Origin of the sequence: Salinarimonas sp. (genome assembly GCF_046292825.1) — a bacterium.
In the GTDB taxonomy this organism is placed as follows: Bacteria; Pseudomonadota; Alphaproteobacteria; order Rhizobiales; family Beijerinckiaceae; genus Salinarimonas.
The window spans coordinates 54,222-108,880 of sequence record NZ_JBKBQG010000010.1 but is presented as its reverse complement, the minus strand read 5'-3'; the positions used below and the strand labels follow the sequence as shown (position 1 = coordinate 108,880).

The 54,659-nt window shown below is 71.3% G+C and carries 40 protein-coding genes; 23 read left to right on the top strand and 17 right to left on the bottom strand.

What is annotated here, in order from left to right:
* Nucleotides 1-212: 212 nt before the first annotated feature.
* Complete coding sequence (locus ACK4UM_RS07675) at nt 213-1,133, top strand: ABC transporter permease subunit (RefSeq protein WP_409797456.1); 921 nt, start codon at nt 213-215, stop codon at nt 1,131-1,133.
* On the top strand, nt 1,130-1,942 hold the full coding sequence (locus ACK4UM_RS07670) for an ABC transporter permease (protein WP_409797454.1): 813 nt from the start codon (nt 1,130-1,132) through the stop codon (nt 1,940-1,942). The genes ACK4UM_RS07675 and ACK4UM_RS07670 overlap by 4 nt, the downstream gene beginning before the upstream one ends.
* A gap of 374 nt (nt 1,943-2,316) precedes the next feature.
* Here the strand turns inward: ACK4UM_RS07670 and treY are convergent, their stop codons facing one another.
* The 8 genes from treY to ACK4UM_RS07630 form a co-directional block, all read right to left on the bottom strand.
* A complete protein-coding gene (gene treY / locus ACK4UM_RS07665) occupies nt 2,317-5,022 on the bottom strand; it encodes a malto-oligosyltrehalose synthase (protein ID WP_409797452.1) in 2,706 nt (901 codons plus the stop codon).
* Nucleotides 5,019-7,085 carry a 4-alpha-glucanotransferase gene (gene malQ, locus ACK4UM_RS07660; protein WP_409797450.1) on the bottom strand — a complete coding sequence of 689 codons (2,067 nt, stop codon included), beginning with the start codon at nt 7,083-7,085 and terminating at the stop codon, nt 5,019-5,021. The genes treY and malQ overlap by 4 nt, the downstream gene beginning before the upstream one ends.
* Nucleotides 7,086-8,846 carry a malto-oligosyltrehalose trehalohydrolase gene (gene treZ / locus ACK4UM_RS07655; RefSeq protein WP_409797448.1) on the bottom strand — a complete coding sequence of 587 codons (1,761 nt, stop codon included), beginning with the start codon at nt 8,844-8,846 and terminating at the stop codon, nt 7,086-7,088.
* Nucleotides 8,847-9,036: 190 nt separating this feature from the next.
* Nucleotides 9,037-11,145, bottom strand: a complete 2,109-nt coding sequence (gene glgX, locus ACK4UM_RS07650; RefSeq protein WP_409797446.1) for a glycogen debranching protein GlgX — start codon at nt 11,143-11,145, stop codon at nt 9,037-9,039.
* A 19-nt stretch (nt 11,146-11,164) separates the two neighbouring features.
* A complete protein-coding gene (glgB, locus tag ACK4UM_RS07645) occupies nt 11,165-13,369 on the bottom strand; it encodes a 1,4-alpha-glucan branching protein GlgB (RefSeq protein ID WP_409797444.1) in 2,205 nt (734 codons plus the stop codon).
* Nucleotides 13,369-16,644: a maltose alpha-D-glucosyltransferase gene (treS, locus tag ACK4UM_RS07640; RefSeq protein ID WP_409797442.1), complete on the bottom strand. Its 3,276-nt coding sequence runs from the start codon at nt 16,642-16,644 to the stop codon at nt 13,369-13,371. The genes glgB and treS overlap by 1 nt, the downstream gene beginning before the upstream one ends.
* A 1-nt stretch (nt 16,645) precedes the next feature.
* Nucleotides 16,646-19,954, bottom strand: a complete 3,309-nt coding sequence (locus tag ACK4UM_RS07635; RefSeq protein WP_409797440.1) for an alpha-1,4-glucan--maltose-1-phosphate maltosyltransferase — start codon at nt 19,952-19,954, stop codon at nt 16,646-16,648.
* A gap of 229 nt (nt 19,955-20,183) precedes the next feature.
* Entirely contained in the window at nt 20,184-21,227 is a 1,044-nt protein-coding gene (locus tag ACK4UM_RS07630) for a Glu/Leu/Phe/Val family dehydrogenase (protein ID WP_409797438.1), read from the bottom strand.
* 189 nt (nt 21,228-21,416) lie between these two features.
* Here ACK4UM_RS07630 and metZ point away from each other — a divergent pair, with 189 nt between their 5' ends.
* The 4 genes from metZ (at nt 21,417) to ACK4UM_RS07610 (ending at nt 25,406) form a co-directional block, all read left to right on the top strand.
* A complete protein-coding gene (gene metZ / locus ACK4UM_RS07625; protein ID WP_409797436.1) occupies nt 21,417-22,622 on the top strand; it encodes an O-succinylhomoserine sulfhydrylase in 1,206 nt (401 codons plus the stop codon).
* A 328-nt stretch (nt 22,623-22,950) separates the two neighbouring features.
* Nucleotides 22,951-24,012: a YeiH family protein gene (locus ACK4UM_RS07620; RefSeq protein ID WP_409797434.1), complete on the top strand. Its 1,062-nt coding sequence runs from the start codon at nt 22,951-22,953 to the stop codon at nt 24,010-24,012.
* Nucleotides 24,013-24,043: 31 nt separating this feature from the next.
* Complete coding sequence (locus ACK4UM_RS07615; protein ID WP_409797432.1) at nt 24,044-24,526, top strand: MarR family winged helix-turn-helix transcriptional regulator; 483 nt, start codon at nt 24,044-24,046, stop codon at nt 24,524-24,526.
* A 10-nt stretch (nt 24,527-24,536) separates the two neighbouring features.
* Entirely contained in the window at nt 24,537-25,406 is an 870-nt protein-coding gene (locus ACK4UM_RS07610; protein WP_409797430.1) for a patatin-like phospholipase family protein, read from the top strand.
* Here ACK4UM_RS07610 and ACK4UM_RS07605 read toward each other — a convergent pair.
* Complete coding sequence (locus ACK4UM_RS07605) at nt 25,319-26,065, bottom strand: HAD family hydrolase (protein WP_409797428.1); 747 nt, start codon at nt 26,063-26,065, stop codon at nt 25,319-25,321. The two genes, ACK4UM_RS07610 and ACK4UM_RS07605, sit on opposite strands and share 88 nt — an antisense overlap.
* 231 nt (nt 26,066-26,296) lie before the next feature.
* On the opposite strand from ACK4UM_RS07605, the gene ACK4UM_RS07600 reads away from it, so the two are divergent.
* From ACK4UM_RS07600 to ACK4UM_RS07585, 4 genes are all read left to right on the top strand, one after another.
* Nucleotides 26,297-26,731: a MucR family transcriptional regulator gene (locus tag ACK4UM_RS07600; RefSeq protein WP_409797426.1), complete on the top strand. Its 435-nt coding sequence runs from the start codon at nt 26,297-26,299 to the stop codon at nt 26,729-26,731.
* Between the two features lie 169 nt (nt 26,732-26,900).
* On the top strand, nt 26,901-27,905 hold the full coding sequence (locus tag ACK4UM_RS07595) for a DUF6456 domain-containing protein (RefSeq protein ID WP_409797424.1): 1,005 nt from the start codon (nt 26,901-26,903) through the stop codon (nt 27,903-27,905).
* A gap of 202 nt (nt 27,906-28,107) precedes the next feature.
* Nucleotides 28,108-29,034 (top strand): ribokinase, encoded by a 927-nt coding sequence (gene rbsK, locus ACK4UM_RS07590; RefSeq protein WP_409797422.1) that lies wholly within the window; start codon nt 28,108-28,110, stop codon nt 29,032-29,034.
* Between the two features lie 104 nt (nt 29,035-29,138).
* Entirely contained in the window at nt 29,139-30,653 is a 1,515-nt protein-coding gene (locus tag ACK4UM_RS07585; RefSeq protein ID WP_409797420.1) for a UxaA family hydrolase, read from the top strand.
* A gap of 181 nt (nt 30,654-30,834) precedes the next feature.
* Here ACK4UM_RS07585 and ACK4UM_RS07580 read toward each other — a convergent pair whose 3' ends face one another.
* Nucleotides 30,835-31,170, bottom strand: coding sequence for a c-type cytochrome (locus tag ACK4UM_RS07580; RefSeq protein ID WP_409797418.1), 336 nt, complete (start codon nt 31,168-31,170; stop codon nt 30,835-30,837).
* A 163-nt stretch (nt 31,171-31,333) separates the two neighbouring features.
* Between ACK4UM_RS07580 and ACK4UM_RS07575 the strand changes: the two genes are divergently transcribed.
* The 9 genes from ACK4UM_RS07575 to ACK4UM_RS07535 all read left to right on the top strand — a co-directional run bounded on the left by ACK4UM_RS07575 (nt 31,334) and on the right by ACK4UM_RS07535 (nt 42,971).
* Nucleotides 31,334-31,987, top strand: coding sequence for a COG3650 family protein (locus ACK4UM_RS07575; RefSeq protein WP_409797416.1), 654 nt, complete (start codon nt 31,334-31,336; stop codon nt 31,985-31,987).
* 249 nt (nt 31,988-32,236) lie between these two features.
* Complete coding sequence (locus ACK4UM_RS07570; RefSeq protein ID WP_409797415.1) at nt 32,237-33,070, top strand: hypothetical protein; 834 nt, start codon at nt 32,237-32,239, stop codon at nt 33,068-33,070.
* Complete coding sequence (locus tag ACK4UM_RS07565; RefSeq protein WP_409797414.1) at nt 33,061-33,987, top strand: hypothetical protein; 927 nt, start codon at nt 33,061-33,063, stop codon at nt 33,985-33,987. Before ACK4UM_RS07570 ends, ACK4UM_RS07565 begins: the two co-directional genes overlap by 10 nt.
* Nucleotides 33,984-35,489, top strand: a complete 1,506-nt coding sequence (gene pelF, locus ACK4UM_RS07560; protein ID WP_409797412.1) for a GT4 family glycosyltransferase PelF — start codon at nt 33,984-33,986, stop codon at nt 35,487-35,489. The genes ACK4UM_RS07565 and pelF overlap by 4 nt, the downstream gene beginning before the upstream one ends.
* A gap of 1 nt (nt 35,490) precedes the next feature.
* Nucleotides 35,491-36,888 carry an exopolysaccharide Pel transporter PelG gene (gene pelG / locus ACK4UM_RS07555; protein ID WP_409797410.1) on the top strand — a complete coding sequence of 466 codons (1,398 nt, stop codon included), beginning with the start codon at nt 35,491-35,493 and terminating at the stop codon, nt 36,886-36,888.
* Nucleotides 36,885-38,264, top strand: coding sequence for a hypothetical protein (locus ACK4UM_RS07550; RefSeq protein WP_409797408.1), 1,380 nt, complete (start codon nt 36,885-36,887; stop codon nt 38,262-38,264). The genes pelG and ACK4UM_RS07550 overlap by 4 nt, the downstream gene beginning before the upstream one ends.
* The gene (locus ACK4UM_RS07545) at nt 38,261-39,271 is read left to right on the top strand and encodes an endo alpha-1,4 polygalactosaminidase (RefSeq protein ID WP_409797406.1); all 1,011 of its coding nucleotides are present in this window, start codon (nt 38,261-38,263) and stop codon (nt 39,269-39,271) included. Before ACK4UM_RS07550 ends, ACK4UM_RS07545 begins: the two co-directional genes overlap by 4 nt.
* Nucleotides 39,268-41,520, top strand: coding sequence for a polysaccharide deacetylase family protein (locus tag ACK4UM_RS07540; protein WP_409797404.1), 2,253 nt, complete (start codon nt 39,268-39,270; stop codon nt 41,518-41,520). The genes ACK4UM_RS07545 and ACK4UM_RS07540 overlap by 4 nt, the downstream gene beginning before the upstream one ends.
* Nucleotides 41,517-42,971, top strand: a complete 1,455-nt coding sequence (locus ACK4UM_RS07535; protein WP_409797402.1) for a hypothetical protein — start codon at nt 41,517-41,519, stop codon at nt 42,969-42,971. Before ACK4UM_RS07540 ends, ACK4UM_RS07535 begins: the two co-directional genes overlap by 4 nt.
* A gap of 7 nt (nt 42,972-42,978) precedes the next feature.
* Here ACK4UM_RS07535 and ribB read toward each other — a convergent pair whose 3' ends face one another.
* The 4 genes from ribB to hemH all read right to left on the bottom strand — a co-directional run bounded on the left by ribB (nt 42,979) and on the right by hemH (nt 47,132).
* Nucleotides 42,979-44,061: a 3,4-dihydroxy-2-butanone-4-phosphate synthase gene (gene ribB / locus ACK4UM_RS07530; RefSeq protein ID WP_409797400.1), complete on the bottom strand. Its 1,083-nt coding sequence runs from the start codon at nt 44,059-44,061 to the stop codon at nt 42,979-42,981.
* A 44-nt stretch (nt 44,062-44,105) separates the two neighbouring features.
* Nucleotides 44,106-45,230, bottom strand: a complete 1,125-nt coding sequence (gene aroC / locus ACK4UM_RS07525) for a chorismate synthase (protein ID WP_409797398.1) — start codon at nt 45,228-45,230, stop codon at nt 44,106-44,108.
* A 92-nt stretch (nt 45,231-45,322) separates the two neighbouring features.
* Nucleotides 45,323-46,015: an aspartate/glutamate racemase family protein gene (locus ACK4UM_RS07520; protein WP_409797396.1), complete on the bottom strand. Its 693-nt coding sequence runs from the start codon at nt 46,013-46,015 to the stop codon at nt 45,323-45,325.
* A gap of 19 nt (nt 46,016-46,034) precedes the next feature.
* Nucleotides 46,035-47,132, bottom strand: a complete 1,098-nt coding sequence (hemH, locus tag ACK4UM_RS07515) for a ferrochelatase (RefSeq protein ID WP_409797394.1) — start codon at nt 47,130-47,132, stop codon at nt 46,035-46,037.
* A gap of 218 nt (nt 47,133-47,350) precedes the next feature.
* Between hemH and ung the strand changes: the two genes are divergently transcribed.
* A complete protein-coding gene (gene ung / locus ACK4UM_RS07510) occupies nt 47,351-48,070 on the top strand; it encodes a uracil-DNA glycosylase (protein ID WP_409797392.1) in 720 nt (239 codons plus the stop codon).
* Nucleotides 48,071-48,073: 3 nt separating this feature from the next.
* Here ung and ACK4UM_RS07505 read toward each other — a convergent pair whose 3' ends face one another.
* Nucleotides 48,074-49,003 (bottom strand): DMT family transporter, encoded by a 930-nt coding sequence (locus ACK4UM_RS07505; protein ID WP_409797390.1) that lies wholly within the window; start codon nt 49,001-49,003, stop codon nt 48,074-48,076.
* A gap of 99 nt (nt 49,004-49,102) precedes the next feature.
* Nucleotides 49,103-50,494 carry a hypothetical protein gene (locus ACK4UM_RS07500; RefSeq protein ID WP_409797388.1) on the bottom strand — a complete coding sequence of 464 codons (1,392 nt, stop codon included), beginning with the start codon at nt 50,492-50,494 and terminating at the stop codon, nt 49,103-49,105.
* A gap of 69 nt (nt 50,495-50,563) precedes the next feature.
* Between ACK4UM_RS07500 and ACK4UM_RS07495 the strand changes: the two genes are divergently transcribed.
* Complete coding sequence (locus tag ACK4UM_RS07495; RefSeq protein ID WP_409797386.1) at nt 50,564-51,430, top strand: AraC family transcriptional regulator; 867 nt, start codon at nt 50,564-50,566, stop codon at nt 51,428-51,430.
* 1 nt (nt 51,431) lies between these two features.
* Here ACK4UM_RS07495 and ACK4UM_RS07490 read toward each other — a convergent pair whose 3' ends face one another.
* On the bottom strand, nt 51,432-52,550 hold the full coding sequence (locus tag ACK4UM_RS07490; protein WP_409797384.1) for a hypothetical protein: 1,119 nt from the start codon (nt 52,548-52,550) through the stop codon (nt 51,432-51,434).
* 157 nt (nt 52,551-52,707) lie between these two features.
* On the opposite strand from ACK4UM_RS07490, the gene ACK4UM_RS07485 reads away from it, so the two are divergent.
* Complete coding sequence (locus tag ACK4UM_RS07485; RefSeq protein WP_409797382.1) at nt 52,708-53,592, top strand: DMT family transporter; 885 nt, start codon at nt 52,708-52,710, stop codon at nt 53,590-53,592.
* 106 nt (nt 53,593-53,698) lie between these two features.
* The gene (locus ACK4UM_RS07480) at nt 53,699-54,580 is read left to right on the top strand and encodes a DMT family transporter (RefSeq protein ID WP_409797381.1); all 882 of its coding nucleotides are present in this window, start codon (nt 53,699-53,701) and stop codon (nt 54,578-54,580) included.
* Nucleotides 54,581-54,659 lie beyond the last annotated feature (79 nt).

Sequence of the window (54,659 nt, the reverse complement as noted above, 5' to 3'; positions counted from 1 at the left end):
GCTCCAGGGGCCACCCTCCCCTACGGGGAGGGATTCGCGCCCTCATCCCTCCCCGGAGGGGAGGGTGGACTTTCGAGGCGTGAGCCGAGAAAGGCCGGGTGGGGCCCGGGTGGAGAATGTTCTTCAAGCGTCGGGCCCCACCCGACCCCTGTCGCTGACGCTCCAGGGGCCACCCTCCCCTACGGGGAGGGATTTTCGCGCAGGAGATCCCCATGAGCGCGGGACGTGCCAGGAAGCGGCTCGGGCGGCTTCTCGTCATCGGCGTGCCTTATCTCTGGCTCGGGATCTTCTTCCTGTTGCCGATGGCGATCGTGTTCCGGATCAGCCTGTCGGAGCCGCGGCTCGCGCAGCCGCCCTACACGCCGACCTTCGATCTCGGGGCCGGGTGGGACGGGCTCGTCGACTTCTTCTCGCAGCTGTCCTTCGACAATTTCGTCTTCCTGACGACGGACGACCTCTACGTCTCGGCGGTGCTCTCCTCGCTGCGCATCGCCACCACAGCGACGCTGATCCTCCTCCTCATCGGCTATCCCCTCGCCTACGCGATGGCGCGCGCGCCGCAATCCTGGCGGCCCATCCTCGTCGCGCTCGTGATCCTGCCGTTCTGGACGAGCTTCCTCATCCGCGTCTATGCCTGGATCGGCATCCTGCGCACGGAAGGGCTCCTCAACCTGTTCCTGATGTCGATCGGCATCACGGACCAGCCGCTCGTGATCCTCAACACCGAGCTCGGCGTCCAGATCGGCATCGTCTACACCTACCTGCCCTTCATGGTGCTGCCGCTCTACGCCACCCTCGAGCGCATGGACGACAGCCTGATCGAGGCCGCGCAGGATCTCGGCTCGACGCCGTTCAAGGCGTTCTGGACGATCACCGTGCCCCTCTCGGCGCCGGGGATCATCGCGGGCTGCCTCCTGTGCTTCATCCCGGCGGTGGGCGAGTTCGTGGTGCCGGATCTGCTGGGGGGCTCCGACACCCTGATGATCGGGCGCGTCCTGTGGAGCGAGTTCTTCTCGAACCGCGATTGGACGCTCGCCTCGGCGGTGGCGATCGTCATGCTGATCCTGCTCGTCGGCCCGATCGTCCTCTTCCGCGAGATCGAGGCGCGCCGCGCCGAGGAGGAGGCGCGATGAGGGGCCGTCTGTCGATCTTCAACGCGACCGCGCTGACGCTCGGCTTCGCGTTCCTCTACCTGCCGATCCTCATTCTCGTCGTCTATTCCTTCAACGCCTCGCGGCTCGTGACGGTCTGGGGCGGGTTCTCGACGCAATGGTACGCGGCGCTCTTCCGCAACGAGCAGCTCATGGCCGCGGCCTGGGTGACGCTGCGGATCGGCTTCGTCACGGCGATCATCGCCACCGTGCTCGGCACGCTCGCCGCGATCGCCCTCACCCGCTACGGCCGCTTCCGCGGGCGCGCGCTCTTCACCGGGCTCGTCTACGCGCCGATGGTGATGCCGGAAGTGGTGACGGGGCTCTCGCTCCTCCTCCTCTTCGTCGCGATCGACATGAATCGCGGGTTCTGGACGATCACCGTCGCGCACACGACCTTCACGATGTGCTTCGTCACCGTCGTCGTGCAATCGCGGCTGATCGCCTTCGACCGCTCGCTCGAGGAGGCGGCGCAGGATCTCGGGGCGACGCCGTTGCGCACCTTCTTCTCGGTGACCCTGCCGATCATCGCGCCGGCGATCGTCGCGGGCTTCCTCCTCGCCTTCACGCTCTCGCTCGACGACCTCGTCATCGCGAGCTTCACCTCCGGCCCCGGCGCGACGACGCTGCCGATGCGCGTCTACAGCCAGGTCCGCCTCGGCGTGACGCCAGAGATCAACGCCCTCTCGACGATCCTCATCGGCCTCGTCACGATCGGCGTGACGACCGCCGCGATCGTCACGAAACGCTCCGCCGTCCTGCGCGCGGGCGCCAAGGGGCAGGCGACTTGAGGGACGCTGCCGAGCGAGCGCGCATGCCGCGTGCGCTGCCGCGCCTTGCGAATTCTCCACGTCGTCATCTCGCGATAGGACCGGACCGACAAGACACCGCCCCTCTCCTTCCCCTCAGGGGAAGGTGGCTCCGGACGCGGTCAGCGTCCGGAGACGGATGGGGTTTTTCGACCCGAAGGGTCGAAGGGGCGTTGGGCTTCTCCGTACGTAAGGGGCTCTACGACGACGCCCCTTCGCAGCTTCGCTGCGAATGACCCCATCCGACCCGTCGGCTTCGCCGCCGGGCCACCTTCCCCTGAGGGGAAGGAGAGCGGCGGCGCCTCGACGATCGAATCTCGTCTTGCCACAAGGGAAGGCGCCCTCCGCCTCCCCACTCACCCCTGCACCAACAACCCCGCCGGCAGCGTCGACAGAAGCGGCCCCACCGACAATTCGCGTTCGGCGCGGGCGCTGCCCCCCTCCCCCAGCGCGTCGGCGAGATCGGCGTCGGCGAGGTCGGCGGGGAGCACGATGCGCGTGTCGCCCCACCATTCGGCGGGCGGCGCGATCGCGTCCGAGCGCAGGAGCGCGTCGGCGAGGTGGCGGCCGGCGAGGCCGACGAGCGCGCTCGACGAATGCCGCCGCGCGAAGGCGACCACATGCGCCGCGCGCGGCCCGCGCACTTCGAGCGGCATGTGGTCGCCCGCGGCGAACAGCTCAGGCAGGCGACGGCGGGCGTCGAGGGCGCGCGCGATCAGCCGCGCCTTCACCCGCCCGTCCCGCCAGCGGGTCGCGAGGTCGGTGAGCGGCGCGGCGTCGGCGAGCGCGGCCTCGCGCGCCGCGTAATCGACCGGGTCGCGATTGTCCGGGTCGACGAGGGAGAAGTCCCACAGCTCGCGCCCCTGGTAGCAATCCGGCATGCCCGGCACCGCGCAGCGCAGGAGCGTCTGCGCGAGGCCGTTCGCGGCACCCGCCGCGGCGATCTCCTCGACGAGCCCGTGCGCGGCCTCGAGAAAGGCGGGGGAGCGGCGGGGATCGAGGATGCGCTCGAGGAAGGTTCGGCAGATCTCCTCGTATTCCCCGTCCGGAGCGCTCCAGGACGAGCGCAGCTTCGCCTCGCGCAGAGCCTTCTCCTGGAAGCGCGCGAGGCGGGCGGAAAGGCGCGCGAGGCCGTCGGCGTCGTCGGGGGCGAGATCGAGCGGCCAGGCGCCGACAAGGGCCTGGTAGAGCATGTACTCGTCGGCCGGGTCGATGCCGGAATCGGCGTGGCGCTTGTTGATGTCGAGGAAGGACGCCACGCGCTCCGCCCAGAACGCGGGCAGGCCGGACAAGGCGGCGAGACGCGCGCGCGAATCCTCGCCGCGTTTGTGGTCGTGCGTCGCGGTCGCGAGCATCGCGGCCGGGTGGCTCGCCGCGCGCGCGATGCAGGCGGCGTGGAAGGCCTCGCGCGAGAGGGAGAACCGGCCCGGGTCGCAGCCGACGTCGTTGCGCGAGAGGAGCCGGCCGTAGCGATAGAACGCCGTATCCTCCACCGCCTTCGCCGCGACCGGCGCGCAGAGCTGCTGGAGCGTGGTGACGGCGCGCGCCCGCAGGCCCTGGTCGGTCACGCCGACGCCCGAGATCCACCCCGCGAGGAGGTCGACGACGGCCCCCTCCCCCGGCGCCGCCATCTCCTTCGCCGCCTCGACCGCGCGCGCGAGGATCGGCGCGTCCGAGCCCGGCGCGGCGCCCGCCGTCGCATAGGTCCGATAGGCGGGGAAGGCGGCGACGAGCTGGGTGAGCGCGCGGCGGATCGCGTGGAAGGTCACGTCGCGCGTCTCGAGGCGCGCGCGGGCGAGATCGTGGAAGGCGTGGGCGCAGGCGTCGAGCTGGCCGGCGAAGGCGCGCACCAGCATCTCGTTGCGCGCATCCAATTCCTCGCTCGCGAAATCCGGATAGCGCCCGGAGATCTCCGCCCAGAGATCGGTGAAGGTCTCCTCGCCGTCGGGATCGGTGAGCAGCGCATCGGTCTGGGCGAGGAAATCGTAGCCCGTCGTCCCGTCGACGAGCCAATCGGCGGGCAGATCCTCGTCCTCGGCGAGGATCTTCTCGACCACGAGATAGAACGGCCCCGGCTCCGCGCCTTCGGGCCGCTTGGCCGCGATCTCGTCGAGACGCGCCCGCAGGCGCCGGCAATAGCCGGCCGGATCGGCGAGGCCGTCGACATGGTCGACCCGCATGCCGTCGATCAGCCCCTCGGCGAACAGGCGGAACAGGGTCGCGTGCACCGCCTCGAACACCTCCTCCACCTCGACGCGAAGGCCGGCGAGCTCGGTGATCTCGAAGAAGCGGCGGAAATTGATCTCGTCGCCCGCCGTGCGCCACCAGGCGAGGCGGTAGTTCTGGCGCGCGAGGAGAGCATCGAGCCGGTCCGGCTCGTTCCAATGCGCGAGCGCCTCCTCCAACGTCTCCCCCGCCTGCGCGCCGAGCGCGGCGCAGGCTTCGGCGAAATCGGGCGCGCGCGTGTCGGAGGGGAAGCGGTCGGCGAGCGGGCCGAGCGCCTCGGGGCCCGCGCGCAGCACCTCGGCATAATCCTGCGGCCGCAGGGGGAAGCGGTGGTGGTAATAGGCCGCGCAGAGCCGCTTCAGGCCCGCGTCCCAGACGATGCGGATGTCCCCCGACGCGAGCGCCTCGCCATAGGGCACGCCGAGGAAGGGCGCGGCGATCTTCCCCTGCAGCGCCGGGTCGCGCGTCTCCCAATCGATGTCGAAGAGCCCGGCATGGACGCTCTCGCGGCCGTTCTCGAGCACGTCGAGCCAGAACGGGTTGTCCGCCCCACCGACCGCGACGTGGTTCGGCACGATGTCGGCGAGGATGCCGAGCCCGTGGCGTCGGCAGGTCTCGACGAGCCGGCGCAGCCCCTCCTCCCCGCCGAGCCGCGGGTCGACGCGGGTGAAGTCGATGCCGTCGTAGCCGTGGGTCGAGCCCGCGCGGGCGGCGAGGATCGGCGAGAGGTAGAGGTGGCTGACGCCCAAGGCGGCGCAATAGGGCACGACGCGCTCGGCATCCGCAAAACCGAATTCCTCGCGCAGCTGCAGGCGATAGGTGGCGCGGGGGATCATCGCGTCTGCCCCTCCTTCGTGGTGCGGCGCGGACGCTTCTTCGCGAGCCGGGCGAGCCGCCCGCGCGCCGGCTCGGTATCGAGCCCCGTCTCAGGGAGCCTGCGACGCCAATTCGGATGCTCGTCGAGGGTTCCCGGCAGGTTCGGCTGCTCGACGAGGCCGAACAGGTCCTCCGCCGGGACGATCGCGAGATCGCTCGCCGTCGCCGCCACGAAATCGAGCGCGGCATCGACGACGGGCGCCGTGTCCGCGACGGGCGGCGCCGCGCCCTCCGCCACGCCCGCCTTGACGAGGCTCTGCCAGAGCACGCCGCGATCCTTTTCGCGCTCCTTGCGCGAGCGCTCGTGGAAGGCGGCGTCGGCCTGGCCGGCACGCTCGCGCCAATCGACGTCGTTGCCCGTCCACCAGCCGGCGACGGTGGGCAGATCGTGCGTGGTGGTCATCGAGGCGGCGTGGCGGGAATAGCGGCGCGGGCTCGTGAAGGCGCCGGTCTTGCCGCGCTCGAACCAGAGGACGCGCATGCCGAGCACGCCAGCCTGATCGAGTTTCGCGCGAAAGCCCGGCGGCACGGTGCCGAGATCCTCGCCGACGACGAGCCCGCCCGCGCGTTCGCTCTCGAGCGCGACCAGCGCCAGCATGTCGGCGAGCGGATAGCGCAGATAGCAGCCCTCGCGGGATTTGTGCCCGTGCGGCACGACCCAGAGGCGGGTGAGCCCCATCACGTGGTCGATCCGCACCCCGCCCGCCGGCCCGAGCGCCGCGCGCAGGGTCGCGAGGAAGGGCGCGTATCCGGAGGACGCGAGCGCGCGCGGGGAGAAGGTGGTGAGCCCCCAATCCTGCCCGTCGGGGCCGAGCAGATCGGGCGGCGCGCCGACCGAGAGACCGCCGAGCACGTCCTCGCCCCGGCTCCAGGCATGGCTGCCGCCCCCGTCCATGCCGACCGCGAGATCGGCGACGAGCCCCACCGCCATGCCCGCCCGCTTCGCGCGTGCCTGCGCGTCGGCGAGCGAGCGTTCGGCGAGCCATTGCAGGAAGGCGTGGAAGGCGACCTCGCGCGCGTTCTCCCGGCAGAATTCCTCGACCGCAGCGCTCTTCGGATCGCGGAAGGCGGCCGGCCAGGACTGGAACCCGCCCGCGATGCCGTTCGCGTGGAAATGGCAGGAGAGCGCCTCGTAGCGCGCGTGCTCCTCGAGAAGCGTCCCGCCACGCGCCCGAAACGCGGCGAAGTCGCCGCGGAGCGCGACCTCCCCCGTCACCTCGAAGCGTTCGAAGAGCGCCCGCAGCCGCGCGAGCTTGATGCGCGAGGCCGCCTCCCAATCGACGAGCTCCCCGCGCGGCGGCGGCTCGGCGGGGAGGTCGAGCGCGCCGAAGACGGGCGTCGGGTCGGCGAAGAGGACGTTGTGGAAGAGCCGCGTCGAGGGCGCGTAGGGGCTGTAGCGCGAGGGGTCGGCGGCGAAGAGCGCGTGCGTCGGGCTCATCGCGACCGCGTCCGCCCCCGCACGCGCGGCCTCCTCGGCGAAGGTCGCGAGCGAGCCGAAATCCCCCGCCTCCTCGCCCGCGCGCGGGGGCAGCGAATAGATCTGCGCGGCGAGGCCGAAGACCTTGGCGCCGCGCGTCAGATCCGAGATCCGCCGGCCATGCGGCGGGCAGACCGCGAGCGTGACGTGCCGGTCGCCGCATTCGAGGAGGTGGTAGCCCGGCTCCAGGATCGGCGGCAGCGCGAGCCCCGCCGGCCCGGGCGCGAGGCGCATCTCGCGCCGCCCGCCGCTCTCGTGGCGCAGCATCGCGACGGGGCCGCAGGCCGCGAGATCCGTCGGCAGCGGGGTCGATTGCCCGGTGCGCGTGACGAGGAAGCCCGGATGCCCGCTCTCCTCGGAGAGCTTGCGGCGGCTGTCCGCGATCTCGCTCGCGCTCCCCGCCGGCAGCCCGAGCGCGGCCAAGACGAGGCGCAAGCTGTCGGGCGAGACCGTCTGCGGCTCGCTCTTGAAGTTCTCCCAGGTCGTCTCGAGCCCGGCCTCCTGGGCCAGGGCGACGAGGGCCTGGTCGGTGTCGCGTGCGCTCACTTAGCTTTCCTCGATGAAAACGAGCGTGGTGCGGGCTGGCAGCGTGCCGCTCGTCGGCTGCGCCCCCACGACGAGGGAGGGGGGCGAACGCGGCGCGTCGGCAGGCAGCGCGACCGCGTCGTCGGCGAGGTTCGTCGCGATCGCAAGAAGCGTCCCGTCGCCGAGTCGCCACCGGGCGAGGAGCGCCTTGTCGCCCAAAACCTGCGCCGCCTCCCCCTTCGTGCCCTTCAGACGCGGCACGATCGCCTCGTGGCGCAAATGCAGGCAGCGCGCGTAGAGATCGATCACCGACGCCTCGCCCCCCTCCCCCGCGATCTTCGGACGCGAGCGGGCAAACGTCTCCGGCGCGTTCGGATCGGGGATCTTCTCGCGCGCCTTCTCGTCGCGGAATTCGGGGAAATCCGCGAATTCGCGCCTGCGGCCCTCGCGCACGGCATCCGCCAGCGCGTCGTGGAAATCGGTGAAGAACAGGAACGGCGTGGTGGAGCCCGTCTCCTCGCCCATGAAGATCATCGGGATCTGCGGCATCAGGAGCTGGAAGGCGGTCGCGGCGTCGAGCGCGGCGGCCGGCGCCATCGCGCGCAGCCGCTCGCCCATCGCCCGGTTGCCGACCTGGTCGTGGTTCTGGAGACAGGTGACGAAGGCGGTCGGCGGCAGATGGGCTGAGGGCTTGCCGCGGGCCGAGCCCTTGCCGCGCTCGGGCGGCTCGCCCTGATAGACGAAGCCCTCCATGCAGGCGCGCGCGAGCTTCTTCGCCGGCTCGCGCGAGAAATTGCCGTAATAGCCGTGGTGCTCCCCGGTCAGCATCACGTGCAGGCAATGGTGGACGTCGTCGTTCCACTGGGCGTCGACGTCGCGCTCGAGGAAGCCCGGCTCGTTCTCCTCGTTCTCGAGGATGAGGTGGACGTGGCGTCCCGGCTCGATCGCCGCGCGCACGGCAGAAGCCGTCTCGTCGATCCAATCGGGCTCGGGGATCGCGTGGACGGCGTCGAAGCGCAGGCCGTCGAGGCGATATTCCATCAGCCACATCAGCACGTTGTCGGCGAAGAACGTGCGGACTTGCCGGCGGCGGAAATCGATCGCCGCGCCCCAGGGGGTGTGGATGTCGTTGCGGAAGAAGGGCTCGGCATAAGCGTGGAGGTAGTTCCCCTCCGGCCCGAAATGGTTGTAGACGACGTCGAGAATCACCTGCAGGCCATGGCCGTGGGCGGCATCGACGAGGCGCTTGAGATCCTCGGGCGTCCCGTAGGCCGCGTCGGGCGCATAGGGCAGGACGCCGTCGTAGCCCCAATTGCGCGCGCCTGGAAAGGCGGCGATCGGCATCAGCTCGATGGCCGTGATCCCCACCTTCGCGAGATCGGCGAGCTTCGCCTCGACCCCCGCGAACCCGCCCATGAGCCCGACATGGCACTCGTAGACGACGAGCTCCTCGATCGGACGGCCCATCCACTGCGCGTTGCGCCACTCATAGGCGCGGGGGTCGACGACGAGGCTCGGATCGTGCACGTCGTCTCGTTGCGCCCGCGAGGCCGGATCGGGCACGAGGAGGCCGTCGTCGAGGCGGTAGCGATAGGCCGTGCCGGCCCCGCACGCGACCTCCGCCGAGAACCAGCCGTCGGGCTCCTTCTCCATCGCGATCGCGGCGCGCCCCTCGATCTGCACCTGCGGCGCCTCCTGGCTCGGCGCCCAGAGCCGAAAGCGCGTCCTGTCGGGCGCGACGAGCGTCGCCCCGAACCGGGTCTCGTAGGCATGTCGCGTCATCGCCTGGTCCTCTCGTGTCTCCCCTCTCCCGGATTGGGGAGGGGCCGGGGGTGGGGGTCGTGCAGGAGGAACCGCGACGGTGCCACCTCGACGACCCCCATCCGTCTCCGGGCTGCGCCCGGAGCCACCTTCCCCCAAGGGGGAAGGACAAGCTGCCGCCACCCGACCGCAACCTCTCCACCCGCCGCCATCATCCCTCCGGCGGCGGGATCTCCACCCTCAGGATCGCTGCCGAATGGTCGGCGACCTCGTAGGCCGCCTCGGCGAGGTCCTCCTCGCCGCGGTCCGGATCGGCGCTGTCGACGAGGAGGCGCCAGCCGGTCTCGGCGCCGGGGAGGCGGAAGCGGATGGTCTCGTCGGCGGCGTTCAAGAGGAAGGCGATCAGGACGAGCGTGCCGTCGTCGCGCCGCTCGGCGCGCCGCATCGTGAGCGCGCGCCGCTCCGGGTCGTTCCAGTCCTCCGGCGAGGGCACCGCGCCCTCCTCGTCGAACCATTCGATGTCGAGCACGCCCTCCGCCACCGGGTCGCCGTAGAGGAAGCGCTTGCAGCGGATGACCGGGTTCTCGCGACGCACCCGCACGAGGCGCGCGACGAAATCGGTCAGCGCTTCGCCCTCGGGCGAGCGGGCCTCCTCCCAATCGAGCCAGGAGATCTCGTTGTCCTGCGCGTAGGCATTGTTGTTGCCGTGCTGCGTGCGGCCGAACTCGTCGCCGTGGAGCAGCATCGGCGTGCCGAGCGAGGCCATCAGCGTGGTCAGCATCGCACGCATGACGCGCCCGCGCACGGCGCGAATGTCGGGATCGTCGGTCGGTCCTTCGACGCCCCAATTGCGCGAATGGTTGTTCGAATGGCCGTCGCGATTGTCCTCGCCGTTCGCCTCGTTGTGCTTCTCCTCGTAGGCGACGAGGTCGGCGAGCGTGAAGCCGTCATGGGCGGTGATGAAGTTGACCGACGCCCAGGGCCGGCGCGCGCGGCGGTCGAACATGTCGCCAGAGCCCGAGAGCCGCGCGGCGAGATCCGGCCGCATCCCGGAATCGCCCCGCCAATAGCGGCGCACCCCGTCGCGGAAGCGGTCGTTCCACTCGGCGAAGGAGGGCGGGTGGTGGCCGAGCTGATAGCCGCCGGGCCCGATGTCCCACGGCTCGGAGATCAGCTTCTTGCGCGAGAGGATCGGATCCTGCCGCAGCGCGTCGAAGAAGCCCGCGCCCGGGTCGAAGCCGTGCGGCTCGCGCCCGAGCGTCACGCCGAGATCGAAGCGGAAGCCGTCGACGCGGTAGGACGTCGCCCAATAGCGCAGGCTGTCCATCACCATCTGCAGGACGCGCGCGTTCGACAGATTGAGCGTGTTGCCGGTGCCGGTGTCGTTGACCGCGTAGCGGCGATTGTCCGCCTGGTGGCGATAATAGCTCGAATTGTCGAGCCCGCGCCAGGACAGCGTGGTGCCGAGTTCCGAGCTCTCGCAGGTGTGGTTGTAGACGACGTCGAGGATCACCTCGATGCCGGCCGCGTGCAGCCGGCGGATGGCGATGCGCAATTCGTCGTTCCCGCCGCCGGGCGACATGTAGCGCGGCTCGGGCGTGAAGAAATTGAGCGTGTTGTAGCCCCAGTAATTCGTCAGCCCCTTTTCCTGCAGGAACCGGTCCTGGAGGATGGCGTGGATCGGCAAGAGCTCGATCGCCGTCACGCCGAGGCGCTTGAGGTGGTCGATGACGGTCGGATGCGCGAGCGCCGCGTATGTGCCGCGCTCGGGGATGCGCACCTCGTCGAGGAGCTTGGTGAGCCCCTTCACGTGCGCCTCGTAGATCACCGTCTCCGACCAGGGGACGTTCGGCGGACGGTCGTCTCCCCAGGTGAAGCTGTCGTCGATGACGACCGATTTCGGCACCGCCGGCGCGCTGTCGCGGCGGTCGAAGGTGAGATCGGCGCGCGGCGAGTTCACGCGGTAGCCGAACAACGCGTCCGTCCAGCGCGTCTCGCCGTGCAGCGCCTTCGCGTAGGGGTCGACGAGGAGCTTGTTGGGGTTGAAGCGATGGCCGTTCTGCGGCTCGTAGGGGCCGTACGCCCGATAGCCGTAGAGGAGGCCCGGGCGCACGTGGGGCAGGTAGCCGTGCCAGACCTCGTCCGTCCATTCCGGCATCGTGTAGCGCGCGATCTCGCGGCGGCCGGAGGGGTCGAAGATGCACAGGTCCATGCGCTCGGCATGGGCGGAGAACACGGCGAAGTTCACGCCGAGCCCGTCCCAGGTCGCCCCGAGGGGATAGGGCGAGCCCGGGGAGAGCAGGTCGGGGAGGATGGGCATCGACGCGAGAGCCTTCGGATCAGCCTTCGTGGCGGAGAACGACCGCCGCTAGAGGGGGAAGCGTGAGCGACAGCGACTGAGAACGCCCGTGCGCCGGCTCCGGTTGCGTGTTGCGACCGCCGTCGTTGCCCATGTTCGAACCGCCATACATCCCCGCGTCCGAATTGAGCACTTCCCGCCAGCGCCCGGCGCGGGGCACGCCGATGCGGTAGTTCTCCCGCGGCACGGGCGTCATGTTGAGGACGACGAGGAGCGGACGGTCGTCCCCCCTCCCCTTGCGCAGATAGGCGAAGACGGAATTCGCCGCATCGTCGCCGATCACCCAGTCGAAGCCCTCCGGCAGCGCGTCGGTCGCGTGCAGCGCGCCTTCCGACGCGTAGAGGCGGTTGAGATCGCGCACCAGCATCTGGATGCCCGCGTGGCCCTCCTCGCGCAGCAGGGCCCAATTCGGCTCGCCGTCGTGCGACCACTCGCGCGGATCGGCGATCTCGCAGCCCATGAAGAGGAGCTTCTTGCCCGGATGCGTCCACATGAAGGAGAGGTAGGCGCGCAGGTTCGCCCGCTTCTGCCACTCGTCGCCGGGCATCTTGCCGATCAGCGAGCCCTTCCCGTGGACGACCTCGTCGTGCGAGATCGGCAGCACGAACTTCTCGGAGAAGGCGTAGATCAGCCCGAAGGTCATGTCGTTGTGGTGCCAGGAGCGGTAGAGCGGCTCGCGCTGGACGTAATGCAGCGTGTCGTGCATCCAGCCCATGTTCCACTTGTAATTGAAGCCGAGCCCACCCTCCGAGACCTTGGCGGAGACGCCCGGAAACGCCGTCGATTCCTCCGCGATGGTGATGGCGCCCGGGCAGCGCTCGGCCACCAGGGTGTTGAGGCGCTTCAGGAACTCGATCGCCTCGAGATTCTCGCGCCCGCCGAACCGGTTCGGGATCCACTGGTCGTGGCCGCGCGAATAATCGCGGTAGAGCATGGACGCCACCGCATCGACCCGCAGCGCGTCCACGTGGAAGCGCTCGAGCCAATAGAGCGCGGAGGCCAGAAGGAAGCCCGCGACCTCGCGCCGCCCCATATTGTAGATGTAGGTGTTCCAGTCCTGGTGATAGCCCTCGCGCGGATCCTCGTGCTCGTAGAGCGCGGTGCCGTCGAAGCGGGCGAGCCCGTGCGGATCGGTCGGGAAGTGGGCGGGCACCCAATCGAGGATCACCCCGATATTCGCCCTGTGGCAGGCGTCCACGAACCGCGCGAAGCCTTCCGGCGTGCCGTAGCGGGCGGACGGCGCGAAGAGCGCGAGCGGCTGGTAACCCCAGGAGCCGCCGAACGGATGCTCGGTGATCGGCAACAGCTCGATATGGGTGAAGCCGAGATCGGCGACGTAGGGGATCAGCCGCTCGGCGAGCGCGTCCCAATCGAGCACGCCGTGCGGCTCGCCTTCCGGGCGCAGCCAGGAGGCCGCGTGGACCTCGTAGACCGACATCGGCGCGTCCGGCGCCTGGCGGGCGGCGCGGGTGCGCATCCAGTCCTCGTCGCGCCAGGTGAAATCGAGCGGTGCGGCCACCACGGATGCGGTCGCCGGCGGCTTCTCGGTGCGCCGCGCGAGCGGATCGGCCTTGGAGGGCAGCGTCTCGCCGTGGGCGCCGACGATCTCGTACTTGTAGCGCTCGCCCGGCCCGATTCGCGGCACGAACAATTCCCACACGCCGGACGCGTGGCGCAGCCGCATCGGATGGCGCCGCCCGTCCCAGGAATTGAAGTCGCCGATCACCGAGACGCGCCGCGCGTTCGGCGCCCAGACCGAGAAGGCGACGCCCTCCACGCCCTCGATCGTGCGGGGCACGGCGCCGAGCCGCTCGGAGAGGTCCCAATGCGCGCCCTCGGAGAACAAGTGCAGGTCGAGATCGCCGAGCACGAGGCCGAAGGAATAGGGGTCCTCCGTCTCCTGCACGACGTCCGGCCAGGTGATGCGCAGGCGATAGGCGACGCGGCGCGAGACGGTGCCGGCATAGAGCCCGTCGCGCACCTCGTGCAGCCGGCCGATTTCCGCACCGTCCGCGCGGGCGACGACCGCGACCTCGCGCGCACCCGGCAGGAACGCCCGCACGATCGGGCCCGACGCCGTCTCGTGCATGCCGAGAAAGGCGAAGGGATCGGTCAGGCGCCCCGCGAGCGCGTCCATCGCGGCCGACTCGACGCCCTCGAGCTCCGGTGCGGTGGTCGCTTGCATCAGGTGTCCTCCTCCGTTCGGTTCAGGAGACGCGTCGCGACGTGGGCGAAGCCCGCGAGCGGCACGTCGAGCCAGCTCGGCCGGTTGGCGGCCTCGTAGCAGATCTCGTAGCCGGCCTTCTCGAGGATAAAGAGATCGAGCAGCGCGGGGTTCACCTCGCTCGTCGGATCCCCCTCGCGATAGCCCGCGAGGAACGCCTGCTCCGCCATCTCGCTGAACTGCCCGCGCAGATGCGCCGCGCGCGCCTCCGACAACGGCCCCTGCGGGGTGTGGCGGTGCTTCTTGAGGTTCGAGGCGGCGTAATCGAAGGAGCGGATCACGCCCGCGACGTCGCGCAAGGGGCTCGCCTTGGCGCGGCGCTCGGCGAGCGGTTTCGCCGGCTCGCCCTCGAAATCGATGATCACCACGTCCGAGCCCGCCACCAGGATCTGCCCGAGATGGAGATCGCCGTGGACGCGGGTGATCGCCGTGCCCTCGAGCGCGGATGCGCGGCTATCGACGAGGTCGAGCAGCGCCTTGCGATTGTCGAGGATCGTGCGCGCGGCCGCCTCGTCCTCCTCGTCCGCGAAGCTGCGCCCTTCGATCGCGGCGAAGGCCGCCTCGAGCTGCGCCTTCACGCCCTTGCGCAGGCGATCGGCCTCGTCGCGGCCCGCCACCTGCGGCGCGAAATCGGGATCGTCCGAGCCCGCGCGCAGGATCGCGTGCATCTCGCCCAGGCGCCGGCCGAGATTGCCCGCGAAGGCGCGGTAGGTCTCGAAATCGTCGACGTCCTGCGCGTTCTCGTCGTCGCCCGCCATCGCCAGTTCGTCGATGGTCCGGTCGAGATAGTTGAGCGTCCATTCCCAGCCGTCGCCCTGGTTGAGCACGAAGCCCTGGACGATCGCGAGCGTCGTCGGCTCCCCGTCCGGAGAGGCGTGGACCACCTCGCCGAGGAGCGGCGCGACATTGCCGTAGCCGGCTTCCGTCAGGAAGCGGCTCATCTCGGCTTCCGGATGGACGCCCGGCGTGAGCTTGCGCAGGAGCTTGAACACCGCCTTGCGGCCGACGATCAGCGTCGAGTTCGATTGCTCGGCCGTGAGCCACTCGATCTCGGAATCGGCTTCGAGCTCGCATTCCGCGAAGCGGGCGCTCGCGCGGAAGCGGATCTCGCCGCGCTCGGTCTGCAGCACCGTCTCCTCGCCGATCCCGGCGATGAGGGCGCGGGCGAAGCCGGGCATGGCGAAGCCGTCGGTGAGATAGCCGACGCGCCGGCCCTGGCGCACGCGCGCCATGGCGAGTTGCGGCGCGAAGGGTGCCGGCGGCTCGTCGTCCCACGAGATCGCGAGCGGCAGGGCGTAGCGCTCCTCGCCCCCGGTCGTCGCGATCGTCGCGATGGCGACGATGACGTCCTTGCCCGAGCCCGGCAGCGTCAGCGCGAAGTCGATGGAGACGCGCTCGATCGTCTGGTCCTTGCGCTGGAACCAGCGCCGTTGCGGCACGTAGGGCGGCAGCACGTCGCGCTGGAGCGTCTCGAGCGCGCGACCCTCGACGATCTCGTCGACGCCCTTGCGCACCACGAAGGTGACGTGCTCGGGCTCGATGCCGGCGGTCGCCGTCGACCATTGCGGCGGCTCGACCTTCTCCGAAATCTCGAACCAGTAGAAGCCGTAGGGCGGCAGCGTGAGCAGATAGGGCAATTGCCCGATCGTCGGGAAGGCGGCCCCGCCCGAGAGCTCGACGGGGGTGCGCCCCGCGAATTCCCCGAGCGCGAGCTCGACCGCTTGCGCCTGCCGCGAGACGTTGGCGACGCACAGGATCGTCTCGCCCTCGTGCTCGCGCAGATAAGCGAGGATCTTGCGGTTCGCCGGACGCAGGAAGCGGATCGTGCCGCGGCCGAAGGCCGAGTGCTGCTTGCGCACCGCGAGCATGCGGCGCGTCCAGTTCAGAAGCGAATTCGGGTCGCGCTGCTGCGCCTCGACATTGACGCGGTCGTAGCCGTAGAGCGGGTCCATGATCACGGGAAGCGTCAGCTTCGCCGGATCCGCGCGCGAGAAGCCGCCATTGCGGTCGGGCGACCATTGCATCGGCGTGCGCACGCCGTCGCGATCGCCGAGATAGATGTTGTCGCCCATCCCGATCTCGTCGCCGTAATAGATCACCGGCGTGCCGGGCATGGTCAGGAGCAGCGACTTCATCAATTCCACGCGGCGGCGGTCGCGCTCGAGCAGCGGCGCGAGGCGCCGGCGGATGCCGAGATTGATGCGCGCGCGCCGGTCCGCGGCATAGGTGTTCCAGAGATAGTCGCGCTCCTTGTCGGTCACCATCTCGAGGGTGAGCTCGTCATGGTTGCGCAGGAAGATCGCCCATTGGCAGTTTTCGGGGATCTCCGGCGTCTGGCGCATGATGTCGGTGATCGGGAAGCGGTCCTCCTGCGCGATCGCCATGTACATCCGCGGCATCAGCGGAAAGTGGAACGCCATGTGGCATTCGTCGCCGTCGCCGAAATAATCCTGCGTATCCTCGGGCCATTGATTGGCTTCCGCGAGCAGCATCCGGTCCGGATAGGCGGCGTCGAGCTCGGCGCGGATCTGCTTGAGGATCGCGTGCGTCTCGGGCAGGTTTTCGTTATTGGTGCCCTCGCGCTCGACGAGATAGGGCACCGCGTCGAGCCGCAGCCCGTCGACCCCGATGTCGAGCCAGAAGCGCATGATCGAGAAGACCTCCTTCAACACCTTCGGGTTGTCGAAATTGAGGTCCGGCTGGTGGCTGTAGAAGCGGTGCCAGAAATAGGCATTGGCGACCGGGTCCCAGGTCCAGTTCGATTTCTCGGTGTCAAGGAAGATGATCCGCGTGCCGGAATACTTCTTGTCGTCGTCCGACCAGACGTAGAAGTCCCGCGCCGCCGAGCCGGGCTTGGCGTGGCGCGCCTTCTGGAACCAGGGATGCTGGTCGGAGGTGTGGTTGATCACGAGCTCGGTAATCACCCGCAGGCCCCGCGCATGCGCCTCCTCGACGAAGCGCTTGAAGTCGCGCATGCGGCCGTATTCGGGATGGACGTTGCGGTAATCGGCGATGTCGTAGCCGTCGTCGCGCCGCGGCGAGGGATAGAACGGCAACAGCCAGATGCAGGTCACCCCGAGCTCGGTGATGTAGTCGAGCTTCTGGAGCAGGCCTTCGAAGTCGCCGATGCCGTCGTTGTCGGCATCGTAGAACGACTTCACGTGCAGCTGGTAGATCACCGCGTCCTTGTACCAGAGCGGATCGTGATTGGTGATGAGAGACGACTTACGCGGCACCTCAAGCCCCCGTGTGCGGTCGGATACGCCAGATGGCGAAGGGATATTCGTGCGGATCGAGCCGCACGTGCTGGATCTTGCCGTGCCAGACGAAGGCGCGGTCGTGGATCAGGTCCTCGACGGCGAGGGCGCCGTGATCGGGCAGGCCGAATTCCCACAACGGCACCTCGAAATCCGCCTCCTGCACGGCGAACGGATTGAGGTTGACCGCAACGAGGATCATCTCGTCGCCGCCGCGCGAGGGCTTGGCGTAATAGAGGATGTCGTCGTTCCAGGCGTTGTAGAAGCGCGTGTTCACGTGGGTGTGGAGCGCCGGGTTCGCCTTGCGGATGCGGTTGAGGCGCGCGATGTCGGGGATGATGTTCCCCGGCGTCGAGAAATCGCGCACCTTGATCTCGTATTTCTCCGAATCCTTGTATTCCTCCTTGCCCGGGATCGGCTCGCTCTCGAGAAGCTCGAAGCCGGAATACACGCCCCAGAGCCCCGACAAAGTCGCGGCGAGGCAGGCGCGCACGAGAAAGCCGGCGCGGCCGGAGGATTGCAGGTAGTACGGGTTGATGTCCGGCGTGTTGACGAAGAGATGCGGCCGGTAGAATTCCTTCGGCGCCTCGTTCGCCAGCTCCTCGAAATAGGAGCGCAGCTCGTATTTCGTGTTGCGCCAGGTGAAGTACGTGTAGGACTGGCTGAAGCCGATCTTGGCCAGATGATACATCATCTTCGGCCGGGTGAACGCCTCCGACAGGAACAGCGTGTCGGGATGTTGGGCCCGCACGTCGGCGATCAACCATTCCCAGAACGGCAAGGGCTTGGTGTGCGGGTTGTCGACGCGAAACGTCTTCACCCCCTCCGAGACCCAGAACAGGATCACGTCGCGCAGAGCGATCCACAGATCCGGGATCGAATCCGGCTTGTAGAAATCGACGTTGACGATGTCCTCGTACTTCTTCGGCGGGTTCTCGGCATATTTGATGGTGCCGTCGGGCCGATAGTCGAACCAGCCCGGATGCTCCTTCAGCCAGGGATGGTCGGGCGAGCACTGGATGGCGAAATCGAGCGCGAGTTCGAGCCCGTGCTCGCCCGCCGCCGCGCGCAGAGCGCGGAAATCCTCGATCGTGCCGAGTTCGGGATGGAGCGCGTCGTGTCCGCCCGCCTCCGAGCCGATGGCGTAGGGGGAGCCCGGATCGTCGGGGCCGGGCGTCAAGGTGTTGTTGCGGCCCTTGCGGTTCTTCTTGCCGATCGGATGGATCGGCGTGAAGTAGAGCACGTCGAAGCCCATGTCGCGCACCCGCGGCAGGTGCGGGATGACGTCGCGCAGCGTCCCGTGGCGGTTCGGATCCTCCGTCATCGAGCGCGGGAACAGCTCGTACCAGCTCGCGAACATCGCCTGCAGCCGATCCGCCTCGACCGGCTGGACGAGCGAGCGGGCGCGATGCGGGCGGTCGTCGGCGGCGTGCATCAGGCTGCGCGCATGGGCCGAGAGGAGCACGTGCACGCGCTCGTGCCCCTGGGCGCCGTCGATGCGCGCGAGGAGATCGGCGAGTTCCTCCCGCAGATCGCCCGAGGCGCGCCCATGAGCCGCCTCGACGAGCTGCCGGCCCTCGATCAGGTCGAGCGCGATGTCGACGTCGGCGTCGGCCTTCTTCTTCAGATCGCGCGCGAAGGTCGCGTAGAGGTCGTGCCAGGCCTCGACGACGTATTCGTGCCGGCCCATGCGCTCGAGATAGAGCGTGCCGCGGAAGCGGTCGTTGCCGAGGGGCGCCATCTCGGCGCGCCGCCATTGCTCCTCGTCGAGGGCGCGCCATTGCAGCTCGACCCCGAGCACCTCGTGCCCGTCCATGAAGGCGTCGACCTCGACCACGATCGGGTCGCCGACGACGCGCTTGACCGGAAAGCGCCCCGCGTCGATGCACGGGTCGAGCCCGTCGACGACGATGCGCGGTTGTTTCGTCGCGGCGGCGGAGGCGGCGCGCTTGGCCGGCGTGCGCGGCACGCAGATCGGCTCGGCGCGCGCCGCCCGCGCGAGATAGACCTCGCCGGGATTGAGCGCGATCAGGTCGCCGGCGGAGGCGGTCGCGTCGGCGCGGCCCTCCTCGAGCGGCGCGAAGGCTCCGAACGAGCCGCCCATCTGCCCGCGCAGCTTGGCCGCGACGATGTCGTGGCCTTCGAGCACGTCCGGATTGACGAGGACGAGCAGCGCCTCCTCGGCGAAACGCGGGTCGGCGCTCGTGCGCAGGAGGCCGGTCACCTTGGCGGACGGGCCGGTGAGCGGGCGCAGACGGCCGGGCTCGCGCAGGATCGCGCGCTCGGCGACGAGCCGGTTCATCCGCCGCACGGCGTCCGTCAGATCGAACGGCGCCTCGTCGGCGGCCCGGTCGTAATCCTCCGGCGCGGTCGTTATCGCGTCGATCGGCCGGCGCGCGGCATGCTCGAAGCCCATCGGCATCAGCACGCCGCAGCCCGTCGCGCAGGCGGTCGCGAGCGCGCGCTCGTAGGCCGGTCGCATCCCGCGATTGTCGCGCACGCGCTCGGCGAGGCGCGCGGAGAACGGCGCTTCCACCGCCGCGATCGGCGGCGCGAGCGTCGAGAGGGCCTCGTGCTCCTCGACGAGCCAGCTGGCGCGGTAATCCCACCAGGGCAGCGAGTTCAACGTGTGATCGAAGCCGCAGCCGCGCAGAGCGAGCGCCTCGGGCCGCGGCACCGCCGTGACGTCGGCGATGGCGAGCGCATGGCGGTCGACCCCGCGCGCCGCCTCGATCAGGCGACCCCAGAGATCCGCGGTCGGGCCGGCGGGGCGGATCGCGCGGAAGCCCGCCGCGCCGGCCTCCATGTAGGCGCGCACGCGCGGCGCCCAGAACTCGGCGAGCCGCGCGCCGGCCTCGTCGGCGACGCGCGCCATCGCGGTGCCCTGCGGGCTCGCGGGATTGCGCGGATCGACGATCCCGCCCGGCGTCTCCCGCCGCACCGTGAAGGCGCCGGGATCGGCCTGGACCATCGGATGCTCGAGGGCGAAATTCTGCGGCGCGAGGTCGAGGAGGAGGCGCAATCCCGCCCGCTCGGCCGCGTCCGCGAGCCAGCCGACGACCCGCGTCACGTCGTAATCGGTCTCGAGCCCCGGATGGGCGGCGTCGTGATCGACGGGAAACAGCGTGTCGCCCGAGCGCCCCGGCGCGGCGAGCGGGGACACGCAGACATGGTCGAAGCCCAGCGCCTTCGCCCGCTCGAAATGGTCCGGAAACCGCCCCAGCGGGCCGACGAGCCGGTGGGGGACGTAATAGATGCGCGGTGCCGTGCGGTTTTTGGTTTCGGCCATGTTCGTCGGTCGTCCTCGTGTCCTCGCGATCGGGCGCGACGCGAATCGTCAAACCGGCGACGCGAAGCGCCACCTTCCGGGCGAGCCGTTTCCGAGTTCGCGCAATGAGCGGCCCGGGACCGGGCCGTTCGGATCCATGGTGGCAACGCGTCCTGGAACCACCGGTTCCGTCCACCCCGGGGGCCAGAGCTAAGCAAGTCGCGCCAGCCGGCGCAACCCCCGCCTAGGATCACGGTCCTGCGAGGCGGCGCTGCGCGAAGCGCACGGCGACGTCGTGGGGCGAGACGCCCGCATCGCGCGCCTCGATCAGGATGCTCTCGAGATTGTCCACCATGCGCGAAAGCCGCGTCTCGACGAAGGCGGGATCGTCCGAGCCGGCGATCTCGCGGGCGACGTTGATGATCCCGCCGCCGTTGATGACGAAATCGGGCACGTAGAGGATGCCGCGCGCGAGGAGCCGCTCGGCCGCGTCCTCGTCGGCGAGCTGGTTGTTGGCCGCACCCGCCACGATCGGCGCCCCGAGCCGCGCGATCGCGTCCTCGCTCAGCACGCCGCCGAGCGCGCAGGGCGCGAACACGTCCGCCTCGACGGCGACGATCTCCGCCGGCGCGACCGCGCGCGCGTCGTAGGCGGCGACCGCCTTCGCGATGCGGCCCTCGTCGATGTCGGTCACGACGAGGCGCGCGCCGGCCCCGTGCAGGAGGGCGCACAGATTGGCGCCGACATGGCCGAGCCCCTGCACCGCGACCGTGCGGCCGGCGAGCGCGTCCGACCCCGTCGCCACGCGCAGCGCCCGGCGCATTCCCTCGAAGACGCCGCGCGCCGTCACCGGGGACGGATCGCCGCTCGCATGCGCGCCCGAGGCGAGGCCGGCGACGAAGCGCGTCGACGCGTGCACCGCCTCCATGTCGGCGACCTCGATGCCGACGTCCTCCGCCGTCCAGTAGGCGCCGCCGAGCGCGTCGACGGCGCGGCCGAAGGCGCGCATCAGCGCGGGGGTCTTGGGCTTCTCCGGATCGGCGAGGATCACCGCCTTGCCGCCGCCGAGATCGAGGCCGGCGACCGCGTTCTTGTAGGTCATGCCGCGCGACAGCCGCAGCACGTCGGCGATCGCGGCCTCCTCGCTCGCGTAGCGCCAATAGCGGCAGCCGCCGGCGGCGGGGCCGAGGCGGGTCGAATGGACGGCGATGATCGCGCGCAGGCCGGTCTCGGGATCGGTCGCGAAGAGCACGCGTTCGTGGCCGTCGAAGTCGGGATGGGAAAACACGCTCACGGGTCGTTCCTCCTGCGCGACAACCTCCCGAAAACGTTGGCCGTTCCGTGGCGCGCGCCAGGTGCGTGTGTCACGCTTCGCCCGCGAAGGGAAGGCATCGGAAAGGCTTCGGAGAAGACGCCGCGGCGGCGCTTGCGGACGGGTCGGAAAGCCGGTATGCGTTCGTTATACAGAACGGAACCGCCGCCGATGACCGACACGACCACGAGACCCCTTCGCCCCGAGACGCTCGCCGTCCATGCGGGCACGACCCGCTCGCCCTTCGGCGAGACGTCGGAGGCCCTGTTCCTGACGCAGGGCTTCACCTATCCCGACATGGAAACCGCCGAGGCGCGCTTCAAGGCGCGCGCGGAGGGCACATTCATCTATTCGCGCTTCGGCAATCCGACGGTCGCGATGTTCGAGGAGCGCATGGCCGCGCTCGAGGGCGCCGAGACCGCGCGCGCCACCGCGACCGGGATGGCGGGCGTCGCCGCGGCCCTGCTCGGCCCCTTGCGGGCTGGCGATCACCTCGTCGCCTCGCGGGTCCTGTTCGGCTCGTGCCATTACATCGTCACCGAGCTCCTGCCGAAATTCGGCATCGAGACGACCCTCGTCGACGGCACCGATCTCGACGCCTGGCGCGGCGCCCTGCGCCCGACGACGCGCGCCTTCTTCCTCGAGAGCCCGGCCAATCCGACGCTCGAGCTCGTCGACATCGCGGCGATCGCGCGGATCGCCCGCGAGGCCGGCGCGCTCCTCGTCGTCGACAACGCGCTCGGCATTCCCACGGTCTCGCGCCCCCTCGACCTCGGCGCGGACATCGTCACCTATTCGGCGACGAAGCACATCGACGGGCAGGGGCGATGTCTCGGCGGTCTCGTGATGGGGGCCAAGGCGCTGATCGAGGAGCGCATCCAGCCTTATCTGCGCCACACCGGCCCCGCCCTCTCGCCCTTCAACGCCTGGGTGATGCTCAAGGGCCTGGAGACGCTCTCGGTGCGGGTGCGCGCGCAAACGCAGAACGCGCTCGCCATGGCGCGTGCGCTCGAGCGGGCGGAGGGCGTCGCCCGCGTGCGCTATCCCGGCCTCGAGACGGATCCGTTCCACGCTCTGTGCCGCAAGCAGATGACGGGGGGCGGCACGGTCCTCGCGGTCGATCTCGAGGGCGGCAAGGAGGCGGCCTTCGCCTTCGGGCGGGCGCTTCAGGTGATCCGCATCTCGAACAATTTCGGCGACGCGAAGAGCATGGTCACCCACCCCGCGACGACGACCCACGAGCGCTTCAGCCCCGCCGCCCGCGCCGAGATCGGCATCGGCGACGGGATGCTGCGGATCTCCGCCGGCCTCGAGCACCCGGATGACCTCGTCGACGACGTCCTCGCCGCCGCGCAGGCGGCCGCGCGCATGCGCTGAACGCGATCGACGAAGAGCGCTCCTTCTCCTTCCCCTCAGGGGAAGGTGGCTCCGGACGCGCACAGCGTCCGGAGACGGATGGGGTCTTTCGACCCGAAGGGTCGAAGGGGTGTTGGGCTTCTCCTTACGTAAGGGGCTCTAGGACGACGCCCCTTCGCCGCTCGCGCGGCGAATGACCCCATCCGACCCGTCGCCTTCGGCGCCGGGCCACCTTCCCCTGAGGGGAAGGAAAGCGGCGGCGCCTTTTCTCCGGGCCCCGCATCACCCCCTCCCCCAAGGCCAAAAATCGCCCTTTACCTAGCGGCCGCGCCGGTGGACAAAGCCGGCCATGGACCGCCCCTCCCCCGCACCGCCGATCGTCGGCATCGTACGTCGTCTCGCGCCGGGAATCGGGGCGGCCGCCCTCGTGGCGCTCGTCGCGAGCCTCGCGGCGCCGCTGATCGCGCCTCTGGTGCCGATCCCCGCGATGGTGCTCGCGCTCGTGATCGGCATCGCGGCGCATTCCGTCGTCAGCACCCCGCGTTACGAGGAAGGGCTCGCCTTCTGCGTGAAGAAGCTCCTGCGCTGCGCGGTGGCGCTGCTCGGCCTTCGCATCGCGCTCGGCGACATCGTCGCGCTGGGGCTCGCGACCGCGCTTCTCGTCGTCGTGGCCATGTTCGCGACGATCCTCGCCGGCTTCGCGATGGCGCGCGCGCTCGGCCAGCGGCCGGAATACGGGGCGCTCGCGGGGGCTGCGACGGCGGTCTGCGGCGCCTCCGCCACGCTCGCCACCGCGAGCGTCCTGCCCGCCTACAAGGGCAAGGAGGCCGACATCGCCTTCGTGGTCGTGGCGGTCAACGCCCTCTCGACCCTCGCGATGCTCGCTTACCCCCCGATCGCCGCGCTCGCGGGGCTCGACGCCACGACGACGGGCGTGATGCTCGGCGCGACGATCCACGACGTCGCCCAGGTGGTGGGCGCGGGCTACGCCGTCTCGGAGGAGGCGGGCAACAGCGCGGTCGTCGTGAAACTCTTCCGCGTCTTCCTGCTCCTGCCGGTCGTGCTCGCGATCGGCTGGTGGTTCGCGCGCGCGGCGAGCGGCGGGCCCGAGCGGGCGCGGGTGCCGGCGCCGGTCTTCGCCTACGTCTTCCTCGCCCTCGTCGTCCTCAACAGCGCGATGGCCGGCGTGCCGGCGCTCGCCCCCGTCTGGGAACCGATCCGGGCGCTCATGATCCACGCCTCCACCGCGGGGCTCCTCGTCGCGATCGGCGCGCTCGGGCTCACCACCTCCGTCGCGGCCATCGCCGCGCTCGGCTGGCGGCACGTGGCGACGGTGAGCGCCACGACGCTCGTGATCCTCGCGATCGTGGTGGCGGCGCTCGCGGCGGCGTCTCCGGCGCGATCGTTTTGACGTGAACGATCCGCGCGCCTAAATTCGCCCGATGACGATCGCAGACCCGATCGCCCGCGAGCCGGGCGCCCCTTCCGACGAGACCGATCCCCTGCGCGTCTGGCTGCGCTTCGTGCGGCTCCAGCAGCGGCTCTCCGGCGCGGTCGCCGCGGAACTGCGCGCGATCGGGCTCTCGATCCCGCAATTCGACGTGATCTCGACGCTGACCGAGCGCGAAGGCATCACGCAAGGCGAATTGGCGCAGCGCCTCTACGTCACCAAGGGCAACGTCTCGGGGCTCGTCGACCGGCTCGTCGATGCCGGGCTCGTCCAGCGTCGGCCCATCCCCGGCGACCGGCGCTCTCACGCGCTTCACCTCACCGATGCGGGCCGCGCCCAGGCCGAGCGCGGGATCGCGGCGCAGCGGGCCTATGTGGCGCGCACGCTCGGGCGCATGCCGGGCGCCGACATCGCGGAGCTCGACCGCATCCTGCGCGCCTGGCGCGACGTCGCCCGCGCCGAAGTGCCGGGCTGAGGCGGGGCGGATGTTCGACGCGATCGCCTTCGCCGGCGGCGGCAACCGATGCTATTGGCAGGGCGGGTTCTGGGAGGCGGCGGCGCCGCGGCTCGGGCTCGCCCCGACGCGGGTCGTCGGCGTCTCGGCGGGCGCCTGGGCGGCCTGCTACTCGCTGCTCGGCCTCGGCCCGCGCGTGCGCGAGCGCGTGATCGAGGGCTGCTCGCAGGGCGTGCCCAATCTCGACGTCGCTTCCTGGCGGCGCGGCGGGCGGCTCTTCCCCGTCGCCGATCTCTACCGCGCGCTCATCGCCGAGATCCTGGACGCGGACGCCTTCGCGCGGCTGAAGGCGGGGCCGGAGATCCTCGTCGCGGTGGCGCGCCGTCCGCGCCGGCTGCCGCTCCCCGTCGCGATCCCGCTCGGCATCCTCACCTACCAGCTCGAAAAGGCGCTCGCGGCCCCGGTCCACCCGCGCGGCGGGCGGGCGCTCGGGTTCACTGCGGATTTCGTGCCCGTCTCGCGGCTCGCGAGCCCCGAGGAGCTCGTCGGCGCGCTGATCGCGACCGCCTCGGTGCCGCCGATCATGCCGATCGGCCTCGTCGGCGGGCTGCCGGCGCTCGACGGCGGGCTCGTCGACAACGTGCCCGTCGAGCCGCTCGTCGAGATCGAGGCGCGCGGCGGGCGCACCCTCGTCCTCCTGACGCGGCGCTACCGCCGCCATCCGCAGGTGCGCGGGCGCACCTACGTCCAGCCCTCGCGCAAGATCGCGGTGGGCCAGTTCGACCTGACGCGACCGCAGGCGATCGCGGAGGCCTACGCGCTCGGGCTCGCGGACGGGGCAGCCTTCGCGGAGAGCGTGTCGAGGAGCGCCTCGAGCTCGGCGATCGACGGGACGACGTGATCGGCATGCGGCTCGATCTCGGGCCGCGCGGCCTCTGCGCGGGGACCGGTCAGCACCGCGATCGCGACGACGCCCGCAGCCCGCGCCGCATGGAGGTCGTGCAGGCTGTCGCCGACCATGCCGACGCGGTGCGGCGCGAGCCCTGTCTTCGCGACGAACGCGCCGACCATGCCGGGCGCGGGCTTCGAGCCGAAGCCCGAATCGTAGCCCGCGACGAAATCGAGGAAGGGCGTCAGCCCGAGCGCCTGCGCCTGCGCGTGAGCGGAGGCCTCCGCGTCGTTCGTCGCGATCCCGAGCGCGAGCCCGCGCGCGGCAAGGCGCCCGAGCACGCCGAGAGGATCGTGGATCGGCGTGAGATGGGCGAGCCCGTGCACGCGAAACAAGGCGTCCATCTCGGCGAAGAAGTCCGGCGTCGCCTCCCGCCCGAGGGCGCGCGCCCAGACGGGCCCGTATTCGGCCGAGGAGCCGGCGACGAGGGGCGACGAGGGCAGGAAGCGCATCTCCTCCTCGACGAAACGGCTCGCCTCCATCAAGGCCGCGAGCGCGCCCGCATCGCCGCGGGAGAGCTCGCGCATGGCGGCATAGGCGGCGGGTCCCCAGGTCGCGTCGAAATCGACGAGCGTGCCGTCCTTGTCGAAGAGGAGTGCGTCGAGGGCCATCGATGGGTCGTCCGAAGGTCGGCTGCGGGTCGGCAGCCTCTCATGGCGCGGGGAGGACTTCGGCGCAAGCGGTGCTCTGGGCGGGGCGGTCACGAAATGGTGGGGAATCGCGACGATTGTGCGACTCGGATGTTGCTACCAAAACGAGGTTGGACTAAGGCTTGAGCTAAGATTTGCTTCGATTCGTCGGCAATGCACCAAAAAACCGGCGATCGTGTAACGGAGTGATGTATGAGCACCCAAGACAATGCAGAGACGATCGATTTCGTCGCGCTCGCTGCGGATGTCGTCGCATCCTACGTCGCGAGCAATTCGCTGCCTCCGCAGGAAATTCCCGCGCTGATCGAGCAGGTCCACAGCGCTCTCGCCGGCCTCGGAAAGGCGAAGCCCGTCGAGCCGACGCCGCAGCTCAAGCCGGCGGTGCCGATCCGCAAGTCGATCACGCCGGATTACATCGTCTGTCTCGAGGACGGCAAGAAATTCAAGTCGCTCAAGCGTCATCTGCGCACGCGCTACGGCCTCTCTCCGGAGCAGTACCGCGAGAAGTGGGGCTTGCCCGAGGATTATCCCATGGTGGCGCCAAATTACGCCCGCGCCCGGTCGGACCTCGCCAAGGAGATGGGGCTCGGCCAGCAGCGCCGCCGCAAGCGCGCCGCGCCGCGCTGACGCGCCATTTCGGGCGCGTTGGGTGCGCGCGCGCAAGCGTTCGCGCGCGCACAGGTTTACGCCCAGGGCGCGCGTTCGCTATCGACCACCACGAGGTGTTGACATCGGCGGGGAAAGATGCACGCTTGTCTCCCCTGTCGCGAGGAGTGGTTTGTCGATGGAACAAAACATGAACCTGGGAGAACATGCAATGGTGGTGCTCGCGCCGCCGCGTCGTGCGGAGCAACGGGCGGTCGGAGAGGCGCGCGGCGCCGCGTCGCCGCGGCATCGGCGGTCGGCGCCCGCCCGCAGGGAGCGCGAGGCCGGCCCGACGCGCCTGCCCGCCGCGGCCGCCCGTCTCCTCGCCGCGCTGGCGGCGCCGAACACGAGTGCCGCGCAGGATGCCTTCGATGCGGCGCGCGTCGTGCTCCGCCGCGGCACGGACGGGCGGGGCGTCACCCTGTCGGGCGGCGCCCATCCGATCGCCGCGGCGCAGGCGCTCGTCGCCGCCGATCTCGCCCGCTGGGAGCGGGGCGCCGGCACGCGCGGGCGTCGCCTCGAGATCACCGAGGCGGGACGCGCCTATCTGCGCCGCGGCCTCGAGCCCGGCGCGCCCTTCGCGTCCCAGCACCGGGACGTGGTCGAGGCCCGCATCGAGGATCCGGCCGGCGCGGGCCGCCGCAGCGTCGCGCTCAATGCCGCCGAGAGCCCCCTCGCCTGGCTCGCGAGCCGCCGCACGCGCGACGGCCGCCCCTTCCTCCCGCCCTCTAGCGTCGAGGCGGGGGAGCGCTTCCGGCGCGATCTGACGCTCTCGGGGATCATGCCGGGCGTGAGCATCGACTGGTCGCGTTTCGGCGGCGGCGGCAGCGCGAGCGGCGGCCCCGCGCCGGGCGGCCAGAACGCGACGGAAGCCCTCGTTTCCGCCCGTCAACGCGTCGGCCGCGCCTGCGACGCGCTCGGATCGGAAGATGCCGACCTCCTGATCGACCTGTGCGGCTTCCTCAAGGGCCTCGAGACGATCGAGCGCGAGCGCGGCTGGCCGGCCCGCTCGGCGAAGATGCTCGCGGCCCGCGCCCTCGCCCGCCTCGCCGCCCATTACGGCCTCGCCTGCGAGGCGCGCGGGCGGGCGACGTCGCGGGCGATCCGGGTCTGGCGCTCGGAGGGGAGCGCCGACGGGGAGTTCGCCGACGCCTGAGAGCGGGCCGTCGGACCGCGAGCGTGCGGCGGGCGCCGGGCGCCACCCGCCGCACGCCATCGACGAAGGACGCGCACGCCGCTAGTCTCCCGACGCCCGTTCCGCAAGATGCGAGCCCCCGCATGCCGACAGACGCCACGACGATGCCGCCCACCACCGGACGCTCCCCGCTCGGCCGTCCCGCGCGCGAGGCGGGCGCGCGATGAGCGGCGAAATCGTAATCCTCGGCGTCTTCGTCGCCGACACCACGTTCCGCGCCGATCGGCAGCCGCGCATGGGCGAGACGCTGCTCGGACGCTCCTTCGCTCTGGGTCCGGGCGGCAAGGGCTCGAACCAGGTGGTCGCGGCGGCGCGCGCGGGCGGTCGCGTGCGCCTCGTGACGCGGCTCGGCGTCGACGCCTTCGCGGAGATGGCACGCGCCGTCTGGGAGGAGGCGGGGATCGTCGCCGACGTCGCGCAGGACCCGCAGAGCTATACGGGCGCGGCCTACATCTTCGTCGAGGAAGCGAGCGGCGACAACGCGATCATCATTGCGCCGGGCGCCGCCGCGCGCATCGACGAGGCCGACATCGAGGCGCGCCGCGCCGCGATCGAAGGCGCGCGCCTGTTCATGACGCAGCTCGAACAGCCGATCCCGGCCGCCCGGCACGCGCTCGCCATCGCGCGCGCGGCCGGCGTGCGCACGATCCTCGTCCCCGCCCCCGCGGCGCCGCTCGACGACGATCTCCTCGCCACCTGCGACATCCTCACCCCCAACGAGACCGAGGCCGAGGGCCTCACCGGCATCGCGGTCGCGGATCTCGCCGGGGCCGAGCGGGCGGCGGACGCGCTCCTCGGTCGCGGCGTCGGCGCGGTCGTCGTGACGCTCGGCGAGCGCGGCGCGCTCTACCGCGACCGCGCGACCAGCGTCCACGTGCCCGCCTTCCGCGTCGGGCCCGTGGTCGAGACGACGGGCGCGGGCGACTGCTTCGCGGGCGCCTTCGCGGTGGCGCTCGCGGAGGGGCGCGATCCGGTCGCGGCCGTCTGCTTCGGCTGCGCCGCAGCAGGCCTCAGCGTCACCCGTCCCGGCACCGCTCCGGCCATGCCGACGCGCGCCGAGATCGACCGGGTGCTCGCCGGAGCGTCTTGAGGACGTGGTTTTTCGCGCCGGGACAAGTGCCGTCCTGCGCCTACGACGAGGCCGCGTTTCGCGCTAGCGTGCCGGGAAAAGAGGGCCTGAGGGAGGAGCGGGGAATGGCTGCGATCATCGAGCTGAAGGCCGGCGACGACGTCGCCGTCGCGCGCGGGGCGCTTGCGGAGGGAACGGAGGTCGCGCCGGGTCTGCGCGTCCGCGAGCCCGTCCCCGCCGGGCACAAGGTCGCGCTCGTGCCGATCGCGGCGCAGGCGCCGGTCCGCAAATACGGGCAGATCATCGGCTTCGCCAAGGCCGCGATCGCCGCCGGCGAGCATGTCCACACCCACAATCTCGAAATGCGGACCTTCGCCCGCGACGTCGACGCCTGCGTCGACGCGCGGCCGACCGCCTTCTTCAACGACGCCGAGCGCGCGACCTTCCAGGGCTTCCGCCGCGCCGACGGGCGGGTCGGCACCCGAAATTACCTCGCGATCCTCACCTCGGTGAATTGCTCGGCGACGGTCGCCCGCCACATCGCCGAGAGCTTCGACCGCGAGACGCTCGCGCGCTATCCGAACATCGACGGCGTCGTCGCCTTCACCCATTCGACCGGCTGCGGCATGGCGGGCGCCGGCGAGGGCTACGACAATCTCCAGCGCGTGCTCTGGGGCTATGCCCGCCACCCCAATATCGGCGGCGTGCTGATGGTGGGGCTCGGCTGCGAGGTGGCGCAGATCGACTTTCTGCTCGAAGCCTACGGCATCGAGCGCGGGCCGCGCTTCCAGTTCTTCAACATCCAGGAGGCGGGCGGCACGCGGGCCTCGATCGCGCGCGGGCACGAGATCCTCGAGGCCATGCTGCCTGCCGTGAACGACGTCGCGCGCGAGCCGGTGCCGGCCTCCGAGCTCGTGGTGGCTCTGCAATGCGGCGGCTCGGACGCCTATTCCGGCATCACCGCGAACCCGGCGCTCGGCCACGCGGCCGATCTCGTCGTGCGCCATGGCGGCACCGCCATCCTCGCCGAGACGCCCGAGATCTACGGCGCCGAGCACCTCCTGACCCGCCGCGCCGCCTCGCCGGCGGTGGCCGACAAGCTGATGGAGCGCATCCGCTGGTGGGAGGACTACACCGCGCGCAATTCCGGCAGCCTCGACAACAACCCCTCCCCCGGCAACAAACGCGGCGGGCTGACCACCATCCTGGAGAAGTCCCTCGGCGCGGTGGCAAAGGGCGGGTCGACCAATCTCGTCGACGTGCTGCGCTACGGCGAGCCCGCCCGCGCCCGCGGGTTCCTCTTCATGGACAGCCCCGGCTACGACCCCTGCTCGATCACGGGGCAGGTCGCGTCCGGCTCGAACGTCGTCGTGTTCACGACGGGCCGCGGCTCCGTCTACGGCTGCAAGCCCGCCCCCTCGATCAAGCTCGCCACCAATTCCGACACCTATCGCCGCATGGAAGAGGACATGGACGTGAATTGCGGCGACATCCTCGAGACGGGCGTCTCGATCGAGGCCAAGGGCGAGGAGATCTTCGCCGAGATCCTGGCGGTCGCCTCGGGCCGGCGCTCGAAGAGCGAGCTCCTGGGCCTCGGCGACAACGAGTTCATCCCCTGGCAGATCGGCGCGGTGATGTGACTGTTGGTCCTGTCAATGCCCGTCCGAGCGCATGCGCGCTCTATCCTCCACCGGACAACGGCGATCGTGGCCGAGACGCAGCCTATAGGCTGCGAGACGAGCGTCGTGGGTCTGGGTCCCGGATCGCCTTCGGCGTCCGGGATGACAACCTCGAGGAGATCCACAAAATACGAAAACCCGCTCAGCGCGGCGCGAGGGAGACGATGAAGGCGGCGACGTCGTCGCGCTCGTGATCGAACAGGCGGAAGGTCGTCATCGGAAAGTGGTCCTCGCGCAGGAAGACCGCGAGATGGGCCCCGTCTCGGCCCGGACGCTGCGCAATGGTGCGGAAGCTCGGGGCGTCGGCGGTGTCGACGGCGATCGCATGGCAATCGGCGCACCACCGCGCCACGACCGCCTCCCCCCGCGCGATCCGCGCGCCGGCTTCGGCCGCGACCACGGGGTCAATTCCCCGCTCGGGGGCGGCGCAGCCCGCGAGTGCGAGGGCGATCGCGAGGGCCGGCATTCCGTTGCGCATCTCCACGCCTCCCCTCCCCCGCGCCGATTCGACCGTGCTCCGGCACGAGCGAGGATGGCGGCGCCCGCGATCGCGCGCAACACGCGGCCTCGCACGGTCGGACCCGTGCGCTTGCATCGGCGTTCCCGCTGGATCAGGCTCGACGCCGTCGGGAGGGACCATCATGACGCGCTCCACGTTCTTCGGCCGAACGCGGCCATCGGCGATCGTCCTCGCGGCGGCGCTCGTCCTGGGCACGGGCGGCGATGCGGCATGGGCGCAGGCCGAGCCGGCGGACCCGGCGCTCCTCAATGCGGTCGAGGGCGGGGATCCGTTGCTCTTGCGCGAGCAGCCGGATGCCGACGCGCCGGTCGTCGAGGAGCTGCCCGCCGGCACGCGCGACCTCGTCCTCTCCGGCGCCGCGGTCGAGGTGGACGGCGCGCGCTTCGTCGAGATCGTGCGCGAGGGCCGCGCCTGGGCGGACGCCGCGCGCCTCGCGCCGCAGGAGGACGAACCGGTCGCGAGCCATCCCCTCGCCTGCGCCGGCACCGAGCCGTTCTGGTCGCTCGCCATCGACGGCGAGGACGCGACCTTCGAGACCCCCGACACGCCCTCCACCGATTGGTTCGCGAGCGAATGGATGCCCGCGCGCGGGGTGCTCCACCGTTTCATGATCCGCCTCGGCAGCGGCTACGGCACCGGCTATCTCGCGCTCCTGCGCCAGACGTGCTCGGACGGAATGTCGGACATCGCCTATCCCTACGAGGCGATCCTCGTCACGCCGGGCCAGGCGGTTCGAGCCGGCTGCTGCCGGCGCGCGGGCTCGGCACTCCCGTAGAATTCGTACCTGAGACGATTATTTTCTACCTGGGGCCTTCGGGTAACGAAACGAAAAGAATTCCGTTCGCTGTGCGAATTGTAGAGGAAAGCGCACGTCGCTAGCATTCGAGATCGATGCCCGTAAGTAGGGGCACCGTTAAAGACACGATTTCGGGCGCGACAGGGGCTGCGCATGGTTTCCCTCACCAAGAGAGGTGTGCCGTCCTCAGGGGCGGACCCGAAAACGCGCGCGGCCTGGTCGGCGCCCGTGTCCCTCCTCGGCCTGATCGCGATCCTCACCCTCCTCGACGCGCTCGCGATCCTCCCCTTCTCGCCGCTCGCGCTCGATCCGCATCCGTTCTGGCTGCCGATCGCGATCGCGGCGATCGCGTACGGAACCGCCGGGGGCCTCGGCGTCGCGGCGATCGCGACGCTCGCCCATCTCGCAGCCGGGACGGTCCCGCATCTCGCCGGCACCGACTTCTACGATTGGCAGCTCGCCGCCTGGCGCGAGCCGGTCCTCTGGCTGATCGCGGCGACCGTGCTCGGCGAGCTGCGGCGCCACCACGACGCGGTCGTCGCCGACCTCGGCGCGCGCGCAGCGGCGGCGCGGGAGCAGGCGGAGCTCGCCGCGGAGCACGCGCAGCGCATGCGCGCCCACGTCGCGCGCCTCGAGCGCAGCCTCGCGCTCGGCAACGAGCGGCTCGAGGCGCTCTGCGACCTCGCCGACGCCCCCGCCCCGAGCGACGCCGCCCTCGCGGATGCGGGCGCACGGCTCCTCGGCGCGCGCTCCGCATCGGTGCTGGAGGCCGGGCACGACGCGTCCCCCGCGATCTGCGGCCTCGTCGCGACGCTCGCGCAGACGGGGCGCGCTCTGAGCGTCGACGATCCGGACAGGGGCTCGCGCCTCGTCGGCATCGGCGCGGCGGCGCTGCCCGTGCCCCGCGCGGGCGGAGGAACGGCGGCGATCGTCGTCGCGGATCTCGACCCCGCTCTGACCGGCTGGGAGGTCGCCCGCCTCGGACGTCTCTTCTCGGCGGTCGCCGGCGCGAGCCTGCCTCGGGAGGCGCATGCGCGCGAGGAGAGCCGGGAATGCGCGTGATCGCCGCCCTCCTCGTCGTCGCGAGCGTCGAGGTGGCGCTCTCGGCCGCGTTCCTCGCCGCGTTCCAAGGCGAGATCCCGCTTGCCGCGCTACCTCCGCACACGATCTTCGCCACGCTTCTGAGCGCCCATGCCGGGGCCGCGCTCCTCCTCGGGATCGTGGTGGCCCGACCGGCGGATGCGGCGCTCGGAGCGGCCTCGACGGCGGCGGTCCTGTTCGCCGGGCCCGTGGGCGTTCTGGCGGCGGCGTTCGTGGCGGCGAGCCTCGCGCGGGCGCGCAGACGCCCCTCCGCGGATCGCGAGACGTGGTACCGCTCCCTCGCCCGCCACGCGACCATCGACCCCGTCGCGCGCCTGTGCGGAGACATAACGAACGGGCGCGCCTTCGATCCGGCGCTGGCCCGCGTGGTGCCGTTCGCCCGCGTCGCCCGGGCGGGCGATCTCGCGGCGCAGCAGCGGCTCCTCGGCATCGTCGCGCGCGAGCCCGATCCGGCGCTCGCGCGTCATCTGCGCACGCTCCTGCGCAGTCCCCGGGCGGCGGTGCGGGCCTCGGCCGCGGCGGCGCTCGCCCGCCTGCGCGAGGACGTGCGGACGCGCGCCGGCGCCGTCCGCGGCTCCCGCGACGAGGCTGCGGCCGAGTCCCGCGCGCGCGTCCTCGCCGCTTGCGCGAATGCGGGCGTGCTCGACGACGCGGACGCGCAGAGCCTGCGCCGGACGGCGCTCGGCCTCCTCGCGGCGCATCCGCCCGGCGCGTCCGACGCGGCCGACGCGCTCGCGGCCGAGCTTCTCCTCGCGGAGGGGCGGTACCGCGAGGCGCTCGAGCGACTCGAGGCATCGCCGACGTGCGAGCCGGAAGCCGAGGCGCTCCTGAAGCGGGCGCGGCTCGGCGCCGCCGGAGCGGGGGAGCCCGCGTCATGAGCGCCATCGCCTTCGACGCGCTCGACCGCGCGCCCGTCGACGTCTGCCTCGTGGCCGAGGGCTGCTACCCGCACGTCTCGGGCGGCGTCTCCTCCTGGATCGATTGGCTGATCCGCTCCCTGCCGGAGAAGACCTTCGGCGTCGTCTCGATCGTCTCGGGCCGCGAGGACCTGACGCCGCGCTACGAGCGCCCTGCAAACCTCACGCGGCTCGACAGCGTCGCCCTGCACGACCGGCCTCGCCCCGCCCTGATCGGCATGCGCTCGCGGCTCGGGGCGAGCGGCGGGGACGGCGCGGCGCTCGCGGCGGATCTCGCCCTGTTCCTGCGCAGCGGCTCGCTCGAGGCGCTCGCCCGCATCGACGCCCTGGTGCGCGAGCGGGGGGCGGCGGGCGCGATCGAGGGGGAGACCGGGTGGGCGGCGCTGGTGGGCACCTACCGGGCGCTGATGCCCCACGCCTCCTTCGCCCATTTCTACTGGGCCTGGCGCTCGCTCGTCGGCGGCCTCGTGCGCGTCCTAGACGCGCCGCTGCCGCAGGCGCGCGTCTATCACGCGGTCTCGACCGGCTATGCCGGCCTCCTCGCCGCCCGCGCCGCGCTCGCGGGCGCTCGGTCCGTCTTGACCGAGCACGGGATCTACACGAACGAGCGCCGGATCGAGGTGCTGATGGCGGATTGGATCGTCGACACGGTCGATTCCGGCCTCTCGGTCGCCGATCCGCGGCCGGATCTGCGCGATCTGTGGACGATGGCGTTCGAGAGCTACGCGCGCGCCTGCTACGCCGCCTGCGCCGACATCACCACCCTCTACGGCGACAACCAGGATCTCCAGCGCGCGCTCGGCGCGGAGCCCGCCCGCCTGCGGGTGATCCCCAACGGCATCGACCTCTCCCGCTTCGACGGCGTGCGCCGCGCGCCCGGCGGGCGGCCGACGATGGCGCTGATCGGTCGGGTGGTGCCGATCAAGGACGTGAAGACCTTCGTCGCCGCCGCCGCGATGGTCCGCCGCGCGGTGCCGGACCTGCGCGCTCTCGTGCTCGGCCCGACCGACGAGGATCCGGGCTACGCCGCCCAATGCGAGGCGCTCGGCTCCGAACTCGGGTTGGGCGACGCGCTGCTGTTCGCGGGCAAGGTGGACGTGCGGGAATGGCTCGGCGAGATCGACGTCGTCGTGCTGACGAGCCTCAGCGAGGCGCAGCCGCTCAGCCTGCTCGAGGCGGGCGCCGCCGCGATCCCCTGCATCGCGACGGACGTCGGCTCCTGCCGCGAGATCATCGAGGGGAGCCGCGACGAGAGCCCTGCGCTCGGGGCCGGCGGCGTCGTGGTGCCGCTCGGCTCGACCGCCGAGATCGCCGCCGCCTGCGCGGCGCTCCTGCGCGATCCCGAGGAGCGCGCGCGGATGGGGGAGCGGCTGCGCCGCCGCGTACGCCGCTCCTACGGCTCCGACCGCGCGCGCGACGCCTACCGCGCGCTCTATTCCGACCAACGGGGCGGAGGGGCGTGACATGGCGGGCATCGGCTTCGAGCTGCGACGCTTGCGCGACCAGAACGGCCTTTCGGGCAAGGCGGTGTCGATCGGCCACGGGACGGCGATCGCCGCCGGACCCTGGCTTGCCACCGTCCTGTCGATGGCCGCGATCCAGCTTCTGACCCCCGAGCTCGACCGCGCGCAGGCCTACGCCTTCCGCGGCCTCGTCGTCTATTCCTTTATGCTCTCCCTCGTCGCCACCGCGCCGATCGTCTACGTGGCGACGCGCCAGGTCGCGGACGACGTCTTCACGGGGCGCTTCGAGGCGGTCGCGTCGCGCTTTGCGGCGGCGATCCTCGCTTGCGCGGGCGCCTGCATCGTCGTCTCCATCGTCGTTCTGGGCGGGCTCCTGGGGATGAGCGGCACGAGCCTCGCGGTCGGGATCGCGCTGACGGGACTGACGGGCATCGTCTGGCCGACGCTCGCCTTCTGCGGGGCGGTGCGGGATTTCGAGGCGATCACGGCCGGATTCGCGCTCGGCCTCGTCGCCGCCGTCGCCGGAACGGTGGTCGCGGTCCAGGCGGGGCTCCCTGCGCCGGCCCAGGTCGCTGCCTACGGCATCGGCATCGCCGTCGTCGCGGCGCGGCTCGTGGCGACGGTGCTCGCGACCTTCCCGCATCCCGTCGCGACCTGGAGGCGACCGCTCGCCGCGCTCGTACGGGACGCCCGGCGCTTCCGGCTCCTCGCGCTCGCGGGGCTCGTCGGCACCGCAGCGCTCTGGGCGGACAAGTGGACCGTGTGGGCGAGCGACGAGGGGGCACGGCTCGAGAACGGCATCTTCTACGCACCCGCCTACGACAGCGCGATGTTCGTCGCCTATCTCGCCATCGTCCCCGCGCTCGCTCTGTTCATCATCGCCGTCGAGACGACGCTGCTCGACCGGCTGAGGGCGTTCCTCGCGAGCATTCGAGAGCACGGCAGCCTCGACGAGATCGACCGGCGGGCGCTCGCGCTCGAAGTCGACGTGCGCGCGTCGCTCGTGCGCATCCTCGCCATGCAGACCTGCCTGTGCGCGGTCGCCGCGATCCTGGCGCCGGCGCTGGTGGGGTTCGTGGGACTGCATTTCTCGCAGGTCGGAATCCTGCGCCTCGGGCTCATCGCGGGCCTGTTCCAGTTCCTCTTCTTCGCCTGCGGGACGATCCTCGTCTTCGTCGAGCGCCACGGCGCCTTCCTCGCGCTGCAGGTGCTCTTCCTCGTCCTGCAGATCTCGCTCACGCGCCTCACCCTGGTGGGCGACGCGGATTATCTCGGGTTCGGCCATCTCGCGGCGTGCGCCCTCTCCGCCCTGGCGGCGGTGTGGGTCCTCGACCGGTCCCTCGCGCGGCTGACGTTCCTCACCTTCGATGCAGCTCTTTCCCGTGGAGGCGGACGATGATCACGTCACGCATGCTCGTTCGGTTCTTGTCGGCGACGGCCGTCCTGGTGCCCGCGATCGGTCTCGCGACCGCCGAGGACATCGCGCCGCGCCTCGCTCCCGGCCTCGTCGAGCCCCTCGCCGAGATGCCCGCGGTCTACGCGTCGAGCAGGCCGAGCGCCGGCACCCGCGCCTTCGCGGTGGGCGACACGCTGCGGGTGAGCTTCTTCGAGGAGCTCGACCTCGGCTCGGACGGGTCCGGCGGGGCTGCGCTGACGACCTTCTACCAGCGGATCGACCTGACGGGCGATTACGAGATCGACGTCGGCGGGACGATCTCGATCCCGACGCTCGGCAGCTTCGAAACCGATCGGCATTCCGTGCCGGGTCTCGAGGAGGCGATCGCGCGCGCCTTCCACGAGAAGGCGGGCCGTCGCGGGAGCGTCCACGTGCGCATCGTGGCGCGCCAGCCGGTCTATGTCGTCGGCGCCGTGCGCAGCCCAGGTGCCTACGCCTTCGCGCCGGGCATGGTGGCGTTGCAGGCGATCGCGCTCGGAGGCGGCGTCGAGCGCGTTCCGCCCGGCGCCCAGCACCTCGTCGACGCGCGTCGCGAGGACGAGCGGCGGGTGGCGGCGGAGGAGCGGATGAAGCGGCTCCTCGCACGCCGCGCGCGGCTCGAGGCGGAGCAGGACGGCGCCGCCCGACCGAGCGTGCCGCTGCGCCTCGAGCAGCTCGCCGGAAATCGCGACGCACGCGCGCTCCTCGAGGCGGAGGCGCGCATGGGCGATCGCAACGCGGCGGCGCGGGCGGGCGAGCTCGCGCTGCAGGACGCCAGGCTCGACACCGCCCGCTCCGAGCTGACCGTGCTGCGCGACAGCCTCCAGCGCGTCGAGGCGCAGATCGCCGTGCGCACCGCCCGCGTCGCCGAGCTGGAGCAGGTCCAGGCGCGCGGCTTCGGCAATACCGAGGTGCTCGCGGCGGCCCGGCGCGAGGTCAGCGATCACGAGCTGTCGAAGAGCCGGCTGCTCGGCGAGATCCATCGCGCCGAGCGGGCGCTCGCGGAGGCGGAGATCGCCCGCGAGCGGGTGGCGCTCGACGCGCGCGCGCAGATCGAGCGCGAGCTCATGGAGGTGAGCGACGAACTCGCGGCCGTCGAGCAGGCCGCCCGCGCCGCCGCCGAGATCGCCGGCGCGATCCTCGGCACCTCGCCCGTCGCGGCCATGAACCAGGGCGCGATGCGCATCGAGATCGCGCGCCGCGCGCCCGGCGGCGGCACCTCCGCCTTCGTCGCCGACGAGTTCACCGAACTCGAGCCCGGCGACGTCGTCAACGTCCTCGGCACCGGCGGCAGCGGTCGCGAGCCGATGCAGGCGGTGGCGCGCGGGAGGGCGATGTGAGGGATACGACCGGAGGACGCCTCGCGGCCGATCGGCCCGCCTCGCCGACGCGGCGCGGCCTCCTCGCGGCGGGCCTCTCCTTCGCCGCGCTCGGCGCTCGCCGGGCGCAGGCCGCGAGCGCGACCGGCGTCGCGCCCGAGCGCGCGCGCGGACGCGCGCTCCTCGCGGCCGCCCGGCTCTGGGGTTGCCAATACCAGGAGATCGACCCGCAGCGGATCGCCGCGAGCGACCTCGACCTCGTCGTGGTCGAGCCGATGCTCGACGATTGGTCGATGCGCGCGATCGAGCCCGCGGAGCTCGCGGCGATGCGGGTGAAGCCGGACGGCAGCCGGCGTCTCGTCCTCGCCTACCTGCCGCTCGGCGAGACCGACACGAACCGCTGGTACTGGCCGCGCCGTTGGCGGCGCAGCCCGCCCGACTGGGTCGGCGCCGAGAACCCGAGCTGGCCCGGTTCGCGCTACGTCCGCTACTGGCACCCCCGCTGGCGCTCCCTCCTTCTAGACGGCCCGGATTCGCTCCTCGGACGCATCCTCGCGATCGGCTACGACGGCGCGCTCCTCGACCGCGTCGACGCCTATCTCGATTGGCGCGACGAGCGCCCGCAGGGCATGGACGACATGGTGGCGCTCGTCGCGCAGACGGCCGCGCGCGCGCGCGCCCACGATCCCGGCTTCCTCCTCCTGCCGCAGAACGCCGAGGACCTCCTCCTGCGCGAGGATTGGCTCGCGCTGATCGACGCCCACAACAAGGAGAGCCTCCTCTACGGCCTCGCGGGCCAAGGCATTCCCAACGACGTGTCCGACGTGGCCTGGAGCCTGGTGCGCCTCAAGCATGCCGGCGCGGCAGGCATCCGCATGCTGGCGACGGAATATCTCGACGATCCGCAGGAGGTGGCGTCCGCCCGCCAGCGCCTCGCCGCGCTCGGCTTCCTGCCCTTCGTCGGCCGCCGCGAGCTCGACGTGTTCCCCGGCGACGATCGTCCACGCGATCCGGGGAGGTCGCTGTGAGGGCGATCGCGCGCATCCTCCTCGTCTGCGCGGTCGCGCTCTGCGCGCAGGCCGCGCTCGCGCAGCCGGTCGTGCGGGAGGTGCTCGCGCTCTACGATTCGCGCGTCGAGGCCGAGCCGCGGGACACGGTCGTGCATCTGCGCCTTGAGGCGGTCTTGAACCATCTCGGCTTCGTCGTCCGCTACGCCGACGTGAACGGGCCGCTGCCGGCGCCTGCCGAGACGACGCGCTTTGCGGGGGTGGTGACCTGGTTCACCGACGACGTCGCCGATCCCGGCGGCTATCTCGACTGGGCGGTCGCGACGGCCGCACGGGGCATGCCCTATGTCGTCGTCGGCTATCCGGGAATACCCGCGACGCCGGAGCACCGCGCGCGGATCGACGCCATGCTCGCCGGAGCGGGCGTCGCCCTCGGCGCCGGGTTCGTCGAGGAGACCGCAGGCTCGGCGATCGAGGCGCGCGATCCGGCGATGATCGGCTTCGAGCGCGACCTCGACCCCGTGCTCCCTCCCTTCCCCGTCCTGATCCCGACCGGACCCGAGACCCGCGCCGCCCTCGTCGTGCGCGGGCCCGCCGTCGAGGGCAGCCCGCAGAGCGTCCTCGTCGCGACAGGCCCCGCCGGAGGGCACGTCGCCGCCGGCTTCGAGATCCATTACGACGCCTTCCTCGACCGGATGGCCTGGATCGTCGACCCCTTCGTCTTCCTCGAGCGCGCGCTGGGCGCCGAGCGCTTCCCCATACCCGACACCACCACCGTCTCCGGGCGGCGGCTTTATTTCAGCCATGTGGACGGCGACGGCTGGCTCAACCTCTCGGAGCTGGAGGAGGACCGCGCCGCGCCGCGCTCCGCGGCGCGGGTGATGCTCGAGGAGCTGATCGCGCCCTATCCCGATCTCCCCGTCACGGTCGGGCTCGTCGGCTGCGACATCGATCCCGAGATCGGCGGCGGGTCCGGAGCGGCGGAGATCGCGCGGGCGATCTTCGCGCTCCCGCAGGTCGAGGTCGCGAGCCACACCTACAGCCATCCCTTCCTCTGGCCCTTCTTCGAGGATTACGAGCGCGCGCAGGAGGTCGCCGTCCTCGAGGCGGCGCGGGCGCGTGCGGAGGAGCGCTCGCTGCGCGGCTTCTTCGCGAGCCTGAGCACGGCGCTCGGGCTCGGGCGCGCCGAGCACGACCACGGCGCGGGCCTCTGGACCGCCGGCTCCGCGAGCCTTCCGCGCGCCTGCCTGCGCGACCCGTTCGACCTCGATATCGAGATCGACGGCTCGCTCGCGCTCGCGAGCGCGCTGGCGCCCGAGGGCAAGCGGGCGGCGATCTACCTCTGGAGCGGGGACACGCGCCCCTTCGAGGCGGCGGTCGCGGCGACGCGAGCTTCGGGCGTGCGCAACATGAACGGCGGCGACGGGCGCCTCGACGCGCAATTCCCCTCCGTCGGCTACATCGCCCCCCTCGCCCGCACGATCGGCGCCGAGCGGCAGATCTACGCCGTGGCGAGCAACGAGAACACCTACACGGACCTGTGGACGGGCCATTTCCACGGCTTCGGCCAGCTCGCCGAGACGATCGCCAGGACCGAGCTGCCGCGGCGCCTGAAGGGCGTGAACGTCTATTACCACACCTATTCCGCCGAGAAGCGGGTCTCGCTCGAGGCCGTGCGGCGCCATCTCGACTGGGCGCGGACGGCGCCGCTCGCCCCCATCGAGGCCTCGCGCTACGCGGCGATCGCCGACGGCTTCTTCTCGACCCGCATCGAGCGGCTCGCGCCCGGGCGCTGGCGCATCCTCGACCGCGACGGCCTCGACACCGTGCGCTTCGACGACGCGGAGGCGCTCGCGGTCGATCTCGACGCCAGTCTCGGCGTCGTCGGCACGAACCGCCATGCCGGCTCGCTCTACGTCGCGCTCGACCCCGCGGTGCCTGCGGCGGACGTCGCGATCGTCGCACGCGCGGACGCGCGCCCGCACGCCTGGCCGGGAAGCGTGGAGCTCGCCGAATCGCGCTGGCTCGCGCGCGACATGGTGCGCGCCGCCGACGGGGTGCGACTGACCGCGCGCGGCTTCGGAGAGGGCTTCTTCCGCTTCGCGGGCGTGCCCGAGGGCGTCTACCGGATCGAGGCGAGCCGGGACGGCGCGGCGATCTTCCGCGCGCGCGTCGCCGCCGACGAGGCGGGCGGCCTCGCTTTCACGATGCCGCTCGACGGGCTCGAGCCGGTGCGGCTCGCCCTCGTTCCGGAGGGCCCCGAGCCGTGATCCGCACCGCGATCCGCCCCGCGCTCCTCTCGGCCGCCCTGTTCTGCTCGGCCGGCCTCCTCGCGGGCTTCCTCGCGGTGCCCGGCGAGCCGGAGCGGCTCGCGATGCTGGTGCGCGACGGGCGCTACGAGGAGGCGCTCGACCGCCTCGCCGCGCTCCCGCCCCACCTCGCGAGCCGGCCGGAGATCCTCTACGAGGCCTTCGCGCTCAACGCCCGCTTCGGCGACCCGGACGCCGCCGACGTCGCGCTCGTCGCCTATCTCGCGCGGCGCCCCGACGACGTCGCCGCCCACCGGGTCGCCGCCGATTTCTTCCGCGCGCGCAACCGGCCGGACGCGCTCGTCGCCGCGCTCGAGCGGCTCGCGACGATCGCGCCCGAGCGCGACGAGCTCGATCGGCTGACGCGCCTGCATCGCCTCGAAGGCCGGGCCGAGGACGAGCTGCGGGTGCTCCTCGCGCGCACCCGTCTCGGCCCGCCCGAGCGCGGCGGCCTCGCGGCGCAGGACGAGCTGCGGCTCGGGCGCCTCCTCGCCGCCAAGGGCGAGCGGGACCCCGCGGCGGCCGCGCTGGCGCGCGCCCACGGCGCCGCGCCGGCCGATCGCGAGATCCGCACCGCCTTCTTCGCCGCGCTCCTCGCGACCGGACGCTTCGGCGAGGCGGCGGCGCGCGCGGGGGGCTGGATCGCGGAGCCGGAGGCGCAGACCTGGGATACGGACCATTTCGCCACCCGGCTCGTGCGCGCGGGCGCCTCCGCCGACGAGATCCTCGCTCTGGTGCCCGTCGCCGGCGACGCCCGCGCCTGGCGCCGTCTCGGCGCGCTCGCCTTCACGCTCGCCCGCGAGGGACGCGACGATCTCCTGCGCCGCGCGGTGGTGAGCTGGCTCGGGCTGGGCGAGGGCCTCGCTCCGGCCGAGCGGGAGCGCCATCTCGATGCGGTCGTCGGCGTCGCCCTCGATCACGGCCTCGCCGCGACGGTGTTCGCCCGCTTCGGCGCCGTCCTGCGCGAGGAGGGCGGGCGCGCCGAGCTCGGGGCGCTCGCGGGCGCGCTCTACGATCGCCTGGGCTATGCGGGCATCGCGCCCGTGCGCCACCTCCTCGACCAGGAGGCGATGGCGGACAATCCGCTCCTGATGGCCGGCATCTTCCACCGAGAGGGCAACCGGCGCGCCGCGCGCCACTTCCTGGAGAGCGCCGACACCGCCGCGATGAGCCGCCGCCGCGCGCTCGCCTGGTGGGGGCTCGCGAGCGAGTCGCTCTCCGACGCCGAACGCCTCGCGATCGCGCTCGCGCAGTTCCGGAGCGAGCGGCTCCACCCGGACCTCGTCCGCCCGATGGTCGGGCTCGCGCAGGCGGCGGGGCGGCGCGACGTGCTCGTCGAGGTCTGGGCGCGCGTGCGGCGCGACGCCGAGGAGCCCGCGCGCCTCGCCGAAGCCGCCCGACGCGGCGGATGAGCGCCGCTCACCCGTCGAGCGGCAGCGTCTCCTCGAGGGCGATGCCGAAGCCGGCGAGGCCGACATAGGAGCGCGAGGTGTTGCTCGAGAGGTTGCGGATCGAGACGATCCCGAGATCGCGCAGGATCTGCGCCCCGAGCCCGACCTCGCGCCAGACCCGCGTGCGCTCGGCCTCGGCGCCCGTCGTGTCCTCGGAGAAGGAGGTCAGCGGCACGCCCGAGGTGCCCTCGCGCAGATAGACGAGCACCCCCCTCCCCTCCGCCGCGAAGCGCTCCAGCGCGCGGTCGATCGCGCCGGACGCCTGGAAGACGTCGGTGACGACGTTCGCACGGTGGAGGCGCGTGAGGATCGAGCGGCCATCGCCGATGCGCCCGTGCACGAGCGCGAAATGGTGGACCGCGTCGAAGGGCGTCGCGTAGGCGTAGCCCGTCATCTCGCCGTGGCGCGTCTTCACGGGAAAGGTGCCGAGCCGCTCGACCAGCGTCTCGCGCGCCTGGCGATAGGCGATGATGTCGGCGACCGATACGCGCTTCAAGGCGTGCTTCTCGGCGAAGGCGACGATCTGGTCGCCCTTCATCACGGTGCCGTCGTCGTTGGCGAGCTCGCAGATGACGCCCACCTGAGGCAGCCCCGCGAGCCTGCACAGATCGACCGCCGCCTCCGTGTGCCCCGAGCGCATCAGGACGCCGCCCTCCTTCGCGACGAGCGGGAAGACGTGGCCGGGCCGCACGAAATCGTCCGCGCCCATATTGCCGTTGGCGAGCGCGCGCACCGTGTTGCAGCGCTGCTCGGCCGAGATGCCGGTGGTGAGCCCGTGGCGCACGTCGACCGACACCGTGAACGCCGTGCCGAGCGGCGCGTCGTTCGCCGCGACCATCGGATCGAGCCGCAGGCGCTTGGCCTCCGCCGCCGTGATCGGCGCGCAGACGATGCCGCAGGTATTGCGGATGATGAAGGCCATCTTCTCGGGCGTGCACAGCGAGGCGGCGACGATGAGGTCGCCCTCGTTCTCGCGGTCGTCGTCGTCGGTGACGATGACGATCTCGCCGCGGGCGAAGGCTTCGATGGCGTCTGTGACGGATTGGGGCATCTTGTCTCGCTTCGCTTCGTGATCGATCCCGCGGCGGCGTCTTCTTACGCGATGTCGGGCCCGGCGGGCCAGGGCCGCAGGCCGCCGACCTGCCCGCGATGGCGCAAGAACTGATCGGCGAGGACGCACGCGACCATCGCCTCCCCGACCGGCACCGCGCGGATGCCGACGCACGGGTCGTGGCGGCCCTTCGTCAGGATGTCGGCTTCCGCATTGTCGCGGGTGACGGTCGCGCGCGGGCTGAGGATCGAGGAGGTGGGCTTCACCGCGAAGCGCGCGACGACCGGCTGGCCCGTCGAGATGCCGCCGAGCACGCCGCCGGCCTTGTTCGAGGCGAAGACGGGCGCGCCGTCGTTGCCCGGGCGCATCTCGTCGGCATTCTCCTCGCCGGTCAGCGCGGCGGCGGCGAAGCCCTCGCCGATCTCGACCCCCTTGACCGCGTTGATCGACATCAGCGCCGAGGCGAGCTCCGAATCGAGCTTGGCGTAGATCGGCGCGCCGAGCCCCGCCGGCACGCCCTCCGCCACGATCTCGATCACGGCGCCGATCGAGGAGCCGGATTTGCGGATGCCGTCGAGGTAATCGGCGAAGAAGGCGGCGGCCTGCGCGTCCGGGCAGAAGAACGGGTTGCGGTGGACCTCGTCCCAATCCCAGCGCGAGCGGTCGATCGCGTGGGGGCCCATCTGGACGAGGGCGCCGCGCACGCGCAGGCCGGGCACGATCTTGCGCGCGATCGCGCCCGCCGCCACCCGCGCCGCCGTCTCGCGCGCCGACGAGCGCCCGCCGCCGCGATAATCGCGCACGCCGTATTTGACGTCGTAGGTGAAATCCGCGTGGCCGGGCCGGTACTTGTCGCGGATGTCGGAATAGTCCTTCGAGCGCTGGTCGACGTTCTCGATCAGGAGCGCGATCGGCGTGCCCGTCGTCACCGGGCTCTCCATCCGCTCGTCCTGGAAGACGCCCGAGAGGATCTTCACCGCGTCCGGCTCGCGCCGCTGCGTCGTGAAGCGCGATTGGCCCGGCCGGCGCCGATCGAGCTCGGCCTGGATCTCGTCCGCCGTCAGCGGGATGCCGGGCGGGCAGCCGTCGACCACGCAGCCGAGCGCCGGCCCGTGGCTCTCGCCGAAGGTCGTCACGCGGAAGAGATGGCCGAACGTGTTGTGGGACATGGATGCCGCCGTGGCTCGCTTCGTCGCCAGCGTTTTAGGGGAAGGCGCGGGCGCAGGGAAGGGGTGGCGCGAGGGGGTGGCGTCGGCGCCCCTCAGCCGAGCGCGAAATCCAACGCCGCTTGCGCGTGAATGGCCGTCGTGTCGAAGACCGAAAGCGCGGTGTCGTCGGCGCCGATCAGGAGGCCGATCTCGGTGCAGCCGAGGATCACCGCATCCGCGCCCTCCGCGGCGAGCGCGTCCACGATTGCGAGCACGGCGGCGCGGGAGGCGTCGGTGACGATGCCGCGGCACAGCTCCTCGTAGATCACACGGTGCACCAGCGCGCGCCCGGCCGCGTCGGGGACGAGCGCCGCGATCCCGGTGCGCGCCTCGAGCCGCGCGCGCCAGAAGGTCTCCTCCATGGTGAAGCGCGTCGCGAGGAGGACCGGGCGGCGTGCGCCGGCGCGTGCGAGCGCGTCCCCGGTCGCGTCGACGATGTGCAGGACCGGGATCGCGACGGCGGCTTCGAGGTCGGGGGCGAGCTTGTGCATCGTGTTGGTGCACAGAACGATCGCCTCGGCGCCCGCCCGCTCGAGCCGGCGCGCGTCCGCGCAGAGCGCCGCCGAGAGCCGGTCCCAATCTCCCGCGGCCTGCATCGCGGCGACGGGGGCGAAGTCGCAGCTCGCGAGGAGCAACGATGCGGAGTGGAGACCGCCGAGGCGTTCCTTCACGCCCTCGTTGAGCAGGCGGTAATAGACCGCCGTGCTCTCCCAGCTCATTCCGCCGATCAGGCCCAGCGTGCGCATCGCCGCGACCCTCGCCGGCTCAGAGCCAGCCCTGCAGCTCGCGCGCGACGATGTGGTTGATCACCGCCATGCCCTCTTCCGAATCGTTGAGGCAGGGCAGATAGGCGAATTGCTCGCCGCCATTGTGCTCGAAGATCTCGCGATTCTCGCCGTCGAGCTCCTCCAGCGTCTCGAGGCAATCCGCCGAGAAGCCGGGCGCGACGATGGCGAGGCGCTTGACGCCCTTCTCGGCCATCGCCTTCACCGTCTCGTCGGTATAGGGCTGCAGCCACTCGTCGGGGCCGAAGCGCGACTGGAAGGTGAGCTTCCAGCGATCCTCCGGCCAGCCCAGCGTCTCGCGCAGGAGGCGCGAGGTCTTGGCGCAATGGCAATGATAGGGGTCGCCCTGGAGGAGGTACTTGCGCGGCACGCCGTGGAAGGAGGCCAGAATCATCTCCGGCTCGAAATCGAGCGCGGCGAGGGACTTGCGCATCGAGCGCGCGAGCGCGTCGATATAGACCGGGTCGTCGTGATAGGGCGGGGCGACGCGCACGCTCGGCTGCCAGCGCATCTGCATCAGCGCCTCGAAGGCCTTGTCGCAGGCGGTGGCCGAGGTGGCGGCGGAATATTGCGGGTAGAGCGGCACGAGGAGGATGCGGTCGCAGCCCTGCGCGAGCAGATTCTCGATCGCGGGCTTCACCGCGGGCTTGCCGTAGCGCATCGCCCAATCGACCACCACGCGGTCGCCGGCGATATCCTTCAAATGCTCGGACGCCTGCTCGGCCTGCGAGCGGGTGATCGTCTTGAGCGGACCCTCGTTCTTCTCCTTGTTCCAGATCGTGTCGTAGTCGCGGCCCTTCTTCGAGGGGCGCGTCTGGAGGATGACGAGGTTGAGGAGCGGCCACCAGAGCCAGCGCGGCGTCTCGATCACGCGCCGGTCGGAGAGGAATTCCTTCAGATAGGCGCGCATCGAGCGGTAATCGGTCGCCTCCGGCGTGCCCAGATTCATCAGGAGCACGCCGAGCCGCCCCGCCTTCACAGGAGGATGGTCGCCCGGCAGCCTCACGGAACGGAAGGATGCCTCGCGGCTGTCGCGCGCGGAGGCGTCGAGGGAGGCGGGCGGCACGATCTTGTTCATCGATGAGCGGTCCTACGGAACTCGAGACGGAGTGCACGGACAGGCCCGAGCGCGATCCGGGCGCGACCTCGCGCGCAGCCTACATAGGGCCACGCGCGCGCACAGCAAACGATCCGCTCCGAATTTACGTGCGAATGCACCCGATGAACAAGACAAAGCGACGGGCGGGCGCTAATGTCGCGCCCGCTCCCCTCCCCTTCCGGCAACCATCGATCATCATGACGGCCCCTCACGCGCAGTCCGGCCCCGTCGGCGCGGCCCTCGCAGCCTTCCGCGCGAACGACTCCGCGGACGGCTGGACCGCCCTCCCCTTCTTCCGGGACGGCGGCGCGGAGCGGGTGGCAGCGGCGATCGACGCGCGGATCGCCGCCGGCGCCGTGCTCGTACCTCCCCCCGAGCGGATCTTCGCCGCGCTCGCGCTCACCCCGCTTTCTCGCGTGAAGGTCGTTGTGCTCGGCCAAGACCCCTATCCGACGCCCGGCGACGCCAACGGGCTCGCCTTCTCCTATGTCGGGAGCCGCCGCCTGCCGCCCTCGCTCAAGACGATTCTCGCCGAGGTCGCGCGCGATTGCGGCCTCGCCGCCCCTCCCGGCGGGGATCTCTCGGCCTGGGCGCGCGAGGGCGTGCTCCTCCTGAACACGGCGCTGACCGCCGAGGCCGGCCGCGCGGGCGCCCATCTCGGGCTCGGCTGGGAGCGGCTCGCCGACGACGCGGTCGCCGCGATCTCGGCCGCGCGCCCGCACGCGGTCTTCATGCTCTGGGGCGCCAAGGCCCGCGCCCGCGCCGCCCTCGTCGACCGCCAAAAGCACCTCGTCCTCGAAACCGGCCACCCCTCCCCCCTTAACCGTCACCGCGATTTCGAGGGTTGCGGGCATTTTTCGCGGGCGAATGCGTGGCTCGAGGAGAAGGGGGTGGGGGCGGTGGATTGGGGGGCGTGACCCTCACCGCCCTCCCCTCTGCACCGCCACCACCCCCGCGATCGCGAGCGCCATCGCGGCGAGGACGTGGACCGGAGGAGCGGCGAGGAAGGCGAGCGCGGTGAGGATCGCGCCCCAGATCGGCACGAGGTTGAGGAACACCGCCGCGCGCGCCGGCCCGATCGCCGCCACCCCCTTCGACCAGAGGAGGAAGGCGCCGAGCGTCGCGAAGACGCCCATGTAAAGCACCGCCGCCCAGTCGAACGGGCGCATCGCGGCGGCCATGACGGGCACGTCCGAGAAGACGAGCGCCACCGGCACCAGCATGAGCGCGCCGAGAACGAGGCTCCAGCCGGTCAAAGTCGCGGCGTTCGTGCGCGCGAGCGCCTTGCGGCTCTCGATCGTGTAGAGCGCCCAGACGATCGCGGCCGCGACGAAGAGGAGATCGCCCGAGAGGCTCGCGCGGGTGAAATCGGACGCCTCCCCCTCCCCCTCGACGAGCACGATCAGAAGCACCGCCGCGAAGGCGAGCGCGAAGCCCGCGACCTGCGCGCGGGTCACCCGCGCGCCCAGGAGCGGCACCGCGAGGAGCGCGGTCCAGGCGGGCGTGGTGGCGATGATCACGAGCCCGTGCAGCGGCGAGGACCAGTCGAGCGCGATCGTGAAGGCGATGTTGTAGGCGAACACCCCCAGGAACCCGATCCAGGCGAAGGTCGCGATCTCCCGGAGCGTGCGGGCGGCGAAGCCCCGCGCGAAGAGGACGACGACGCCCACCGCGAGCGCCGCGACCACGAAGCGCGCGGTCGCGAGGAAGATCGGATCGACCACTTCGAGCGCGATCTTGCCGGCGACGAACACGCCCGCCCAGAACAAGGTCGCGAGGGAGAGGTGGAGGTAGGTGAGCGCGTCCTGCGGCCGCACCACACCTCCGATGCCGCTGCTCTGCGATGCCATGTGATCTCCCTCCTGGCCGGTCGGCAGCGCCGAAGGCGACGGCGCACGCCGCGACCGCCCCGTTCTCGGGTACATGCCGACGGCGTGTCGGCGGCGGCCTCAACCCAACTGCGCTCCCGTGAGGACGCTCGCGGCCCGTTCATAGGCGGCGAGTTCCGCCGCATCCGCCGCGTCGAGCCCACTCCCTCCGACGAGCCCTTTCTGGAGCGCATAGAGCGCCTTGAAGCCCGCGGAGACGTCACCGGACATGATCGCGGTGGAGATCGGACGTGGTAGATCCGCTGGAGCGTCGGCTCGCTCGGGTCCGGACGCTCGAAGCGCTGCTGCGAGCCGTTCGTGGTTTTCGCGGAAGCGGCGTGCCTGATCGAAATGGTCGCGACGAATCACCGCCGGCTCGGAGGGTCGGGCCGCGACCGCGAGCGAAAGATCGACGATTTCTTGTTCCGCAGCAGCATCGGTCAGGAGCGCCGTGCCCTCGACGGGACCGAGGACGACGACACGAATTGCGATTTCGAGTTCGGCGAGCAGAGGCGCGAGAGCCGGCGCCGTCTCCCGCATGCAGGCAGCAGACGCCACGAGCACGGGCGGCGACGCCGCCGAAGCCGAAGCCCGTGCAAGAGCGGCCGCCGTGCGAACCGCATCCGAGAAGACGCGCGCCCCGTCGGGACCCGCGCTGGCCAGATCGGTCGGAGGCAATCTCACGTCCTCGTGCCGCTCCGCCAGCCCACGCCGCTCCAAGGTCTCGTAATAGGCGCGCGTGGCGGCAGCAACGTCCAGCCCGTCGAAGGAGCCGGTCCTCGACGCTCGCCCGGTCTTGACGACCGGAGGCATCAGCCATTGCTCGGGCTCCGCCTCGTACCCCTCGGGCGCAAGCGCGAACCGTACGGGCAGTCCGATCTTGCGCGCATAGGCGAGATCGACGCGATCGTGCGCCGGATTGACGAGAACGGCGCCGGTTCCGAAGGAAGGCTTCACCCAATCGGCGACGAAGACCGGCAGCAGGTCGCCCGTCAGCGGATGGCGCACGAAACAGCCCGTGAAACCCTCCGCGACACCTGCCGCAGCCTCGTGACCCGGATGCACGGCGACGGCGCAGGCGGCAGGACACGGCGACCAGTCCGTGATGAAGACGACGATCGCGACGCCGCCCGGCACTTCCGACGGGAAGCGGAACAACGCACCAGGCGTTCTGCGTACCGACTTGCCGAGCTTCTTCGCGAGCGCCGAGGGCCAGGCCGACGCAGCCTCTCCGCGTGCGAATGCGGAAGCGACCGCTATGCCGGGCACGAAGCGGAGGGTCTCGCCGCCGTTCTCCGACTTCTCTCGGAAGGTGAGCCCGCGCGCGAGAAGCCGCTCGCAGAGGTCCGCGCAGTCGCCGTCGGCAGCCTCGACGATCGGGCCGCCGTCACGGCGCGACAGGAACGCGGCGTAGAGTTCGGCGCGTCGGGTGTCACAGGACGCTCCAGGCGATTCGGGCCGGGAGACCACCATCGGAGGAGGTGCATCGCCCCTCTGCTGCATTATAATACCTCGACAGATCGACCAACCTATCGACCCTGCATGCCCGAACTCCAGCCGCCTCGTCTTGAAGGATCGTGCGTCGCGCCGCCCGCCTGGATCCGGGTCGCGAGCGGCGGGCCGGGGGTCGAGCGGATCGCGGCGGGCTTTTCGGGGCAGGCCTACGATCCGCACAGGCACGACACCTATGCAATCGGGATCACGCTCGCGGGCGTGCAGAGCTTCGATTATCGCGGCGCGCGGGCGGACAGCCGGGCCGGCGGCGCGCTCGTGATCCACCCGGACGAGCGCCACGACGGGCGCTCGGGCGGTGGGGCGGAGGCCTTCTCCTACCGCATGGCCTACGTCGCCCCGCGCCTGATCCGCGACGCGCTCGGCTCCCGCGCCTGCGCGCTGCCGGCCTTGCGCGATCCGGTGAGCCGCGATCCGCGCCTCGTGCGCGCAGTCCGTGCCCTCTTGTCCGATCTCGACGCGCCGCTCGAGCCGCTCGCGATGGACGCCGCGCTCGCCGATCTCGCCGACGCGCTCCTCGCGCTCGATCCGTCGGCCGCGCGGACGACGCGCCGCGAAGCGGGCATGTCGGCTGCGATCGAGCGGGCCCGCGCCTGCCTCGATGCGCATGCGGTCACGGGCGTGCGCTCGCAGACGCTCGAGGACCTCACCGGGCTCGACCGCTACACGCTCGCGCGGCAATTCCGCCGCCGGCTCGGCACGAGCCCGCACCGCTATCTCGTCATGCGTCGCCTGGACCGCGCCCGCGCCGCGATCTGCGCCGGGACGCCGCTCGCCGAAGCCGCGCTGGCCGCCGGCTTCGCCGACCAGAGCCACCTGACGCGCCATTTCGCGGCGGCGTTCGGGATGACACCGGGGGTGTGGGTGCGGGTCGTGGGGGTCGTCCGCGACGCGTGAGTCAGGCTGCCGAGGCGCGCCCGTCCAAACCGTCCTCCGGCGCCGGCCAACGCACCGGCTGCACGGGGAGCCAAGGATTCGCATAGAGAGCTTCGTAGGCGGCCGAATGGCCATGCATCTGGCCGAAATTCTCATGCCCCGGCGCCAGAGGCTCCTCCGAAATGTAAGTGAATTCCAGCCGCTCCCACAGGTTGTCGGTCCGACTGAAATCGACGTCGCGCGTCACCACGTCCGGAACGAGAACGTCGGTGTGGTAGAGCCCCGAGTAGAACGTCTGCGAATGGTCGTCCGGGATCGAGCGCGGCAAGCCCGTCAGGGGGCGGCGTCGCGCCAATCGCCTTGGACACGATTCGCGATTGAGCCAAGTACAGGATCTTCCCGGGGACATCCCGATACCACCATTGCCGATCGAGCGGAGAGCGAGATCCATGACGCGGTCCACCGCTTCGCTCAGATCGGACGCCTGCCCGTTCGCCACCTGCGTGTTCGCCCAGTGTCCGACGCTGTTGATCGACAGGAGGATGCCACCCGGCACACGCCGATCGTGGTTGGCGGTGCCATGTGCACCTGTATAGAACAGATTCGCGCCACCCCTGAAGAGGGAGAGACGGTTGCGCCGCAGCGGCACGGCCTCGGTATAGATCACATCGACGTCCACCGGTGCGAACTCGACGAAATACAGGTCGGCGAAGCGCCGACAGATGTCCACGAGAGCGGCACCCGGTAGGGCATGAGCCAGCTTGACCGAGTTCAGCATCACCAGGAAGCCGTGAGCGCGCCCCTGGGATGCCTCTCTCTTCCACGCCCGTCGGAGTGATTGGATCTTGAATCTGAGATGCTCGTCGCCGAGCGCGATATCGGTATCGTCGAGCCAGGCCACGTCGATGTCGAGGCCGCGAAGCCCGCGCGCCGCGAACCGTCCGAACAGGCACGGCTGGTTGCGCGACAACCAGGCGAGCAGCGCTTCGTACCGCTCCTGCACCGGCCGCTCGGGATCGAGGACGACGTCGTGGCAGACATCGATATCGGGACTGAATCCGGCGCCGGCCGGTCGACGCGGGCAGGCCTCGATCAACTCGGCAAATGACGGTGGGGGAGCAAACCTCGTGGTCAGCAGCATCGATACGCCTCCGAGATTGTTTCCCGCCGAGGTTGCATATACAATCGACCATGTCAATAGTCCTGAATTGTATACACTCATAAGAAAGTGTCTTAGATAGCGGTTTCTCGAGCCGATGGCTCGCTGCCGAACGGGATGTCTCATGAGCCGTAGCCTCGTGTCCGACCGCGGGTCGATGACCGCTGTTCTCGCCATGGTCGGGTCGGCGGCGTGTTGGGGGCTCGCGACGGTGATGTCGCGCGATCTCCTGAACCATATGCAGCCGACGACCCTCCTCGTCCTTCAGCTCACGGCGAGCGTCCTGTTTCTGCTGGCTCTCGCCCGACGCGAGGGCGTGGGCCGCTTGGGCCCCGGTTATGCCCGCGCTTCCTCGATCGGCTTTCTCGAGCCGGGGCTCACCTACAGCGTCGGGCTCGTTGGGCTGGCGATGACGACGGCCGCCAGCGCGTCGATCATCGGCGCGACGGAGCCGATCCTGATACCCGTCGTCGCCTTTCTCCTCTTCCGGGAGCGCCCGAGCCTCAGGCTGATCGCCTGTCTCATGGTCGCGACGGTCGGTGTCCTGCTCGTCTCCAGCGGGTCGTTCGAGACGCAGCCGGCAGACCTCCTCGGCGATGCCTTGATCATGCTCGCGACCCTGTTCGCCGCCTGCTACGTCGTTTTGTCCGCGCGGATCGCATCGCAATGGCCGGCGGCCACCTTGGCCGCGGGCCAGCAGAGCGTGGGCCTCGCCTTCGCGCTCGTCGTCTTCGCAGCGGTCACGGCGACCGGCCTCGAGCAGGAGGGCTTCTCGGCGCTGACCCTACCGCTCGTCGCCTATGCCGCTTTGTCCGGGATCGTCCAGTACGCCCTCGCCTTCTGGCTCTACTTGATCGGACTGCGGACGCTGTCGGCGGGCGCGGCCGGACTCTGGCTGACGCTGATCCCGGTCTTCGGCGTTGCCGGGGCTTATTTTTGGTTGCACGAGGTGCCAACGGCGCCGATGTTGATCGGCGCCGGCATGATCGCCATCGCCCTCCTCATGGGGCGCCGCGAGAAATAGCGGGAGACGCGACGCCACCGCCGATTCCAGAGCGGACGGGGTGCCCGCCCTTTCCCCGCCCCTCCTTTCGTGGCATCACCGCCTCCCCCCACAGGAGCCGCCCGCGATGACCTCCCCCACCGCCCTCGACGCCGCGCCGGCCTCGCTGCCGCGGGCGGCGCGCGATGCCGTGATCGGGATCGGCTTCCTGTGCGTGATGGACGCGCTGATCAAGCTCCTGTCGGCGCGCTATCCGGTGCTCGAGATCGCCTTCCTGCGCTTCGCCTTCGGCTCCCTCGCGATCCTCGCGATCCTCGCCGTCGTGCGCCCGCCGGTGCCGAGCCGGGAGACGGTGCGGATCAATTTCGTGCGCGCGCTCCTCGTCGTGGCGACCGCCGTGTGCTTCTTCTACGCGCTCTCCGTTCTGCCGCTCGCCGACACCGTCGCGCTCTCCTTTCTCGCGCCGATCTTCATGGCCTTGTTCGCCGCGCTGTTCCTCGGCGAGCGGCTCGACCGGCGCGTTCTCGCGGCGCTCGCGATCGGCTTCTCGGGCATGCTGGTGATCGTCTTCGGCGGGATCGGACTCGAGGCGGGCGCGCGCAACCTCCTCGGAATCGTTGCCGCGCTGACCTCGGCGGTCACCTACGCGCTCGCGATGGTGCTGTTGCGCGCCCGCGCGCGCCGGGACGGCATCGTCGCCATCGTCGCCTTCCAGAACGTGTTTCCCGCCCTCGTCCTCGCCGGGCCCGCCGCCTTCGTCTGGACGCCGCTCGCTCTGTCCGACACGTGGCTGTTCGCGCTGATCGGCGTGCTCGGCGTCTCGGGGCACCTGATGCTCGCGCGCGCCTTCCGGGCGGCGGAGGCCGCGCGGCTCGCGCCGCTCGACTACACCTCGCTCGTCTGGGCGAGCGTGCTCGGCTTCGTCCTGTTCGCCGAGGTGCCGGGGGTCGCGACGATCGCGGGGGCTGGGCTCATCGTCGCGGCGGCGCTCGTCGTGTCGCGCCGCTGAACGGGGCTTCGCGCCGCTGCGGGATATCGCCTGCGCGCGACGCTTGCTAGAAAAGGGCCGCAAACGGGAGAAGAGACGC

Excerpts from the sequence above, each read along its gene's own strand:
- ACK4UM_RS07675 (WP_409797456.1), top strand. The coding sequence starts at position 213 with ATGAGCGCGGGACGTGCCAGGAAGCGGCTCGGGCGGCTTCTCGTCATC.
- ACK4UM_RS07670 (WP_409797454.1), top strand. The coding sequence starts at position 1,130 with ATGAGGGGCCGTCTGTCGATCTTCAACGCGACCGCGCTGACGCTCGGC.
- treY (WP_409797452.1), bottom strand. The coding sequence starts at position 5,022 with ATGATCCCCCGCGCCACCTATCGCCTGCAGCTGCGCGAGGAATTCGGT.
- treZ (WP_409797448.1), bottom strand. The coding sequence starts at position 8,846 with ATGACGCGACATGCCTACGAGACCCGGTTCGGGGCGACGCTCGTCGCG.
- glgX (WP_409797446.1), bottom strand. The coding sequence starts at position 11,145 with ATGCCCATCCTCCCCGACCTGCTCTCCCCGGGCTCGCCCTATCCCCTC.
- glgB (WP_409797444.1), bottom strand. The coding sequence starts at position 13,369 with ATGCAAGCGACCACCGCACCGGAGCTCGAGGGCGTCGAGTCGGCCGCG.
- ACK4UM_RS07635 (WP_409797440.1), bottom strand. The coding sequence starts at position 19,954 with ATGGCCGAAACCAAAAACCGCACGGCACCGCGCATCTATTACGTCCCC.
- metZ (WP_409797436.1), top strand. The coding sequence starts at position 21,417 with ATGACCGACACGACCACGAGACCCCTTCGCCCCGAGACGCTCGCCGTC.
- ACK4UM_RS07620 (WP_409797434.1), top strand. The coding sequence starts at position 22,951 with ATGGACCGCCCCTCCCCCGCACCGCCGATCGTCGGCATCGTACGTCGT.
- ACK4UM_RS07615 (WP_409797432.1), top strand. The coding sequence starts at position 24,044 with ATGACGATCGCAGACCCGATCGCCCGCGAGCCGGGCGCCCCTTCCGAC.
- ACK4UM_RS07610 (WP_409797430.1), top strand. The coding sequence starts at position 24,537 with ATGTTCGACGCGATCGCCTTCGCCGGCGGCGGCAACCGATGCTATTGG.
- ACK4UM_RS07605 (WP_409797428.1), bottom strand. The coding sequence starts at position 26,065 with ATGGCCCTCGACGCACTCCTCTTCGACAAGGACGGCACGCTCGTCGAT.
- ACK4UM_RS07600 (WP_409797426.1), top strand. The coding sequence starts at position 26,297 with ATGAGCACCCAAGACAATGCAGAGACGATCGATTTCGTCGCGCTCGCT.
- ACK4UM_RS07595 (WP_409797424.1), top strand. The coding sequence starts at position 26,901 with ATGAACCTGGGAGAACATGCAATGGTGGTGCTCGCGCCGCCGCGTCGT.
- rbsK (WP_409797422.1), top strand. The coding sequence starts at position 28,108 with ATGAGCGGCGAAATCGTAATCCTCGGCGTCTTCGTCGCCGACACCACG.
- ACK4UM_RS07585 (WP_409797420.1), top strand. The coding sequence starts at position 29,139 with ATGGCTGCGATCATCGAGCTGAAGGCCGGCGACGACGTCGCCGTCGCG.
- ACK4UM_RS07580 (WP_409797418.1), bottom strand. The coding sequence starts at position 31,170 with ATGCGCAACGGAATGCCGGCCCTCGCGATCGCCCTCGCACTCGCGGGC.
- ACK4UM_RS07575 (WP_409797416.1), top strand. The coding sequence starts at position 31,334 with ATGACGCGCTCCACGTTCTTCGGCCGAACGCGGCCATCGGCGATCGTC.
- ACK4UM_RS07565 (WP_409797414.1), top strand. The coding sequence starts at position 33,061 with ATGCGCGTGATCGCCGCCCTCCTCGTCGTCGCGAGCGTCGAGGTGGCG.
- pelF (WP_409797412.1), top strand. The coding sequence starts at position 33,984 with ATGAGCGCCATCGCCTTCGACGCGCTCGACCGCGCGCCCGTCGACGTC.
- pelG (WP_409797410.1), top strand. The coding sequence starts at position 35,491 with ATGGCGGGCATCGGCTTCGAGCTGCGACGCTTGCGCGACCAGAACGGC.
- ACK4UM_RS07550 (WP_409797408.1), top strand. The coding sequence starts at position 36,885 with ATGATCACGTCACGCATGCTCGTTCGGTTCTTGTCGGCGACGGCCGTC.
- ribB (WP_409797400.1), bottom strand. The coding sequence starts at position 44,061 with ATGCCCCAATCCGTCACAGACGCCATCGAAGCCTTCGCCCGCGGCGAG.
- aroC (WP_409797398.1), bottom strand. The coding sequence starts at position 45,230 with ATGTCCCACAACACGTTCGGCCATCTCTTCCGCGTGACGACCTTCGGC.
- ACK4UM_RS07520 (WP_409797396.1), bottom strand. The coding sequence starts at position 46,015 with ATGCGCACGCTGGGCCTGATCGGCGGAATGAGCTGGGAGAGCACGGCG.
- hemH (WP_409797394.1), bottom strand. The coding sequence starts at position 47,132 with ATGAACAAGATCGTGCCGCCCGCCTCCCTCGACGCCTCCGCGCGCGAC.
- ung (WP_409797392.1), top strand. The coding sequence starts at position 47,351 with ATGACGGCCCCTCACGCGCAGTCCGGCCCCGTCGGCGCGGCCCTCGCA.
- ACK4UM_RS07505 (WP_409797390.1), bottom strand. The coding sequence starts at position 49,003 with ATGGCATCGCAGAGCAGCGGCATCGGAGGTGTGGTGCGGCCGCAGGAC.
- ACK4UM_RS07500 (WP_409797388.1), bottom strand. The coding sequence starts at position 50,494 with ATGGTGGTCTCCCGGCCCGAATCGCCTGGAGCGTCCTGTGACACCCGA.
- ACK4UM_RS07495 (WP_409797386.1), top strand. The coding sequence starts at position 50,564 with ATGCCCGAACTCCAGCCGCCTCGTCTTGAAGGATCGTGCGTCGCGCCG.
- ACK4UM_RS07490 (WP_409797384.1), bottom strand. The coding sequence starts at position 52,550 with ATGCTGCTGACCACGAGGTTTGCTCCCCCACCGTCATTTGCCGAGTTG.
- ACK4UM_RS07480 (WP_409797381.1), top strand. The coding sequence starts at position 53,699 with ATGACCTCCCCCACCGCCCTCGACGCCGCGCCGGCCTCGCTGCCGCGG.